Genomic DNA, 54,048 nt, shown 5'->3' on the forward strand with positions numbered 1-54,048 from the left:
GCAGAGCGAGGACGGCCACCACGTAGGCGAGCACGCACACCCAGATCGCGACCGGGACGCCCAGGAAGCTGCCCGTCCCGAGGTACGTCATCGAGCCGGACATCCCGAAGAAGGTCTGGCCCCCCGAGATCCCGGTCAGCAGCCCGCGCAAGGTGATGAGCATGCCCAGCGTCACGATGAACGCGTTGAGCCCGAGCCCGACGATGAGCGCCGCGTTGACCAGGCCCACGACGAGGCCGACGCCGAGCGCGATCGGGATCGCCCAGCCGGGCGAGACCGCGTCGATGCCGTGGTGGATGCCGCCGGAGAGCGTGAGCCACGCGGCGACCCCGGGCGCCAGGCCGACGGTCGACTCGAGCGAGAGGTCCATCTTGCCGGTCAGGAGGACGAGGCCCTCAGCCAGCACGAGCAGCCCGATCCAGGACATCGAGACGAGGACGTCCTCGATGTTCGTCCGCGTGAAGAAGCTCGGAGAGACGAACGAGCCCACCACCGCGACCAGGATGATCGGGGGGATCAGGGCCAGGTCGCGCCACCGGGCCAGCTGCACGCTGCGCAGCGACAGGCTCGGGGCCGATCCCGCGCGTCCGGTCCCCTGGGGTCCGCCGGTCTGCGGCTTCGAGGCGTCGTCGACGCGCTCGGTCACCTCATCGATCACCGAGATCCACTCCTTCCATGGCCGAGACGAGCTCACGGTCGTCCCAGGTTCCTGACAGCTCCGCGACGACCTCGCCGCGGAACATGACGAGCACCCGATGGCAGTAGCGCAGGTCGTCGAGGTCGTCCGTGACCACGAGGACGCCCGCGCTCCCCCGTGCCGTGTCGACGGCTGTCGCCATGAGTGACTCCTTGGACTTGACGTCGACCCCGGCCGTCGGCGCCATCAGCACGAGCAGCCGGGGGTCGTCCGCGATCGCGCGCCCCGCGACCACCTTCTGCTGGTTGCCGCCGGACAGGTCCGCCACCGCCTGCTCGGGTCGTCGGGGGACGACGTCGAGCCGGTCGATCAGGGTGCGCGCGAGCGCCGTCCGACGTCGGGGGTTCTCGAACCCGTGCGACCCGAGGCGGTGCGGCACCGTCATGGTGAGGTTCTCCGCGATCGACATCTCCGGCACGTAACCCTGGGCGCGACGATCCTGCGGCACGAAGCCGATCCCCGCCCGCAGCGCTCGCGGGACGCTCCCGAGGCGCTGCGGCGCGCCGTCCAGCCGGACCTCGCCCGACACGGGCCGCCGCAGCCCGACGATCGCCTCGGCGACCGCCGTCTTGCCGCTCCCGCCCGCCCCCGCGAGGCCGACGATCTCGCCCGGTCGCACGCCGAAGCTGATGTCGCTGTACTCGTCGGCGGTCAGCCCGCGCACCTCCAGCACCCGCTCGTCCGTCGGGGCGAGGTCCGGGCGCGGGTCCTCGCGGGCGCGGACCTGCTCGCCTGTCATCGCCTCGACGAGCGCGGTCCTGGAGATCGTGTCGATCGGCGACGTGAGGATGTGCCGGGCGTCCCGGAAGACCGTGACCGTCTGGCACAGGTCGAAGATCTCCTGCAGGTGGTGGCTGATGTACAGGAACGTGACGCCCTGCTCCTGGAGCCGCCGGATCCGCGCGAAGAGCCGCGCGATCCCGGCCGCGTCGAGCCGCGCCGTCGGCTCGTCGAGGATGACGAACCGTGCACCGTACGACAACGCTCGCGCGATCTCGAGGAGCTGACGCTGCTCGACCGTGAGGTCGCGCGCGAGCGCCCGGGGATCGACGTCGATCTCCCACTCCTCGAGGAGGTCGCGGGCCCGCCCGACGAGCTCGCGCCAGCGGATGCGGTGCCCACGCTCCGACTGCCGGTTCACGAACAGGTTCTCGGCGACCGTGAGGTCGTCCAGCACCATGAGGTGCTGGTAGACGCACGCCACCCGCCGGCGCCACGCCCCGCGGTCACCGAGCGGCGGCGCCGGCTCCCCGCCGAACGTGACCTCGCCTTCGTCGGGCGCCTGCAGGCCCGTGAGGATCGAGACGAGCGTCGACTTGCCCGCCCCGTTGCGGCCCACGAGCGCGTGCACCTCGCCTGCCTCGACCGTCAGCCCGACCTCGCGCAACGCCTGAGTGGCGCCGAAGCGCTTGCTCACCGCCGTCACCCGCACGACGGGCGGCACCTCGCCGCCCGTCCGCCGGGCCACCGTCGACTCCGTCGACCCTGTCGTCATCCGTCCACCTCGATGTGGTCGTGTCTCGCGGTCGTGGTCGACTCAGCCGACCTGGTTGCCCCACAGGGTCTTGTCGGTCACGGGCAGCGAGTCGGGGAACTTGCCGTCGATCGTCACGAGGGGCGCGGGGATCTGGTCCTCGAGCATCTGGTCGCCCACCTTCACGATCGTGCCGCCGTGGCCGTCGTCGCCCGGCTGGTAGGTCTTGCCGTCGATGGCGTCCTTGACGAACTGCAACCCGTACTTCGCGTACAGGTCGGCGGGCTGGGACACGGTCGCGTCCATGGTGCCGTCCTGGATCGCCTGGTACTCCGCGGGGACGCCGTCGTTGGAGACGATGACGATGTGGCCGGCCTCGCCGCGCTTCTTCAGCAGCCCCTTCTGCTGCAGGGCCTGGAGCGTGGACGGCAGGTAGATGCTGGCCTGCATGTAGATCGCGTCGATCGTGTTGCCCGCCAGCACGGTGTTGAGCTGCGACACCGCCGTCGGGGGGTCCCACTTGGTCGGCTCCCCGAAGACCTTGATGCTCGGGAAGCTCTTCTTCATGCAGTCGTTGAACGCCTCGGTCCGGTCGCGTCCGTTGATGGACGACAGGTCGCCCTCGAACATCACGACGTTGCCCTTGCCGCCGAGCGTCTTGCCGATGTACTGGCAGGCCTTCTCGCCGTACGCCCGGTTGTCCGTGCGGACGACCATGTAGACCTTGCCGGAGTCGGGGCGCGTGTCGATCGACACGACGGGGATCTTCTTCTGCTCGAGCTGCTGCAGCGTCGGGATCACGGCCGCGGTGTCCTGCGGCGCGATCACCACGCCCTTGACCCCCTGGGCGACGAGCGTCTGGACGTTGTCCGCGAGCTTGGAGATGTCGTTCTGGGAGCTCGTGGTCTTGAGGTCGACCCCGACGGTCTTCGCCATCTCGGGGACGTAGGTGATGTAGGCGTTCCAGAAGTCCGAGTCGGAGCGGGGGTAGTCGACGCCCACGAGGGGCGCCTTGCCGCCGCCGGACGTGGAGCTGGCGCCGCCCGAGCCGGAGCTGCAGGCGGCCAACGCGCACACCGACAGCGCCGCGGTCACGGCGGCCAGTGCTGTCTTGTTCAGTCGCACGTTCTCTCTCCTTTGAGAAACGGGCCCGCGGGGCGAGGAGCCGGCCCGCGGGCCCGGTGGGTGGGGACTGTCAGCGTCCGGCGGCCCAGGCGGGTCCGTCGGGGTAGAGGTAGGTAGCGAGGGCCTCCGGGAGGATCTCGGCGCCGGCGCCGGGGCGGCGCGGGGCCAGATAGCGGCCGCCCTCGACCCGTGCCGGCACGACGAAGTGCTCGTGCAGGTGGTCGACGTACTCGATCCAGCGGCCCTCGGTGCTGCCGCTGACCGCGACGAAGTCGAACATCGAGAGATGCTGGACGACCTCGCACAGTCCGACGCCCCCGGCGTGGGGGCACACGGGCACCCCGGTCGCGGCGGCGAGGAGCAGGATCGCGACGTTCTCGTTGACGCCCGCCACGCGGCACGCGTCGATCTGGCAGACGCCGACGGCGCCGGCCGCGAGCAGCTGCTTGAACACGACCCTGTTGGCGACGTGCTCGCCCGTGGCGACCAGCACCGGCCGGATCGCCTCGGCCACGGCCCGGTGCCCGAGGATGTCGTCGGGACTCGTCGGCTCCTCGACCCAGGTGAGGTCGAAGGGGGCGAGCCGTTCGATCGCGGCGATCGCGTCGGGCACGTCCCACACCTGGTTCGCGTCGACGGAGAGCCTGACGTCCGGCCCGACGAGCTCGCGGACCATCTTGACGCGCCGCACGTCGTCCTCGGGATCGGCACCCACCTTGAGCTTGAGGTGCGTGAAGCCCCCGGCGAGCGCCTCGGCGACGAGCCGCTCGACCTTGTCGTCGGGGTAGCCGAGCCAGCCGGCCGACGTCGTGTAGGCGGGGTAGCCCTCGTCGAGCAGCCGTTCGATGCGCTGCTGCTTGCCCACCGCGCCCGCGCGCAGGAGCTCGAGGGCGCGGGCCTCGTCGAGCACGTCCGTCAGGTGGCGGAAGTCGACGAGCGCGACGAGCTGCTCGGGGGTCATCTCGGCGAGGAGCAGCCACAGCGGCTTCCCCTCGCGCTTGGCGTAGAGGTCCCAGACGGCGTTGACGACCGCGCCGATGGCCATGTGGACCACGCCCTTCTCCGGGCCGAGCCAGCGCAGCTGCGAGTCGTGCACGAGGCGCCGCCACAGACCTCCGAGGTCTGCGAGCGTCTCCTCGACGTCGCGCCCGACGACGAGCTCCTCGACCGCGCGGATCGCGCTGACCGCGACCTCGTTGCCGCGCCCGATCGTGAACACGAACCCGGCGCCCGACTCGCCCTCCGACGTCCGGACCACGACGTAGGCCGCCGAGTAGTCGGGGTCCGGGTTCATGGCGTCGGAACCGTCGAGGTCGCGGGACGTCGGGAAGCGCACGTCCAGCACCTCGAACGGCGTGAAGACCGGGCCGGCAGGGGTGGTCATCCTTGTCCACCTTCCGTGGAATGTCGTTGATCGCTCGGAGGTCTGCGACGAGTTCTCGGCCGTTCTGGGCCGATTGGCCGCTGGCGCGCCTTCACACTGACACAGACATCCGATGTCTGCCCTTTATAGTGGTCCCTGACACACCTGTAAAGCCCCACTGCGACCCGTGGCCGAGTCGTGACCCGCAGTCCGGGGCGACGACGACGAGGGCGGACGCACATGGCAGTCACGGACCAGGCGATCGACAAGCTGCGCGCGATGATCGCGTCCGGCGAGCTGCGACCGGGCCAGCGCCTCCCCCGCGAGGCCGACCTCGCGGCGGACCTCGGGCTGTCCCGCAGCTCGCTGCGCGAAGCGGTCCGGGCCCTGTCCCTCCTCCGCATCCTCGACGTGCGGCAGGGCGACGGCACCTACGTCGCGAGCCTCTCGAGCGAGTCGCTGGTCGACACCCTGAGCTTCATCGCGGACTTCCACCAGGACTCGAGCGTGCTCGACCTCCTCGAGGTCCGGCGGATCCTCGAGCCGGCGGCGAGCGCACGCGCCGCGCTCGCCTGCACCGAGCAGGACGTCGACGACCTGCGGACGATCCTCGCGAAGGCCGGCCCCGACTCGCCGGTCGAGGAGCTCGTGAGCGCCGACATCGAGTTCCACCGGGCGATCGCCGACCTGTCGCGCAGCCCCGTGCTCGCCTCGCTGATCGAGAGCGTGTCCGGCCGCACGCAGCGCGCCCGCCTCTGGCGCGGCATCACGGAGGAGGGCGCCCTGGCGCGCACGCTCGCCGAGCACCGGTCGATCTTCGACGCGATCTCCGCGCACGACCCCGATCTCGCCGCGTCCTGGGCCACCGTCCACGTCGCGGGCGTCGAGAGCTGGCTGCGCCAGACCCTCTGAGGTCCGGCGCCGTGCGCGGGCACCCCGCCGCGACGAGACTGGAGCCCACCGGACCGCCCCCGCACCTCAGCCCCCGGAGGAGCCCGACCATGCGCATCGCCCTCGCCGCCACCTGCATCGGTGACGCCCTGTTCCCGCAGGCGCCGCAGGCCACGGTCCGCCTGCTCGAGCGGCTCGGGCACGAGGTCGTGTTCCCGCCGGGCCAGGCGTGCTGCGGGCAGATGCACGTGAACACGGGCTACCTCGACGCCGCCTACCCCGTCGTGCGCAACCACGTGCGCGCGTTCGAGCCCGTGCTCGACGGCGAGTTCGACGCGATCGTGCTGCCGTCCGGGTCGTGCACGGGCGCAGTCCGCCACCAGCAGGCGATGGTGTGCCGGCGGGCCGGGGACGAACCGCTCGCCCGCCGCGCCGACGCCGTCTCGCGGCACACGTACGAGCTGTCGGAGCTGCTCGTCGACGTGCTCGGCGTGACCGACGTCGGCGCGCACTTCCCCCACCGGGTCACCTACCACCCGACGTGCCACTCGCTGCGCATGATCCACGTGGGCGACAAGCCGCTGCGGCTGCTGCGCGAGGTCGACGGCATCGACCTCGTCGAGCTCCCCGACGCAGAGGGCTGCTGCGGGTTCGGCGGGACGTTCGCGCTCAAGAACGCGCCGACGTCGACGGCCATGCTCGCCGACAAGGTGAGCGCCGTGAAGTCCACCGAGGCGGAGGTCCTCACGGCCGGCGACTACTCCTGCCTCATGCACATCGGCGGCGGGCTGTCCCGCCTGCGCGCGGGCGTCCGGATGATGCACCTCGCGGAGATCCTCGCCTCGACGCTCGACGAGCCCGTCGAGGTCGGCGGGCCCGGCGCGCACGCGACCGAGGGGAGCACCGCATGACCACCGCGACCGGCCCGACCTCCACGAACCCCGTCTTCCTCGGGGTCCCCCACCCGCGTGAGCCGCTGCGCTGGGGCGAGACGTTCCCGACGGCGGCGCGCGCGGCCCTCGACGACGCCCAGCTCCGGCGCAACCTGGGTCACGCGACGTCGACGATCCGGGCCAAGCGGGCGCGCGTCGTCGGCGAGGTGCCCGACTGGGAGGAGCTCCGCGACGCGGGCGCCGCGCTCAAGGCCGACGCGCTGACCCGGCTGCCGCAGCTCCTGGAGCGGCTCGAGGCGAACGTGACGGCGCGCGGCGGCGTCGTGCACTGGGCGCGGGACGCCGCCGAGGCCAACGCGATCGTCACGGACCTGGTGCGCGCCACCGGGGCGGACGAGGTGGTCAAGGTCAAGTCCATGGCCACGCAGGAGATCGGGCTCGACGAGCACCTCGCGTCCGAGGGCATCGCGGCGTTCGAGACGGACCTCGCGGAGCTCATCGTGCAGCTCGCCGACGACCAGCCGTCCCACATCCTCGTCCCGGCGATCCACCGCAACCGCGCCGAGATCCGCGAGATCTTCCTCGAACGCATGGGCGACGCGCCCGCCCACCTGACCGACGACCCGGCGGCGCTCGCCGAGGCCGCGCGCGTCCACCTGCGCCGCAAGTTCCTGTCCGCGCGGGTGGCCGTCAGCGGCGCGAACTTCGCCGTCGCGGACACCGGCACGCTCGCCGTCGTCGAGTCCGAGGGCAACGGCCGCATGTGCCTCACGTTGCCCGAGACGCTGATCACGGTCATGGGGATCGAGAAGCTGGTCCCGTCGTTCGAGGACCTCGAGGTCTTCCTCCAGCTCCTGCCCCGCTCCTCGACCGGCGAGCGCATGAACCCGTACACGTCGCTGTGGACCGGGGTGACGCCGGGCGACGGGCCGCAGGAGTTCCACCTCGTCCTCCTCGACAACGGCCGCACGCGCGCCCTCGCCGACGACGTCGGCCGCGACGCCCTGCGCTGCATCCGCTGCTCCGCGTGCCTCAACGTGTGCCCCGTATACGAGAGGGTCGGCGGGCACGCCTACCAGTCCGTCTACCCCGGGCCGATCGGCGCGATCCTCACCCCGCAGCTCACGGGCGTGCAGTCCCACGACGACCCCAACGCGACGCTCCCCTACGCGTCCACGCTGTGCGGGGCGTGCTACGAGGTCTGCCCCGTCAAGATCGACATCCCGACGCTCCTCGTGCACCTGCGCGCCCGCGACGTCGACGAGGACCACGCCCGCCACCGCCCCACCGGCTGGGGCGCCGCCATGAAGGCGGCCGCCTGGGTGATGTCCGACGGGCGCCGCATGGGCGCCGCCGAGCGCGCCTCCGCCGCCGGACGGGTCGTCGCGCGCGACGGGCAGATCCGCTCTCTCCCCTTCCCCGGCTCGTTGTGGACCGGCTCGCGCGACCTGCCCGCGCCGCCCAGGAAGTCGTTCCGCCGCTGGTGGAAGGAGCGCCCGTGAGCGCGCGCGACGAGGTCCTCGCCCGGGTCCGGGCGGCGCTCGCCGCCACGCCGTCCGGCGAGCTGCCGCCCACCGGCGAGCGGTCCGGGACGCCCGACGGGCTGCCGGAGCGAGACGGGCGCCCCGCCCCGGGACCGGCCCCCGCGGCCGACGACGGCGCCGCGACGGACCGCGTCGACGTCCCGCGGGCCTACCGCGCGTCGGGCGAGCTGGTGGCCGGCGGTGCGGAGGCCGTCGCGCTCCTCGTGGACCGGCTCGTCGACTACAAGGCGACGGTCCACCGCGCCGAAGGCGACGGCGGTGCCACGGGGATAGCGCGCGCCGTCGGGCGGATCCTTGCAGAGGCGCGTGCGGGCGCGCCCGACGACGCCGCGCTCGTCGTGCCCGACGGCCTCGACCCCGCGTGGCTCGCGGCGCTGCCCGAGGGGCTCGTGGTGCGCCGGGACTCGCGGGAGGACCCGACCTCGCCCGCGGACCTCGACCGTACGCTCGGCGTGGTCACCGCGTGCCGGGTCGCGATCGCGGAGACCGGGACGATCGTCCTCGACGGCGAGCCCGACCAGGGACGCCGAGCCGTCTCGCTCGTGCCCGACCTGCACGTGTGCGTCGTCCTCGCCGAGCAGGTCGTGCAGCTCGTCCCGGAAGCCGTCCGGATCCTCGCCGCGCACCCCGAACGCCCGCAGACCTGGATCAGCGGCCCCAGCGCGACCAGCGACATCGAGCTCGAGCGGGTCGAGGGCGTGCACGGGCCGCGGCGGCTGCACGTGATCCTCGCGTGAGGCGTCGAACCGACCCAGATCGTCGTCGCGACGCCGTCCGGGCGACGATCCGCGTCGGTTCGGTGGAACGATCGCCGGGTCAGGCCTCCTCGGGGACCGCCGCGGTCTCGCCGACGCCGTGCTCGACGTCGCGCCGCGTCCCGCGCAGCGCGAGGGCGACGAGCGGGAACACGAGCACCGAGAGCAGGCCTGCGCCGACGAGCGACGTCGCGGTCGCGCTGGACAGGTCGCCCGCGTCCCGGCCGATGTTCGTGACCGCCACGATGATGGGCAGCGCGGTCGCGGAGAAGAAGGCGAGGGACGCGCGGTCGCGCCGGGACGCCCCCTCGGGCGCCGCGAACGCCCCCGGCAGGCCCCGCACCACGAGGAACAGCACGAGGAACAGGGGCAGCCCCGCGAGCGCCGCGCCCGACCCGAGCAGCGCGTGCAGGTCGAACGTGACGCCCGTCGACACGAAGAAGATGGGCACGAGGAAGCCGTAGCCGACGGCCTCGATCTTGGCGTCCACCTGCTCGACGACGGGGTCGGCGGCGTCGCGCATGATCGCCTTGAGGACGAGCCCGCCCACGAACGCGCCGAGCAGCATGTCGAGCCCGAGCCAGATGCTGAGCGCCACGAGGCCGGCGACGACGAGCATGACGAGCCGCACGGCGAACTGCCCGCTGGTGTGGAGGGTGGTCTCGATGGCGCGGTGGACCCGCGCGTGCGGGGTCCGCGCGGCGAGCCAGACGGCGGCCGCCGCGAGCACCACGAAGATCAGCAGGACGACGGTCGCCTTCCCGGGCTGGCGGCCGCTGAGGAAGATCGAGATCGCGATCAGGGGGCCGAACTCGCCGACCGCGCCGACGGCGCTGACGACCCGCCCGAACGGGGTCCCGAGCTCCCCCGCGTCGCTGATCACGGGGAGGATCGTGCCGAGCGCGGTGGAGGTCAGCGCGATCCCGACGAACACGCCCGCCGCGGCGGTCGACGCGAACAGGACGCCCAGCACGACCCCGACCACGAGCGACACGAGCCAGCCGCCGACGGCGCGGCGCAGCGGCCGGCCCCGGATCCCGGCGACGTCGATCTCGTGCCCGGCGAGGAAGAACAGCATCGCGAGGCCGAAGTCGGAGAGCCGGTCCGTGACCTCGGTCGGCACGGCCCAGCCGAGCGCCGCGGGCCCGACGAGCAGCCCGAGCAGGATCTCGAAGACCACGACGGGCACGGGCGCGAACCGCCGCACGCCGCGCGCGAGGAGCGGCGCGGCCGCGGCGCACAGCGCGAAGAGCACCAACGTCAACGCCTCGCTGTCCACCGGCGCCCTCCGTCCCGACGTCCGGCGGGTCCGGGCGTCGTCGAGAACGTATCGCGCGCGGCGCGGCGCCGCAGGGGCGCACGGCAGCCCGCTAGGGTCGCGCCATGCCTCAGCGTCCGACGTCGCCCGCAGAACCCGGCGCGGAGCTCCGGCTCTCCCCAGCGGGACTGGTGGCGTTCGCGGTCGAGATCGCGATGCTCGTCCTGCTCGCGGTCGCGGGCTGGCGCCTCGGCGGGAACGCCGCGCTCTCGGTGCTGGTCGCCGTCGTGCTGGTCGCCGTGGCCGTCGTCGCGTGGGGGTGGTGGCTCGCGCCCCGCTCCCCGCGCCGGCTCGCACGGACGCCTCGGATCGCCGCGAAGGCGGCGCTGTTCGCCGTGACCGCCGTGCTCGCCGTCGCCGTCGGGCTCGTCGTCCCGGGCCTCGTGTTCGCCGTGGTCGCGGCCGCGTCGCTGGCCTGGTCGCGCGACTGACCGTCAGGCGGCCTCGAGCAGCACCACGTCCTTGGTGGCCAGCGTCTCCGGGTCGCCGCACACGTCGACGGCGACGACCCGCCCGTCCCGCACCCCGATCGCGTACGCCGACCGCACCTGACCCTGGAACACGAACGCCGCGCCGACCTCCCCGTCGATGAGGGCCACCCGCGCGGCGAGCGCGCGCCCCACGAACGCGGTCGCGACGGCGAACGCCCCGTGCTCCTCCGCGGCGAGGACCGGCGCCGGCAGCCCCTGCGCCACGACCCGCGCGGTCGCCTCGACCGCTGCCGGGTCCGCGTGCAGCACGACGTCGGGGTCGAGCACCTGGAGCAGGTCCTCGAACCTCCCCTCGCGCGACGCCGCGAGGAACGCCTCGACGACCTGGCGCTGGCGGGCGCGGTCGGCGGGGAGGACGGGCGCCTCGACGTGCTCGACGCCGTCGGGCCCGACGGCGGGGTCCTGCGAGGCGAAGGCCGACCCCCGGACCCGGCGCCGCGCCCGGGACGCGAGCTGGCGCGTCGCCTCGGGGGTCCGCTCGACGATGGGGGCGATCTGGTCGAACGGCACCCCGAACAGGTCGTGCAGGACGAACGCCAGCCGCTCGGCGGGGGTCAGGGTGTCGAGGACGACCTGCAGCGCGGCCCCCACGGCGTCGGCCTCGACGGCCGCCCCCTCGGGCTCGGCGGCGTCGTCGTCGCGCCGCTCGGCCGCGACCTCCTCGACGGGCGCCCAGCCGTCCTCCCGCCGCGCCGTCCGGGACCGCAGGTGGTCGAGGCACACGCGCGAGACGACGGTCGTGAGCCAGCCGGTGAGGTTGTCGATCGCGTCCGCGCCGGTGCGCTGGAGCCTGAACCACGCCTCCTGGACGGCGTCCTCGGCTTCCGCGCCGTCGCCGAGCATGCGGGTCGCGACCGCACGCAACCGCGCCCGTTGCGCCTCGAACTGCTGCGCGAGCCAGTCGTCGCCGGTCGCGTGATCCCGCCCTGCGGGTGCCTCGGAGCTCACGGTCACATCCTTCCGTCGGGGTACGTCGAAGGGATGACGAACACGCCCGGCCCGACGTGACGGCCGGGCCCGATCCGAGGAGCGACCCGTGACCGCACGCATGAAGAACCCCGCCTCGTACTTCGCCGACGCCCAGAGCCTGCTGCCGACGCTGGGGCAGGTGCCCCGCGGCAAGGAGGTCGACGACGAGACCCTCGAGCTCCTCCACTTCCGCGTCAGCCAGATCAACGGCTGCGCATGGTGCCTGGACTTCGGCCGCCGCACGGCGGAGAAGGCGGGCATGAGCGCGGAGAAGCTCGCGCTGCTGCCCGCGTGGCGCGAGGCCACCTGCTACACCGACGCGCAGCGGGCGGCGCTCGCGCTCGCGGAGGCCATGACCCGGCTCGCGGACCGGCCCGACGCCGTCGACGACGCGATCTGGGCCGACGTCGAGCAGCACTTCGGTGAGGAGCAGCTCGCGGCGATCGTCCTGTGGGTCGCCACGACGAACCTCTTCAACCGCCTCAACGTGACGGTCCGCCAGGTCCCGGGCACCTGGAGCTGAGCGGCCGGGACAGCCCCGACCTGCCGAGCACGGGCTTCCCGCCAGCCGACGACGGGCTCCGCGTCCGTCCGCGAAGCGTGACGGTCACGGAGCCCGTGTTCGGCGACGAAGGGGGCGTCTCAGGCCGAACGCTGCAGCGCGCGGAACGCCCGGGTCGCGAGCCACCACATCACGACGGCGGCGAGCGCCAGCCAGCCGAGGCGGCTCCAGACCAGTCCCCAGTCGGGCGCGGAGGACAGCGCCTCCCGCCCGGCGACGACGGCCCAGTCGAAGGGGTTGTACCGGGCGACGGTCTGCACCCAGCCCGGCGACAGGCTCGTGTCCATCACCGCGGACGACAGGAACATCAGCGGCAGCGTGATGAGCTGCGAGATCCCGATGAGCGCCTCCTGCTGCCCGGTGAGCAGCGCGAACGCGTTCGACAGGGCGGAGAACAGCGCGGTGAGGAGGACGACGGCGAGCGCCACCACGAGCATCCCGGCGGCGCCACCGCCGAACCGCGCCCCGGACGCCACCGCGACCAGGACCACGACGACGCCCTGCACGACCGCGACGACCGACTGGTAGACCATCGTCGACGCGACGAGCGCGCCGCGGCTCGTCGGGGAGGCGAGGAAGCGGTCCATGACGCCGCGGTCCATGTCCTGCACGAAGCTCGTGCCCGCCCACGCGGCGCCGAACATGGCCGTCATCATGACGACGCCCGGGGTGATGAACTCGAGGTAGGTGCCCTGGAAGCCGCCCCCGAACCCGGGGATGTCGACGACCGACTTGAACAGCGCCCCGAACAGCAGCAGCCAGATCATCGGCTGGACGAGCTGCATCACGACGAACACGGGGATCCGCAGCCCGCTGCGCAGCGACCGGGCGGCGAGGAGGCCGGTGTGGGTGAGCGCGGTCATGCCGCCACCTCCGTCCCGACGACGCCGGCCGCGGACCCGGGGCGCCCGGCGGACCCGTAGGTGCGGCCCGTGTAGCGGAGGTACACGTCGTCGAGGCTGGGCCGTGCGACGGTCGCCGACGCGACGGGCACGCCCGCCCCGTCGAGCGCCGCCAGCACCCCGGGCAGCGCGGCGGAGCCGGACTCGGCCCGCCCGCGCAGCTGTGCGCCGTCGACGACGACGTCCGCGAGCCCCGCCTCGGCGGCCACCCGGGTGAGGCGCGCGCGGGCGGCAGGACCCGCGCCGTCGTCGGACGGGCTCACGGCGGAGGCGCCGAGCTCGACCACGACCGTGTCGCCGTGCAGGCCGTCCTTGAGCTCGGACGGGCTGCCCTCGACGACGACGCTCCCCCGGTCGACGATCGCGACGCGCGCCGCGAGCCGGTCGGCCTCCTCGAGGTAGTGGGTCGTGAGGAGGACGGTCATGCGCTCGTCGCCCGTCATGCGCTCGATCTCGGCCCACATCTCGGCCCGCGCCTCGGGGTCGAGCCCGGTGGTGGGCTCGTCGAGGAACAGCACCTGGGGCCGGTGGACGATCCCGAGCGCGACGTCGAGCTTGCGGGCCATGCCGCCGGAGTACGTCTTGACGAGCCGGTGGGCGGCGGGGGCGAGCCCGAACCGCTCGAGCAGCTCGTCGGCGCGGGCTCCCGCCTCGCGGCGGCCCAGGCCCTGGAGCCGACCCGCGAGGACGAGGTTCTCGCGACCCGTGTCCATGGGGTCGGTCACGGGCTTCTGGGCGACGTACCCGACCGCGCGGCGGACGGCGTCGGGCTCGCGCGCGACGTCGAGCCCGGCGACCGTCGCGGTCCCGGAGTCGGCGCGGCTGAGGGTCGTGAGGATCTTGACGGTCGTGGACTTGCCGGCGCCGTTCGGGCCGAGCAGGCCGAAGACGGTGCCGTCCGGGACGGCGAACGACAGCCCGTCCAGGGCCGTGACGCCCGGCGCGCCGCGGCGGCCGGGATAGGTCTTGCGCAGGTTCTCGGCGCGGGTGGCGGCGAGTGACATCGTGACTCCTTGGTGGGGAGTCGCCGGCGAGGGCGGGAGCCGCCGATAGCATGGCTGACAGCTCGAAGGTCTTGACGTGATGGTCGGACGGTCCCTCGTGGACGACTCGGGCGATGGTGGTCCGGGTGTTGGCGCACCCGGGCCACCGCTGTCTCCGGCGGCGGCGCGATCTCGAGGATCGGGCCGTGCCGGTGGTTCAGGGGCCTGGCGGCTCGAGCCGGGCGGCCTCGGAGATCTCGTCGAGCTCGGCGAGGTGGTCGGGTCCGATCGCGCGCAGGACCTCTCCCTCCACCTCGTCGGCAGGCCTCCCGGCGGCGAGCAGCGCGTGCATGCGCGACCACACGTCCTGGCCGCCCACCGTGCCGGCGTCGAGGCGCTCGACCAGCCGGGCGACCCACTCGCGCTCGGCGCGCAGGAGGGTCAGGTGGTAGTCGGCCTCGATCGCGAGCATCTCGGGCAGGCCCGCGTGCCGGGTCCGCTCCAGGACGGCCTGCCGGTGGACGATCGTGGTGTCGAGGGTCGCGACCCGGGCTCGCAGGAGGTCGGCGGCCTCGCCGGGCTCGACGAGCGCGACGAGCGACAGCCCCGCCTCGAGCGTCGGGTACTCGCGGTCGGGGACGGCGAGGATCTGGCGGAGCCAGTCGCGGGCCTCGGTGCGGCCGTCGTCGGTGATCTCGTAGACGGTGCGCTCGGGGCGGTTGCCCTCGCGCTCGGCGCGCTGCTCGGTGATGAACCCGTGCTTCTCGAGCGACTTGATGACCGAGTACAGCGACCCGAAGTTGAGGCGGATCGAGTCGTCCTTGCCGCGCTTGCGCAGCGTCGTCGTGATCTCGTACGGGTACATGGGCTTCTCCCACAGGCACGCGAGCACCGCGAGCGCCAGGGGGTTGGACACCGGCCGTCGAGCCATCACTCACCTCCGTATACTCGACTCAGAGTATGTGAGTCCTCGACCCCGCGCAAGACCGCTCCCGGCCCGGCTGACACGATGGGGCCCATGCGCATCCGAGTGGCCGCCTACGCCGTGATCCTCGACACCGACGGCCGCCAGCTCCTGTCCCACTGGAACCAGGGCGACGGCTTCTCCGGCTGGACGCTCCCCGGCGGCGGGCTCGAGTTCGGCGAGCACCCGTCCGAGGCCGCGGCCCGCGAGGTGCGCGAGGAGACCGGGTACGACGTGGAGGTCGGCCACCTGCTCGGGATCGACTCGGAGGTGATCCCGTCCGACCGCCTCGTCGACCCCGCGGGCGGCCCCGAGCAGGCGCTCCGGGTCTTCTACCGCGCGGCCGTCGTCGGCGGCACGCTCACGCGCGAGACCGACGGCTCGACCGACGACGCGGCCTGGTTCACGCGCGCCGAGGTCGACGCCCTCGAGCGCGTCCCCTTGGTCGACCACGCCCGAGGCCTCGCGGGCCCGCTGCCGGTCCCGTGAGACGGGCTCTGTCGGCGTTCGGCCTGGCCGCGCTGCTCGCGCTCGCCGCGTGCACCGGCCCGACGACGTCACCCACCACCGCGACGACCTCGCCGACATCCGGCTCGCCCGGGCCGAGCGCCGACCGTCCAGCCGGCGACACCCCGACCTCCGCCCCCGCGACGGTGCACCTGACCGGCCCCGCCGGTGCGGCGGCGCTGACGGTCGAGGCCCCGGCGGGCGCCCGCGTGACGACCACCCCCGCCGCTCCGGGCTCGACGCGCGTGACGGTCAGCGGGCTCGCGCGCGGGAGCGACGTCGTCGTGCGGGCGACCGCTCCCGACGGCGCGAGCCTGCGCGACGAGCTGGACGGGACGATCGTCGTCGAGGCCGCGGGCGGCGCCGCGCTCGGTGGTCTCGCCCGGCCGGGCGAGACCGCCGAGGTCGAGCGCGGCCGCGTGGTCCTGTCCGCGTCGGGGACCGTGACGCTCTGGGTCGGGGCCGGCACGCCGCGCTCCGCCGCCTGGGGCACGCACGACGGCGGCCGGTCGCTCGCCGTCGACCCGAACCCGTGGGCGCGCGCCGCGGGGCTGGCGGGGGGCGAGGCGACGTGGTCGGCGCTCGTCGTCGACCACCCGGACGCGAACAGGCCCGGCATGCACGACCAGCTGGTCTGCCACGCCCTCGGCGCCCCCGACAAGGCGACGTGGAACCTCGAGCCCTGGCGCCCCGACGTCGGGCTGGTCGCGACGCTCGCGGCCCGGTGCAACCCGAGCTGAGCGGGGCTACACCCAGCCGTGCCGGACGGCGTACCCGCCGAGCTGGATCCGGGTCGTCGCGCCGACCGCGTCCATGAGCGCGCGGAGCCGGCGCTGCACCGTGCGAGGCGACGCGCCGAGCTGGCTCGCCATCGCTGCGTCCGTCAGGCCGGCGAGCATGAGCTGGAGGAGCTGCACGTCGCTGCCGTCGAGCTCCCCGTCGCGCGGCATGTACGGGCGCGCCGAGCGCCACATCGCGTCGAACAGCGCCTGCGCGAGCCCGGCGAGCGGGCCGTGCAGCACCACCGCGGACGCCGGCGCGACCTTGACGAGCGCGATCTCGCCGTCGGCCACCATGACCTTGGGCAGCCGCTCGGAGACCACCCGGACCTGCTGGCCGGCCTCGACCCAGTCGTCGAGCTTCTGCAGGGCTCCGGGCTCGCGCAGGTAGTCCGGGTCGACGACCAGCCGGTAGGCGAGGTCGGCGCGGATGCCCTGCTCGTCGCGCACAGGGTCCCCCGCCGCTGTCCCGTCGTCGACCGGCCCCGGCTCCTCCGCGGGTGGCTCCCAGGCCGGGTCGAGCGTCGCGGACACAGGGACCACGGTGTTGGACCCGGTCTGGAAGGCGCACAGCGTGTGCCGCGCGGCCCGCTCGATCTGAGCGAGCCGCACGCCCTGGGTGCGGCCCTCCACGATCTCGACGAGCTCGCCCGCGGCCTGCGGCGACCGCTCGCGGTGGAAGGTCTCGACGAGGTCGGCGAGCTGCTCCTCGGCCCGGCGCAGCCGCTCCCGCTCCCGGGCGAGCTCCGGCCCGAGCACGAGCTCGGGCGGGGTCGCGGCCCAGCGCCCCTCGCGCCCCGACCGCACCACGAGGCCGCGCGAGGCGAGCCGCTCCAGCGAGGCGTCGACGTCGTCGGCGGGACGCCCGAGCACCTCCGCCGCCGCGCGCGCCGTCGTGCCCGAGCCCGCCATCGCGACGCGGTAGACGGCCTCGTCGTGGGCGTCGTCGTCGGTCCCGAGTCCTGGCAGCACGCTGGCGATTATCCGCCATGTCGCCTGGTCGCCAGGCGGTTTCCCTCCCGCGGGTCTCTCCGCTCCGCCACAGTGAGGCCACCGAAGGGAGCACCATGACCACCCACCACAGACGCGCGCGCGGCGCCGCCGCGGCGCTCGCCGCCGCGGCGTTGATCGCGACCACGGCCGCCACGGCCGCGACCGCCGCGGACACCGACGGCACCTCGACGACCGGCGCCGAGAACGCGACGCCCACCCCGACGGCGCCCCGCACCGGGACCGACGCGGCGTTCACGCTCGTGACGGGCGACGTCGTCCGGGCGCGCATCGCCGCGGACGGCACCGTCGGCGACGCCCGGATCGTGTCCGACGACCCGGACCGCATCGTCAGCACCTGGATCTCGGGCGGCGACACGTACGTCATCCCGGCCGCGGCGCAACCGCTCATCGACGCGGGCACGCTCGACGAGCGCCTGTTCGACGTCTCGCTGCTGTGGCGCGACGGCTACGACGACGCCTCGACGCCCACGCTGCCCGTCATCGTCGAGTACGCCGGGTCCGCGAGCGCGCGGTCCGCCGTGCGGGGCGCCACCACGACGACCGCGCTGCCCGCCATCGACGGCGCCGCCGTCGCGATCGACAAGGACCGCGCGACCGCGGCGTGGGCGGGCCTCGCGCCCGCTCAGCCCGGCGCGACGTCCCGCGCGGCGAGCACGGGCGTCGAGAAGCTCTGGCTCGACGCGAAGGTGCACGGCTCCGCCGTCACGGACCTGGCCCCGACCGTGCCGCTGACCGGCGCGGGGACCGCCCACGACCTCGGCTACGACGGCGCCGGCGTCAAGGTCGCCGTGCTCGACACGGGCTACGACCAGCAGCACCCCGACCTCGCAGGGCAGGTCGCCGCGAGCAAGACGTTCGTGACGTCGTCGGGCGCGACCATCCAGGACGGCAACGGGCACGGCACGCACACGGCGTCGACGATCGCGGGCACGGGCGCCGCGAGCGACGGCCGGTACGCGGGCATGGCGCCCGGCGCGCAGCTGCTCGTCGGCAAGGTCCTCGGCGACGACGGTTCGGGCCAGACGTCCTGGATCCTCGCCGGCATGCAGTGGGCCGTGGACAGCGGCGCGAAGGTCGTGTCGATGTCGCTCGGCGACAGCTCGGCGACCGCGTGCACAGGCCCGGACGTCGACCTCGTCCAGGCGCTGTCCGACAAGGCGCTCTTCGTGATCGCCGCGGGGAACGAGGGTCTGCGCGGGCAGGTCTCGACCCCCGGCTGCGCCCCCGACGCCCTGACCGTCGGCGCGCTCGACCGCGACGACAAGACGGCCGCGTTCTCGAGCCGCGGGCCGGCCGTCGGCAGCTCGGCCTCGAAGCCGGACATCGCGTCGCAGGGCGTCCAGGTCGTGGCCGCGCGCGCGGGCGGTGGGACGGACCTGCCGTACGTCGCGGAGTCGGGCACGTCCATGGCGACGCCGCACGTCGCCGGCGGAGCGGCGCTCGTGTTCGAGGAGCACCCCGACTGGTCGCCCGAGCAGGTCAAGGACGTGCTCACCTCGTCCGCCGACGCCACCACGACACCCGTCCTCGAGCAGGGCGCGGGCCCGCTCGACGTGGGCCGCGCCGTCCAGCAGCCCGTCTGGGCCGCGCCAAGCACGCAGCTCGCGTCGTTCCGCTACCCCGAGGCCGGGCAGGACCCGGTCACGAAGACCCTGACGCTGCACAGCACGAGCGACCGCGACGTGACGCTCGACCTCTCGCTGCAGCTCTACGGCGACGGCGGCGACGCCGACCTGCCGAGGGGCGCGGTGTCGTTCACGGACCCCGTGCACCCCGGCCAGGGCAACCTGGGCAAGGGCCGCGTCGTCGTGCCCGCGGGCGGCACGGTCGACGTCCCGCTGACGATCGACCCGACCGCCAAGGTCCACGCCGACGACTACGGCACGGTCACGGGCCGCCTCGTCGGCGCGGACGCCCACGGCGTCCGGCTCACCGTCCCGTTCTCCTACTCCCTCCAGGGCCCGACGGCGCAGGTCACCGTCGTGACGAAGGACCGGCGGGGCGCCGCGCCCGACTCGTTCTCCTCGTTCCAGGTGCTCGACCTGCACGGGGGCGTGGGCGCGAGCTACGCCGTCGGCACCGGCACCAAGACGTTCACGATGCCCGTCGGCTCGTACGACTTCTCGGGCGTGATCCTCACGCGCGACACCGCCGACGACCACGGCCAGGTCGACTCCGTGACCCAGGTGTTCGAGCACGCGGTGAAGGTCTCGGGCGACACGACCGTCGTCCTCGACGCGCGCGACGCCCGCGAGCTGAGCTGGAAGACGGACAAGCCGACCGAGGCGCAGGGCTACTCGATCGGCTTCACGGAGGGCTTCGCGTCCGACGGGACCTTCAAGACGGGCCTGCTCACGACCGTCCCCGCTTACGTGAAGCACCTGTACACCACCGCCACGAAGGCGGACGACCGGTTCACGTTCGAGGCCACGGCCCGGCTCGCCGCACCCCGGCTGACCCTGACGTCGTCGGGCGGGCACACGGTCGACGACCTGCCGGTGAGCTTCGCGCCCGAGTTCGGCGGGACGTCGTCCGCGCCGCTCGTCGACGTCGGTCCGGGCACGGACGCGAACCTGGCCGCGGCGGACGTCGCGGGCAAGATCGTGCTGGTCGACGCGGCCTCCGTGAACGCCGGCGGGAACAGCCTGTCGTGGGACCGCGCGCTCAAGGGCCGCGGCGCCGTGGGCCTCATCGCCTACTCGTCCGCGGCAAAGGGCCGCATCGTGACGTCGGGCACCGGAGTCTCGCTCCCCATGGTGACCATCACGGCCGACGACGCCGCCGCGCTCAAGACGGAGCTCGCCGCCGGGCCCGTGACGATGCACTGGGCGGGGCAGCCGGTCTCGACCAGCCCGTACGTGTACAACGTGGCGACGGTGACGCAGGGCAAGGTCCCGACGGGCGTGCAGCGCGTGCACGACAAGGACCTCGCGACCGTGCCCACGCAGTACTACACGCAGGGCCTCGACTCGAGCCTGAACTACCTCGACCTCGGCCTCGAGCTGCCGGGGGTGTCGTCGGTCTACGCGAGCGGGTCGATGCTGCCCGTGCGGGGTCCGCTCGACCGGACCGAGTACTACACGGCGTCGTCGGACGTCCACTGGACGACCGTCGTCCGGATGACGCCGAACCTGGCGAGCGCCGCGTCGTACGACGGGCCGCGGACCTACACCCCGGGCTCGACGAGCCCGACGTCGTGGTTCCGCACGCCCACGGGCGCGTCGGGGAACACCAACGACGTGCCGGTCGCGTGGCGCGAGCTCAACGGGCTCTCGCTCACGGTGCCGACCTGGGGCGACGCCGCAGGGCACGACTCGACGGCGCTCGCCAACGCGGACTCCGCGTTCTACAAGGTGTCGGTGGACGGCGCCGCGGCGATCCCCGTGGGCGGGGTCTACGCGGTCCCCGCCGCGTCGTCGACGGTGCACCTGCAGCAGCAGTTCACCCGACGTTCGACGCTCGCCACGCTGCTCGGCCTCGCGTACACGACGGACTGGACGTTCACCACGGACCGGTCCCGGCAGGGCGCGCAGTCGCTGCTCATCCCGCAGGTCGACGTCGACACCGACCTCACGGGCCGTGTCCCGGCGGGCAGCGACGCGCACGTGGTGCTCGGCGCGAGCGACGACGAGACCGCCACGCCGGCCGACGTCACCGCGGCGACGCTCGAGTACGCGACCGGTCCCGCGACCACGACCACGACCGTCACGGGCTGGACGTCGGCGCCGCTCACGCGCGACGCGCAGGGGCGCTGGACGGCGACGATCCCGAACGACGTCCCGACCGGGACGTTCGTCCACCTGCGGGTCTCGCTGACCGACGCGCACGGGTCGCACGTCGAGCAGACGATGGTCCGCGTCTACCAGGTCGGGGGCCGGATCGACCTCGGCGTCTCCGCCCGGTCGCAGTGCGTGAACGGCCACGCGGCGGTCGCCGTCTACGCCGCCAACCGGGGCGACGTCGCGGCCGACGTCACGCTGTCCACGCCGTTCGGGAGCGCCACCGTGGCGGGCGTCCCGTCCGGCAAGGCGGCGTACCACCTGTTCGACACCGGGTCGGCGCGGCTCCGCGCGGGTGGCACCGCCGACGTCGTCGGGAAGGGGCACGTCGGGACCCTCGACGTCACGACGCCCTACCGGGCCGCCTACGACGCGGTGAGCTGCAAGGGCTGACGGGGTCGTCCGACGGCTACGCCACCGAGACCTGCGGGCCCGTCTGCGTGCGCACCCGCGCACCCAGGCGGGCCCGCAGGTGTGTGACGGCCGGCGACTCCCCCATCGAGGCGCGCCACACGAGCCCGACCGTCCGCACGGGAACCGGGTCGACGACCGGGACGGCGACGACGCCGTCGGGGAGCGCGCCGCGGCCCAGGCGGGGCACGAGCGAGACCGCCGCCCCGGCCTCGACCAGCGCGACGTGCGACGCGAACTCCGACGCCCAGTAGCGGATCCGGGGCTGTCTGGGCTGGTCGCCGAACATCCGCAGGAACCAGGCGTAGCAGATCGAGTCCTCGAAGGTGGACGCCCATGGCTCGTCGAGCAGGTCGGCGGGCGTGACGCTGTCCCGGGCCGCGAGGCGGTGGCCCGCCGGGACGAGGAGGTCGGCGACGTCCTCCCCGAGCTCCTCGTAGCGGACGTGGAGCGGCACCTGCAGGCCGATGCCGCGCCACGCGTGCACGACGCCGAGGTCCGCGCCACCCGCCGCGACCTGCGCGACCGCGTCCCACGGGTCGTGCTCGGTCACGACCACGTCGAGGCCCGGAGCCTCGGCCGCGAGCGCGGGCACGAGCGGCGCCACGAGCCCGCGCACCGCCGTCGAGAACGCCACCACGCGGACCTGGCCGGTGGGGGTCGGCGACCCGCCGGCCGACCTCGCGCGGGCCGCGACGCGCTCGACGTCGCGCAGCAGCTCGCCGCCGTCCTCGACGAGCCGCCGACCGTGCAGGGTCAGCGTCACGCCCCGGCCGACGCGCTCGAGCAGCGGCACGCCCAGCGTCCGCTCGAGCCGCTTGACCTGCTGCGACACCGCCGACGGCGTGTACCCGAGGTCGGCGGCCGCCGCGCCCACGGTGCCCGTGCGGTCAACGGCGACGAGCGCCTCGATCCCCGCGAGGTCGATCATCCCGAGCTCCCATCGTCCAGCGCTGCTGCACGAATTCAAGCACGAACGTGTGATGGACCTTCACGGTCCACGGGCGTCAGACTCGACCCGTGCCCCTCTCCCCCAGCGCCCGCGCCGCCGGGCTCCCGCCCCGCGCCGCCGCGCTCGCCGTGCTCGTCGCCGTGATCTGGGGCGTGAACTTCGTCGTGATCGACGAGGGCCTCGGCGACGTGCCGCCCACGCTCTTCGCCGCCGTGCGCTTCACGCTCGTCGTGGTGCCCGCCGTGTTCTTCGTCCCGCGCCCGGCCGCGAGGTGGCGCGACGTCGCGGTCGTCGGCGCGTGCATGAGCCTCGGCCAGTTCGGGCTCCTCTACACGGCGCTCGCGGCGGGCATGCCCGCGGGACTGGCGTCGCTGGTGCTGCAGGCGCAGGTCGTCCTGACCGTGCTCTTCGCGTCGCTGGCGCTGCGCGAGACCCCGACCCGGGCCCAGCTCGTCGGCGTGCTCGTCGGGGCTGCCGGGCTCGTCGTCGTCGGGCTCGCCCTGGGCGCGCGGACGCCGCTCGCCGCGTTCGCACTGACGCTCGCCGCCGCCGCGTCGTGGGCCGTCGGGAACGTCGTCTCGCGCCGGATCGGCTCCGCGAGCGCGGCCGCGGGCACGGCCCGAGCGGCCTCGGGCCTCTCGCTCACCGTGTGGTCCGCCGTCGTCGTGCCCGTACCGCTCCTCGCCCTGTCGCTCGTGCTCGACGGGCCGGGCGCCGTCGGGCACGCGCTCGCGCACCCGACGCTCGCCGCCGCGCTCTCGACCGCGTACACGGTCTACCTGGCGAGCCTGGTCGGCTACGGGATCTGGAACTCGCTGCTCGCGCGCTACCCCGCGTCGGCGGTCGTCCCGTTCACGATGCTGGTGCCCGTCGTCGGGGCCGCGACGGCCTGGCTCGTGCTCGGCGAGGTGCCGAACGCGGGACAGGTCGTGGGCGGCGTGCTGCTCCTCGTGGGCGTGGCGATCACGACCGGGGTGCTGAGGCTCCGCGCCCGACGCCGCCGCCTCCCCCGCGAAGCAGACCGGCCGCCCGCCTACCTCGCGAAGTAGCGAAACGCGCTACCTCGTGGACGGGTCAGCCCTTCAGCGACCCTTCGACGCCTTCTGGAGCGCCTTCTCGCTGATCGGCGCGCGGCCGCTCGCGCGCTCGTCGCGGTAGTACGCGCGGGCCTCGTCCTGCCGCTCCTTCTCGATGCCGGTCGCGATCTCGGCGCGCAGGTGCGCCGGGCCGTACCCGAACGCGTCGACGAGGTCCTGGGCGTGGGGCCGCAGCCGGCGCACGAGGCGGTCGAGATAGCCCGTGACCGTCCGGGCGCGCTGCGCGGACAGCCGCCCGTTGACGACGTACCAGCCGATCTCCCGCTCGACGAGCGACAGCCCGTAGACGTCGCGGACCCAGGTGAGCGCCTGGCGGGTGCCGGCGTCCTCGACGGTGGCGAGCGCCCGGGTGAACGCCTCCCACTTGAGCAGGTGGCCGTAGGCGCGCGAGACCTCGACGAGCTCGTGCTGGTGCTCGTTGAACAGGTCGAACGCAGCCTGCGGGTCGAGCTTCGACGCCGGCCGGAGCGCCGCCCCGAGCTCGGCGACGGCGACCTGCATGCGGTCGGTCAGCAGCTCGCGCTGCGTCTCCTCGGACCGCAGGTGCCCCGCCGACCGACGGGCGGAGCCCGCGTCCGAGATCGCCTGGACCGCGCGGTGCAGCCCGCTCCCGTGCAGGGCGGAGTCGGCGGCGCGCTTGCCTACGAGCTTCGCGAGGTCGCCCGGGCTCGCGCCCTTGAACTGCTTCGCGTAGTCGCCGAGCAGCCGCTTGCCGACGAGCTGCAGCAGGACCGTGTTGTCGCCCTCGAAGGTCGTGTAGATGTCGAAGTCGGCGCGGAGCTGCGTGAGCCGGTTCTTGGCGATGAAGCCGGCGCCGCCGCAGGCCTCGCGGGCCTCCAGCAGCGTGTCCATCGTGAACCAGGTGGACGTCGCCTTGAGCGCGGCAGCCATGGTCTCGAGGTCCTCGCGCGTCTCGGGGGTGTCCTTGCGGCCCGAGAAGACGTCGTCGAACAGGGCGAGCAGCTCCTCGTGCGCGAAGCTCATCGCGTAGGTCTCGGCGATCCGCGGGATCAGGCGGCGCTGGTGGCGGCCGTAGTCGAGCAGGACGACCTCGTCGAGCCCCGCACCGGCGAACTGGCGACGCTCGTTCGCGTACCGGACGGCGATCGCCAGGGCCATCTTCGACACGACCCCGGACGCGCCGTCGAGCGAGACGCGGCCCTGGACGAGCGAGCCGAGCATCGTGAAGAACCGGCGGCCCGGGCTCGCGATCGACGACGTGTACGTGCCGTCCTCGGCGACCTGGCCGTAGCGCGCGAGGAGGTTCTCGCGGGGCACCCGCACGTGCGTGAAGTGCAGGCGGCCGTTGTCGATGCCGTTGAGCCCGCCCTTGAGCCCGTCGTCCTCGCCGCCGACGCCGGGCAGGAACCCGGCCGCGCGGCCGTCCGGCCCGACCTCGCGGATCGGCACGTAGAACGCGTGCACGCCGTGGTTCACGCCCTTGCTGACGAGCTGCGCGAACACGACCGCAGCGACGCCGTCGCGGCCCGCGTTGCCGAGGAACTCCTTCCACGCCCCGCGGAACGGGGTGTGGAGGTCGAACTCCCCGGTCTCGGGGTCGTAGGTCGCCGTCGTCCCGACGGACGCGACGTCCGAGCCGTGGCCGATCTCGGTCATCGCGAACGCGCCCGGCACGGACAGGTCCATCGCGCCGGGGAGCAGGCGGTCCTGCTGCTCGGGCGTGCCGAGGTGCAGGATCGCGGCGCCGAACAGGCCCCACTGGACGCCGGACTTGATCTGCAGCGAGAGGTCGGCGACGGCGAGCTCCTCGAAGCCCGCGATGTTGCCGCCGGGCGCGTCCTCGCCCCCGAGCCGCGACGGGAACGCGCGCAGCACGTGGCCGCCGTCCACGAGCAGCTTGAGCTGGCCGAACACCCGCTCGCGCTGACCCTCGAGCGGGAGGCTGTCGTCGCGGACGATCCGCTCGTCCGTCGCGGCGGCGCGGGACTTCGTCCGGATGTCGGCCCAACGGCCGAGCAGCAGGCGGGACAGCGCGCCGACGTCGACGCGGCCCGACTCGGGGGCGCCCGCGTCGAGCGCGGTGTCGAGCTCCGCAGACCCGTCGGGCGTCGTGCCCTCGGGCGGCACGGCAGCGGGACGCACGTCGGTGGCGGTCATCAGGACTCCTTCGCGGGGGACTTCGGACGGGAGGCGGCGCGGCTCGCGGCGGTCACGCCCTCCCACAGCCAGGTCGTGACCTGCTCGGCGAGCGCGTCGCGGTCGGGGATGCCGGGCCGGCCTCGGTGGGCCAGCCACCACTCGCCCGTGCCGCGCACGAACGAGGACTGGCCGGTCGCCCACGCGGCGGCGGCGACCTCGTCGAGGCCGAGCTCGCGGACGGCGGGGACGCGCATGAGCTCGTCGATCTCGTCGACGAACGTCGTGAGGGGCGGGCGGCCGTCGCCGGTGATCCGGGGGCCGGCGTCGGACCCGATGATCGAGCCGGTGCGCGTCACGAAGTAGTAGACGTTCGGGGAGTGCTCGATCATCGCGAGATACGTGTCGACCATGGCGGCGATGCCGTCGCGCAGGGACTCGGCCGAGTGGAGGGCCTGGTCGAGCGCGTCGCGAATCTCGGCGACGACCTGCGCGCCGACGGCGATCTGCAGGCCTACCTTGTCCTCGAAGTAGCGGTAGATGATCGACTTGGAGGTGCCGGCGAACGCGGCGATCTCCTCCATCGAGACGTCGGAGCCCTTGCGGTGGACGGCCTTGCGGGTCGCGTTGACGAGCGCCGCGCGGCGGGCAGCGCGATGGTCGTCCCAGCGCGTGGAGCGGCCGTCGGTGTTGGCGGCGGTCTCGGTGGTGGGCTCGGGGGGAGCCTCCGGGGAGGAGGACTGCGTCGTTGCACTCACGCGACCGAGAGTATCAGGTACCGTGAGTCTTGGACATTGAGCATGTCGAGCAACGAAGCGAGAGGACCCCCGATGTCACCCCGCAAGACCTCCCCCGCAGCCCCCACGGCTCCCGCGCCCGCCGTGCGCGACGCCGTGATCGTCGGCGGCAACCGCATCCCGTTCGCGCGCGCCGGCTCGGCCTATCGCACCGCGTCGAACCAGGAGATGTTCACCGCCGCGCTCGACGGGCTCGTCGCCCGGTTCGGCCTCCAGGGCGAGCGCCTCGGCGAGGTCGTCGGCGGCGCCGTCCTCAAGCACTCGCGCGACTTCAACCTGGTCCGCGAGTCCGTGCTCGGCTCCGCGCTCGACCCCGCCACGCCCGCCTACGACCTCCAGCAGGCCTGCGCGACCGGCCTCGAGGCGACCATCGCCGTCGCGAACAAGATCCGCCTCGGCCAGCAGGACTCCGGCGTCGCCGGCGGCACGGACACCGTCTCCGACGCTCCCGTCGCCGTGAGCGAGGGCCTGCGCCGCGTGCTCCTCGAGGCGCAGCACGCCAAGACCACGCAGGCCCGCCTCAAGGCGTTCGCGAAGCTGCGACCGTCCGACCTCAAGCCGAACCCGCCGAGCACCGACGAGCCGCGGACCGGCCTGTCCATGGGTGAGCACCAGGCGATCACGACGGCGCAGTGGGGCATCACCCGCGAGGCCCAGGACGAGCTCGCGCTCGCCAGCCACCAGAACCTGGCGGCCGCGTACGAGGCTGGGTTCTTCGACGACCTCGTCACGCCGTTCCGCGGCCTCGCGCGCGACAACAACCTGCGCGCCGACACCTCGATGGAGAAGCTCGCGAAGCTCAAGCCGGTCTACGGCAAGACGCTGCCCGAGCCGGCAGTGCCCACCATGACCGCCGGCAACTCGACCCCGCTGACCGACGGCGCGTCGACCGTCCTCCTCGCGAGCCGGGAGTGGGCCGCGGAGCGCTCGCTGCCGGTGCTCGCGCGGTTCGTCGACGCCGAGACCGCGGCCGTCGACTTCGTCCACGGCGCCGAGGGCCTGCTCATGGCCCCCGCGTACGCGGTGCCGCGTCTGCTCGCGCGCAACGGGCTCACGCTCGCCGACTTCGACCTCGTGGAGATCCACGAGGCGTTCGCGTCGACCGTCCTGGCGATCCTCGCCGCGTGGGAGGACGACACGTTCTGCCGCGGGCGCCTGGGCCTCGACGCGCCGCTCGGCAAGGTCGACCGCTCGGTCCTCAACGTGCACGGCTCCTCGCTCGCGGCGGGTCATCCGTTCGCCGCGACGGGCGGACGCATCGTCGCCACGACGGCCAAGCTGCTGGCGCAGCGCGCCGCGGAGACGGGCCGGCCGGCCCGCGCGCTCATCTCGATCTGCGCGGCCGGCGGCCTCGGCGCGACCGCGATCCTCGAGAGCGCGTGAGGGGACGACCGTGAACGACACCTACCTGCGCCTCGTCAACAGCGGGGTCACCAAGAAGCTCGCGAAGCAGCTGGGGCTGCCGCGGCCGGCGGTCCTGCGCCGGTACGAACCGGGCCAGCCGCTCGTCACCGGCCCGGTCCTCGTGCTGGGCCGCGGCGACAACCTGCCCCCGGCGCCCGACGCCGCCCCGACCTCTCCCGACGCCGACACCGTCGCGCACCTGCTCACCGGCTGGGGGCTCGACGTCCGCCGCCACCCGAGCCAGCTCGAGGACGGCGGGCGCTGGGGCGCGGTCGTCGCGGTGCTGACGGAGCTCGAGGAGCCCACGGACCTGTCGGGGCCGGTGCTCGCGCTCGGCTCGACCCTGCGTCGGCTCGCGCCGAGCGGGCGCGTGGTCACCGTGTCGCGCGCCGCCACGCCCGACGACGGCCCAGCCCTGTCCGCGGTCCGCGTCGGGATCGACGGGGTGCTCCGGTCCGTCGCCAAGGAGCTGCGCGCGGGCGCGACCGGGAACGGGATCGTGCTCGCGGGCGACGCGACGCTCGACGGCCCGTCGGTGGCGGGGCTGCTGCGGTTCTATCTCTCCGCGAAATCGGCTTTCATCGACGGGCAGCTCGTCCCGGTGTCGTCGGACGCGGGCGTCCTCCCCGCCGCCGACGCGAGCTGGGAGAGGCCGCTCGACGGGAAGGTCGCCGTCGTCACAGGCGCCGCGCGCGGCATCGGGGCGGCGATCGCGAAGGTGCTCGCCCGCGACGGCGCCACCGTCGTGTGCGTGGACGTCCCCGCCGCCGGGGACGCGCTCGCGAAGGTCGCCAACCAGGTACGCGGCACCGCCCTCCAGCTCGACATCACCTCCCCCGACGCCGGCGACCGCCTGCTCGCGCACGCGCTCGAGCGGCACGGGCACCTGGACGTCGTCGTGCACAACGCCGGGATCACCCGGGACAAGCTGCTCGCCAACATGACCCCGGACCGCTGGGACGCGGTGGTGGCCGTGAACATCGCGGCGCAGCTGCGGATGAACGCCCAGCTCCTCGCCTCGGGGAGGCTCGCGGACGGCGCGCGGATCGTGTCGCTCGCGTCGACGTCGGGCATCGCGGGGAACCGCGGCCAGACCAACTACGCGGCCTCCAAGGCGGGCGTGATCGGGATGGTGCGGGCCACCGGGCCGCTGCTCGCGCCGATCGGCGGGACCGTCAACGCGGTCGCGCCCGGGTTCATCGAGACCGAGATGACCGCGCGGATCCCCGCGCTCACCCGCCAGGTCGCGCGGCGCCTCGACTCCCTCCAGCAGGGCGGGCTCCCCGTCGACGTCGCCGAGACCATCGCGTTCCTCGCGTCCCCCGTCGCGGGCGGCGTCAACGGGCAGGTCGTGCGCGTGTGCGGGCAGAACCTGGTGGGCCAGTGAGCGAACGGCAGACCGTCACGCTCGACGCCGTCCCCGGGCTCGGCGGGCTCTACGCGCGGGGGCTCGCGGGTTCCGCGGTCGCTCGGCTGCGGCCGTCCGGCGGCGAGCTCGTCCTGCCCGACGTCGCGCTGCGGGTCGCGGGCGTCGACACCGGGGACGCTGCGGTCCGCGACCGCCTCGCCGCGTACGACCGGCTGGTCGGGGAGCCGGCGTCCGACGTGCTGCCCGCGGGTTTCGTCCACGTGCTCGCGTTCCCCGTCGCGACGGCGTTGATGGTGCGCGACGACTTCCCGCTCCCCCTGCTCGGCCTGGTGCACCTGGCGAACGCGGTGCAGGTCGCGCGGCCCGTCGTCGTCGGCGACGTGCTGGAGGTGCGGGTGTGGGCGCAGGACCTACGACCCCACCGCCGCGGCGCGCAGGTGGACCTCGTGACCGAGGTGCGCACCGACCCGACCGACGACGCGCCCGCCTGGCGCGGGGTGTCGACGTACCTCGCGAAGGGCGTCACGGTCGCCGACTCCGGCGAGCTGTCAGAACCTGGTGAGTCCCAAGGCTCACGAGCTTCTGACGACTCGGGTGGGCACCCGCTGCCCACCGCACGGTGGACGCTCGACGCCGCGACCGGGCGCCGGTACGCGGCCGTCTCGGGCGACCGCAACCCCATCCACCTGTCCGCCCTGTCCGCGAAGGCGCTCGGGTTCCCACGCGCCATCGCGCACGGGATGTTCACGGCGTCGCGCGCGCTCGCCGCGGTCGCCCGGGAGCGCGGCGACGCCTACGACTGGACCGTGACGTTCGCAAAGCCGGTGCTGCTGCCGGGGACCGTCGACGTGTCCGTCCGGCCCGACGGCGCGGCCTGGGTCTACGAGGGCTGGGACGCGCGGAAGGGCACGCCGCACTTCACGGGGTCGGTCGTCCCGCGGGACGCGCGGTGACCTGGGTGGGATCCGCGGCCCCGCCCGAGGACGACTCGTCACTACTGTCGAGCGTCGGCGCGGATCCCGGGACGAGCACCAGCCGCGAGTCCGGCGGCGCCTCCGTCAGCGCCTTCGGCAGCACGCCCTCGACCGAGATCACGTCGTTCACGGGCTCGTAGCCGAAGCTCCCTCCGGCCTTCTCGCCGGAGCGCCAGGACGCGTCGAACGCGTCGCCGACCCGCTTCTCGAGTGCTGCGGCGGACGCCGCGGTGAACCTGCTGTGCGCGAAGTGGACCTGGACCGGGCCGACGGCGCGATCGTCTGGAAGCGACCGGCCTGCCGGCACCCGGACGATCATGGTCGCCTCACCGGTGTAGGCGTAGCCCAGCGCGTGCGCCGCGTGCGCGACGTGCATGAGCGCCTGGGTGTCGCCGACGGTTCGCGTCCAGGTCGGCGAGGGCAGCGCCGGGACGGGAGACGACGTCGTCGTCAGCGGTGACGCGGCCGGTCCCACCGTGGCCCCGGGCCCGGCGGAGCAACCTGGCAGGACGAGCCCCGACGCGAGCGCCAGCGGGACGAGCGCGGCGGCTCCCGACGCGCGACGACGTGAACGACGGCGTCGCGTGCCGAGCGGGACGGGCAGACGAGAGCGCTCCATACCCGATACACGCACGACCGCGCTCGAAGGTTGCGTCACGACCGCGACCGCCATCGTGGCGTCACGCGTCGAGGTGCCTCACCTGCGGCCAGACGCTCGCCCACGGGCCCGTCGGCGCGGCGCAGACCATGACCGGGCCGCCCTGCTCCTCGTTGTCGACGTCCTCGCCGTTGTCGACGTGCGCGACCGTCCGGCAGCCCTCCGCCCACGCCGGGGCCGTGTCGTAGCCGACGAGCACGAACGGCCCGGCCGACCCCACGGGGTGGCCCCAGTCGGCGTAGCCGTTGTGCCCGGAGAACACGGGCGCGGGCGACCCGTACCAGTCCAGCGCCCCCGCCTCGCCGTAGTTCTGCGCGACGACGGCGACCGCGCCGGACGCGCGGGCGGCGTCGTCGACGGTGCGGACGAACGCGGGCCAGCCGATCATCTCGGCGGCGTCCTCGTTGATCCCGGCGTAGAACGAGGCCCCGAACGCGTGCGGCGACAGGATCGGGAGGCCCGTCGGCCAGAACGCCATGGAGGTCGCCCCCACGACGGCGCCCGTGATCACGAGCGAACGCCGGGACCGGCGCGCCGCGAGCCCGCAGCACCCGGCGGCGATCAGCGCGGGCAGGAGGCCCGTGAGGTAGTAGGCCTTGCCGCCGGCGGCGAGGAAGACGACGACCAGCAGGACGAACGCCCACGCGAGCGGGCGCGCGGTCGCGAGGTCGGGCACCCGCCACAGCCGTGCCAGGCCGTAGACCCAGATCGCGGCGACGAGCGGGCTGAACAGCACGACCAGCAGCCCGACGAACGCGAGCCGCTCGCCGACCGTCCCGTACTCGGCGTTGATGTCCCCCGCGAGGGTGAGCTGCGGCCAGCCGTGCGACGCCTGCCAGAGCAGGTTGGGCAGCCACAGGACGAGAGCCAGGGCCCCGCCCGCCCAGAGCCACGGCGAGCGCAGGTGATGCCGGGTCGGCTGCACGACGGCCACGCCGACGAGGAGCGCCCCGAGCAGGAACGCGACGGTGTTCTTGTTCTCCAGCCCGACGCCCGCGACGGCGCCGACGACGAGCCAGCGCCGCGGCCGGTCCCGCCGCAGCGTGACGAGCGCGGCGTACACGATCCCGGCCCAGAACAGCGCGTCGACGGACGCCGTCGACAGCATGTGACCCAGGACCACCGTGACGACCCCGGTGCCGGTCGCGACGGCGGTCAGCACCTGCGCGGCGACCGTCCCGCCGAGCTCGCGCGCCGACAGCACCGCCAGCACGACCACGCCCGCCAGCGCCAGGGCGGCCGGCACGTGCAGCGCGGTTACGGACCCGGGCGCGACGAGCGTCGCGAGCCGCGCGATCGCGGGCGTCAGGGGCGGCTGGTCCGGGTAGCCCCAGGCGAGGTGACGCCCGGCCTCGGCGAAGTAGAGCTCGTCGCGGTGCGGCCCGTACCGCGACGCGTAGACGACGAACACCGCGAGCAGCAGCACCACGACCAGCGCCAGCGGGCCCCGGGCGAGCGGCGGGGCGGCGCGCGTACCGGCGCGACGTCGCTCCGGCGTCGTGCGGGTCGTCGCCGCGGGGGCCGCGGCCCCCTCCCCTGCCACGCTCGCGAGCGTAGCCCCGGCGCCGCCGCCCGGGACAGCGTCGTCGACCGGGGCGACCGTCCGGTGTCACCGAGCCGTGCCACCATGGCGCCCATGCCCTTCGTGCTCGAGCCCGAGTCCTACGTCGACGACGTCGCCCTCGACGGCGACGACCTCACCGGCCAGGACGGCACGGACGCCCGCATCGACACCTGCACGTGGCGCGCCGTCCGGCTCGACGAGGTCGTGCTGCGCCGTGCCCGCCTCAGCGACACCACGCTCGACACGGTGAGCGCGACCACGCTCGACGTCACGTCGGGCGACTGGCTGGACGTCGTCGTGCGGGACTCGCGCCTGGGCGGCGTGCAGGCGTACGACGCCGACTGGCGGCGGGTCCGGATCACGGGCGGCAAGGTCGACTACCTCAACCTGCGCGACGCGCGGCTCGCCGACGTCGTCCTGGACGGCGTCACCGTCGGCGAGCTCGACCTGACCGGCGCGCGGACCAAGGGCCTCGTGCTGCGCGACGTCGCGGTGCGCGAGCTCGTCCTGGACCGCGCGACGCTCGCGGGCGCGGACCTCACGGGGCTGGCGACCGGGGCGCTCCGGGTGCTGCGCGGCGTCGCCGGTCTACGGGGCGCCCGCGTCACCGGGCCGCAGGCGCTCGACCTCCTGCCGGCGCTCGCTGACCACGTCGGCCTGGCGATCGAGGACTGAGGCGCCGCGTCAGGCGTCCGCGAGCCGCGCCTCGAGCCCCGCGCGCACGGCGGGCCACTCGTCGGCCAGCACGGAGAAGTACACGGTGTCCCCGCGCGTCCCGTCGCCCGCGACGCGGTGCGAGCGCAGCACTCCCTCGCGGACGGCGCCGAGCCGCTCGATCGCGGCGAGCGACCGGGCGTTGCGCGCGTCAGCACGCAGGGCGACCCGCGCCAGCCCCCACGTCTCGAACGCGTGCGTGAACAGCAGCAGCTTCACGGCCGGGTTGGTCGCGCCGCCCCACCACGCGCGCCCGTAGAGCGTGCTGCCGATCTCGACGCGCCCCTGGTCGTGCGACAGGTCGTAGAAGGACGTCGTCCCCCGCACCTCCCCGCCCTGCCCGACGACGGCGAACGCCAGCCTGGCCGGCGTCTCCACCGACCCGCGGACCCAGTCGCGCATGGCGGGCTCGTCCTGCGGGGGCGGGCTCGTGAAGCCCTGCCAGGACGCGGCGTCGACGAGCGCGAGCAGTGCGCCGGCGTCGTCGGGCCGGAGCGGGCGGAGGGCGATCCCGTGGCCGGTCAGGGTCAGGTCGTGGTCCACGGGCTCATCCCACCACGGCGCCCGCGTCAGGCAGGGCGCGTCTCGGTGACCGGGAGCCGAGCGGCCAGCACGAACCCGCCGTCGGGCGTGGGCCCGGCGCTGAGCTCGCCGCCGAGCCCGGCCACGCGCTCGCGGAGCCCGGCCAGCCCACGTCCGCCGCCGACCAGGGAAGGAAACGCCGCCGACGGCGTCACGGCGGCGGGGCCGTGCGTCCTCACCTCGACCTCCACGTCCTCGTCGGCGGCGGTCAGCCGGACGGTCGTGCGCGCGCCCGCCGCGTGCTTGACGGCGTTCGTCAGCCCCTCCTGGACGACGCGGTACAGCGCCAGCTCGCCTGCGGGGCCGAGCCTGGCGCCCGCGGACCGGACGCCGGCGTCGTCGTCGGGCGCCTCGACGAGCTCGACCCGCTGGCCGCCCGACCGCGCCCGCTCGACCAGGTCGCGCAGGCCAGCGAGCCCGGGCCCGCCGGTGCTGCCGTCCGCGTGGAGCAGCCCGAGCAGCTGCCGCAGCTCGCCGAGCGCCTGGCGCCCCGTGATGCTGATCGCGCTGAGGCCGTCGCGGACGCGCTCGCGCGAGGGGCCGTCGTCCGCGGAGCCGGGGCGGAGCACCACCTGGCCCGCGTCGGCCTGGACGACCATGGCGGTGACGTGGTGGGTCACGACGTCGTGCAGCTCGCGGGCGAGCCGCACCCGCTCGTCGACGACGGCGGCAGCGGCCTCGCGCCGTCGTCGCTCGGTCTCGGCCACGGCCCGCCACCGCATCCAGGAGCCCGCGCCCCAGCACAGCACGAGGACGAGCGCGAACGACACGAAGTCGACGAGGTGGTCGGGAGACCCGCGGCCGTCCGCCACCGCGCAGAGCGCGACGTATCCGGCGACCGACGCGACCGCGACCCGGACGCGGCGCCGCTCCTGGTAGGCCCCCGCGCTGTACAGCGCGACGAGGAGGCCGAGCGAGGCGACGGTCGGCGGGTAGCCGACGGCCTGGTCGACCGCGAAGGCGACGCCGACGACGGCGAGGCTCGCCGCGGGCCGGGTGCGTCGGACCACGAGCGGCAGGGTCTGCAGTAGGACGAGGAGCACCCGGAGCGCGCCGGCCCGGTGCTCGGGAAGCTCGGCGAACGCGATGCCCTGCAGGGCGACGCCCGGGACGTACGCCGCGACGGCCAGCGCCCCGGCGAGGACCGCGTCGCGCGCGGTCACGGGCCAGGCCCGCCACCGGTCCCGCAGCGTCTTCTCGACACCGCGCGTCCGCGCTCCGGTACGCTCCCCCACGTTCACGCGCTCACCCTACGCAGGTGCGCGCACCCCGACCCGGGAGCGTCCATGACCGTCCCCGAACGCCCCGTCCGCGTGCTCGTCTGCGACGACCAGGCGCTCGTCCGCGCGGGCTACGCGACCATCTTCGCGGGCTACGGGTTCGACGTCGTGGGCGAGGCCCCCGACGGCACCGCGGCGGTCCGGCTCGCCCGCGAGCTGCAGCCCGACGTCGTGGTGATGGACGTCCACATGCCGGGGATCGACGGGATCGAGGCGACGCGCCTCCTGGCCGGGCCGGACGCCGCGACGCCGGCGAAGGTGCTGGTCGTGACCACGTTCCACACGGACGAGAACGTGTACGAGGCGCTGCGCGCGGGCGCGAGCGGCTTCCTGCTCAAGGACGCGACCCCCGACCAGCTCGTCGAGGGCGTCCGCACGGTCGCGGCCGGCGAGTCGCTCATCTCGCCCAGCGTGACGCGCCAGCTCATCGGGCGGTACGCGACCCGGCTCCGGCCGTCCGCCCCGGCGCCCGCGGACGACGGTCCCCTCGCCGTGCTGACCCCCCGCGAGCGTGAGGCGCTCACCCTGATCGCCCGGGGGCTGTCGAACGCGGAGATCGCCGCGGAGCTCGTCGTGAGCCGCGAGACCGTCAAGACCTACGTCTCGCGCATCCTCACCAAGCTGGACCTGCGCGACCGCGTCCAGGCCGTCGTCCTCGCGTACCGGCTGGGGCTGGTCTCGGCAGACGGGTGACGCGGGCCGCCGGACGCGTCCCCCGGAGGGGGACGGCGAACTGTCCACCCGGGGGTGACGATCGCCGGGGCGCCGCTCCGTAGCGTCGTGGACGAGGCGATCGCAGCTGCGGACGCCCGTCACACAGACCTCGGAACGGGAGGCGTCCTCATGTCTCGGACGACGTCCAGCACCACCCGCACCACCGACTTCGGCACCACCGATCTCAGCGCTGCCGAGCTCCGCCCCGCCGCCCGGAGCCGCGCGCGCTTCTGGTCGTGGGCCGTGATCGCCACCCACGTCGCGTTCGTGGCCGCCTGGCTGATCGCCCGGACGTGGCAGCTCCCGGGCTACAGCGCCGTGGACCACTCCGTCAGCGACATGTACGCGGTGACGGCACCGCACGCCTGGTTCCTGCTCACCGTGATCACGGCGGCGGGGGTCGCCGCGCTCGGGTTCGTGGGCTTCGGGCTGTGGCCGGCGCTGCGCGCCGCGGGCCTCCCCGCCCGGATCGGCTCGGTGCTGCTCGCCCTGTCGGTCTTCGGGCTCGGCGACCTCCTGACCCCGTTCGAGCGCCTGGCGTGCCAGCGGGCCGACCCCACGTGCTCGTCGTCGGACCAGGTCGCGAACTTCGGCGGCACCCTCGACAGCACCCTGACGACCCTCGGGCTGGTGGTCATGGTCGCCTCGACCTTCGTCCTCGCCGCCGCGATGCGCCGGCTCCCCCGGTGGGCGTCGTGGGCGCGGCCCACGCGCTGGTTCGGCGTCGTGCTCTTCCTGCTGCTCGCCGCGACCGGCGTCTTCAGCTCGGACGGTCCGGGCGGGCTGTTCGAGCGGCTCACGGCGGCGTTCGGAGCCGCGGGGATCGTCGCGCTCGGCGTCGGCGTGCTCCGGGCGACCCGTCCGACGACGCGGCTCACCGCGGCCGGCTGAGCCGGGCCAGGGCGCGCAGGTAGCGGCGCGCGATCACGCGCTGGCCGACGCGCCCGAGCGGCCAGGCGACGCGGAGCGGCCAGGCACGCGGCTCCGACCACGCGGCGACGTCCCCCCGGACGTCGCCGTCGTCGTCGAGCAGGACGGCGAAGCGCTCGGTGCCCCGCTCGGCGTGGTCGGGCTCGGTCGCGTAGGTCACCCACGCGGAGCGCCCGTCGCTCCCGACGTCGACGACGCGGCACGTGCCGCCGAGCGGGAGCGGACCCAGCCGGACCCGGACGCGCACCCCCACCTCCGCGCGCGCCGGGGCAGCGCCGGAGGTGTCGCGCACGCGCACGCCGGCGCCGTCGTGCATGCGCCACGTGGCGATCGCCTCGGCGGCCCGCGCGAACTCCGCCTCCCCGTGCCCGACGACGCCGCTCACGTGCAGCGCGCGGGCGCGGGCCAGCGGTGGGCCGGGCCAGGCGAGGCGGGGGTCGGGGAGCACGCGTGGAGGCTACTCCAGGGCCATGCCGGTCTCGACGTTGAGGATGTTCCCGTCCGGGTCCGCGAACCAGGCGGCGCGGGCGTCGCCGTCCACGAGCACGCCGTCCTCCCACGTCCCGTCCGGGATGTCGAAGGTGAGGAGCTCGACGCCGGACGACCGCAGGGACGCGACCTCGGCGTCGAACGCGTCGAGCGGGAGCTGGAACGAGATCGCGGTGGCCTTGTTGGTCCCCGCGAACGACGACGGGTAGACGAGGAAGCCGCCCGACGGCGTGCGGTAGACCACCCCGTCGGGGCCGGTCTGCGGGGCCGGGAACCCGAGCGTCCCCTCGTAGAAGGTCCGTGCCCGGTCCAGGTCGGTGACGGCGAGGACGGGGATCGCGGTGTGGTCGGTGAGCATGACACCCTCCACGGCGGGCCGACCGACCCTCGGCCGTCCGGCCGCTCCTCCCAGGCTAGGAGGCCGCCGGGCGGACCGGGAGACCGCGGCCGGGTGATCCTCAGTCCAGCGCCGGCCCGCAGCCCGCCGACTCGGCGATGAAGCCCGCCGCGGCGGTCGCCACCAGCCCCGACAGGCCCGACGCCTCCGGCAGCGGGCGGGGGTCGTCCTCGACGACCCACAGCCCGTCGACGACGGCGTAGCGCGCGGCCGGCCCGTCCGTCACGAACGTCTCGAGGGCGCCGAGCAGCCGCTCGACCTCCTCGCCGCCGGTCCCGACGCCGACGCTCGCGCGGATCGCGCCCGCCGAGTGCCCGAGGCGCCGCAGCAGCGGGTGGGCGCAGAACCGCCCGTCGCGCACGCCGATGCCGTGCTCCGCGGACAGGTAGGCGGCGACCAGGCCCGGGTCGTGCTCGTCCACGGAGAACGTGACGACCCCGACCGGGTCGACGGCGTCCCCCCAGACCCGCACGACGCGCACCCCGGGGATCGCCTCGAGGCCCGTGACGAGCCGGTCGCGCAGCGCGCGCTCGTGGGCGACGAGGGCGTCGGGGTCCAGCTCGCCGAGCGTCCCGCACGCGGCCGCGAGCGCCACCGCGCCCAGGACGTTCGGCGACCCGGCCTCGTGGCGCGCGGGCGCGGGGTGCCAGGCGACGTCGTCGACGGTGACGTTGCGGACGGCGCCGCCGCCGGCGAGGTACGGGGTGCCGACGTCGAGCCAGTCGCGCCGGCCGACGAGGGCGCCCGCGCCGTAGGGCGCGTACGTCTTGTGCCCGGAGAACGCGACGTAGTCGACGCCGGTCGCCGCGAGCGAGAACCGGCGGTGCGGGACGAGCTGGGCGCCGTCGAGGAAGAGCCGCGCGCCGGCGTCGTGCGCGACGGCGACGACGTCCGCGACGGGCAGCGACTCGCCCGTCACATTGGACGCCCCGGTGATCGCGACGAGCGCGTACGGGTCGCCGTCGGCGGCACCGCCGGTGAGCGCGGCACGGAGCGCGTCCAGCGTCGCGGCGACCGTCGGGGCGGCCTCGACGGTCGTGGCGCGCACCGCGGCACCGCTCTCGCCGCGCCACGGCAGCAGGTTCGCGTGGTGCTCGGCGTCGAGGACGAGCACGCGGCCCGGGCCGCCGTCGGCGGCGGCTGGCACGCAGCCGGCGAGCAGGTTCGTCGCGTCGGTGGTGTTGCGCACGACGATCGTGGCGTCGTCGGGGCGGGCTCCCACGAACGCGCCGATCGCCTGGCGGGACGCCTCGTAGAGCGCGGTCGAGACCTGCGACAGGTACCCGGCGCCGCGGTGCACGCTCGCGTACAGGGGCAGGACCTCGGCCACGCGGTCGGCGACCGAGCGCAGGGCGGGCGCGGACGCCGCGACGTCGAGGTTGGCGTAGGCCACGCTCCGGCCGTCGACGAGCGGGACGAGCGTGTCCGACCCGACGACGGGCAGCAGCGGCCCGGCGACCTGCGCGGCCGGGGCGGGACAGGTGAGGGTGTCGGTGGTCGTCATGGTGCCTCCAGCGGTCCGGGGGCACGGCCGTCGGCCTACCCCGCGCTTGCCCGACGCCGCCACGGCGTGGGCCTGGTCGTCACCCGGGGCACCCCGCCGCGAGGGGAGGGTTGCCGGCCAGCGAGCCGGGGCTTGCCCTCCGTGCCCCCTGGGGCGCGGAGGTCGCTGGCGCTCATGACCTGGCGTCCATGGTCCGCGAGCGCGGCGAGAAGTGTCAACGAGCGGGCGCATCGTCTCGCGATGTGAGACCGGCAGGGCTGGGGCGCCCGCCGGGTCACGTACGATCGCTAGGTCCATCCGGAGCGGCCGAGTGACGTGGCACGACGACGCCGCAGCAACCCGCGGACCCGTGACCTCTCGGGGCGTCCCGCCCCGAGCCGCCGGGCCCGGTCGAGGGTGCTAACGCCACGACCGATGGGGCGCGCCCGCCGCGGCGCGCCGGAGGAGGCCTCTCATGAGCGTGACCGCCCGACCCGCCGACGGCTACGCCGGCGACCTCACCCCCCAGCAGGCCTGGGAGCTGCTGCGCGACGACCCGGCCGCCGTCCTCGTGGACGTCCGCACCGACGGCGAGTGGCGCGCGATCGGCGTCCCCGACACCGCCGAGCTCGGCAAGGAGACCGTGTTCGACGAGTGGGTCACGGGCGACGGCCGCCCCAACCCGGCGTTCCTCGACTCGCTCCAGGCGGCCGGCGTCGAGGCCGGCCCCGTCGTGTTCCTGTGCCGCTCGGGCCAGCGTTCGATCGGCGCCGCGCGCCTCGCCACGCAGGCCGGGATCGGCCCGTCGTACAACGTGCTCGAGGGCTTCGAGGGCGCGCCCGGGCCCGGCGGCATCCGCGACCGCGAGGGCTGGAAGGTCGCCGGCCTCCCCTGGAAGCAGTCGTGAGCCCGTCCCCGCTGCCTGCCGGCGGCGTCCCCACCGGTCCGCGCGCCAACGAGGTCCTGTTCGGCGGGTCGGGCCGCGGCCCCCTGCCCGCGACCGCGCGGCCCGCGACGCTCGCCGTCCGCGGCGGCCACCGCCGCTCCGACTACGCCGAGACGTCCGAGGGACTGTTCCTCACCCAGGGCTACGTCTACGACTCCGCGGCCGACGCCGAGGCGGCGTTCAAGGGCGAGCAGGAGCGGTTCGTCTACTCGCGCTACGGCAACCCGACCGTCCACACGTTCGAGGAGCGCCTGCGCCTCATCGAGGGCGCCGAGGCGTGCTACGCGACCGCCTCCGGCATGTCGGCGGTCTTCACGTCGCTCGCCGCGCTCGTCGGGCGGGGCTCGCGCATCGTGTCGGCGCGCGCGCTGTTCGGCTCGACCGTCGTGATCTACGAGGAGATCTTCGCCAAGTGGGGCGTCACGGTCGACTACGTCGACGGGCACGTGCTCTCGCAGTGGGAGGAGGCGCTCGCGACCCCCGCCGACGTCGTGTTCTTCGAGACGCCGTCCAACCCCATGCAGGACCTCGTCGACGTGCGCGCGGTGACCGACCTCGCGCACCGCGCGGGCGCCGTCGTCGTGCTCGACAACGTCTTCGCGACCCCCGTGCTGCAGAAGCCGCTCGAGCTCGGCGCGGACGTCGTCGTGTACTCGGCCACCAAGCACATCGACGGCCAGGGCCGCGTGCTCGGCGGCGCGATCCTCGGGACGGCCGAGTTCCTCGAGGGCCCCGTCCAGACCTTCGTCCGGAACACCGGGCCGTCGCTGTCCGCGTTCAACGCGTGGGTGCTGCTCAAGGGCCTCGAGACCCTGCCCGTCCGGGTCCGCGCCCAGAACGACGCCGCGCTGCAGGTCGCGACCGCGCTCGAGCCCCTCGACGGGATCGGCCGCGTCCGGTACCCGTTCCTCGACTCGCACCCGCAGGTCGAGCTGGCCCGCGCGCAGCAGACCGGCGGCGGGACCGTCGTGACGTTCGACCTCGAGGTGCCCGACGGCACCGACCCCGAGGACGCCAAGAAGCGCACGTTCGCGTTCCTCGACGCGCTCCAGGTCGTCGACATCTCGAACAACCTCGGCGACGCCAAGTCCCTCATCACCCATCCGGCCACCACGACGCACCGCAAGCTCGGCGCCGAGGGGCGGGCCGCCGTCGGGATCGCGGAGACGACCGTGCGGCTGTCCGTGGGGCTCGAGGACCCGCTCGACCTGATCGAGGACGTCGAGCAGGCGCTCGCGGCCCGCTGAGCGCCGGCCGTCTGCGGGCCGGCCGTCAGCCCCAGGCGGGAAGCTCGGGCAGGTCCGGGCCGCCGCGGCCGAGCAGCCAGGCCAGGACCTCGTGGTCGGCGAGCCCGTCCGGGACCTCGACCCCGGGGGCGCGCGTCGGGAGGAGCGCGAGCTCGTCGGGCAGGAACGTGCGCGCGAAGTCCCCGGGCCACTGCCCGCTGTGGTGGTCGCCGCCGAGGTCGAAGCGGTGCACCTCGAGCTCGCGCCACCGGGACGTCAGCAGGCGCATGGCCGGGTAGCTCTCCGCGGGCGTGGAGACCTCGCCCGTCCAGACCTCGTCCGGCAGTGCCGAGAGCGTGACGTCGCACGCGACCGCGCTGACCTCGACGTCCGCGGCGATGGCCGCCCAGTCCCGGCCGGCCCCCGCCTCGATCTCGGCCGCCCGCCCCGCGGACCCGCCGACGTACTTCTCCGTCGTGACGCCGATCGCCGCGGCGACGGCCATCCGGGCCGTCGCGTCCGCGTGGCGCGCCACGTGCGTCAGCAGGTGCCCCACCGTCCAGCCGGGCAGCCGTGTGGGCGCCGCCGGGTCGAGCGGCTCGTTGTCGAGGTCGTCGAGCAGGCGGCGGTGGGAGTCGGTGATGCGGGCGAGGTAGAGCTCGGCCTGGTCGGGGGACGCGATCGTCATGGCACCATCCTCCCGCGCGCGGGCGAGGATGGGTGACGTGACCGCCGTAACGCCCTCAGCGACCCTCGTCCGCGCCGACAACCCCGGACCCATGACCCTCGACGGCACGAACACGTGGGTGCTTCGCGCCCCCGGCGCGGCCGGCTGTCTGGTGGTGGACCCCGGGCCCGACGACGCCGCCCACCTCGCCCGCGTCGCCGACGTCGCGCGGGGCGACGGGAGCGGCCGGGTGGCGGCCGTCGTCGTGACGCACCGGCACGCCGACCACACCGCCGGGGCGGCGCGGTTCGCGGGCACCGTCGGCGCACCGCTCCGGGCCGCCCTGCCCGAGCTCTGCTCCTGGGGCGCCGAGCCGCTGCGGCACGACGAGGACCTCGACGTCGACGGGCTCCACACGATCGTCATCACGACGCCCGGGCACACGTCCGACTCCGTGACCCTGCTCCTGCCCGACGACGGCCCCGCGGGCTCGATGCTGACCGGCGACACCGTCCTCGGCGAGGGCAGCACCGTCCTCATGGAGCGCGACGGCGGCGACCTCGGGGACTACCTCGCGTCGCTCGACCTGCTCGCCCAGGGGTGCCGGTACTGGGGACCCCCGGTGACCGGGCTGCCGGGGCACGGGCCCGTCATCATGGACCTCGCCGTCCGGATCGCCGAGTACCAGCGGCACCGGCTCGCACGGCTCGACGAGGTGCGCGCGGCGCTCGTCCTCCTCGGCGTGCGGGCGGACGCGACGGACCCGGCCGTGGTGAGCGCCGTCGTCGGGCGCGTGTACCGGGAGGTCGGCAAAGAGCTGCGCCCGGCGGCCGAGCAGAGCGTGCGCGTCCAGCTCGCGTACCTCGCCCGTCGCTGACGTCCCCGGGTGGGGGCCGCCGTCAGCGAGCAGCGGGGAGCGGGCGAAGCACGAGCGCCGCGAGCACCGCGGCCGACACCGCCAGCCCGGCGACGAGCGCCCCCAGCGCGCCCCAGCCGTGCGACGCGAACGCGTACCCGGCGAGCCAGCCGATCACGCTCGAACCGGCGTAGTAGAAGAGGTTGTACAGGCTCGTCGCCTGGGCGCGACCCTGCGGGGTCCGCTGCCCGGTCCACCCCGACGCGACGGCGTGCGCCCCGAAGAACCCGGCGGTGAACACGACGAGCCCGACGAGCACGACCGGCAGCCAGGCCACGAGCGTCAGCGCGAGCCCGGCGAGCTCGACGACGACGGAGCCCACCAGCGCCGTCCGCCGCCCCAGCCGCTCGACGAGCCGCCCGGACGCCCGCGACGACGCCGTCCCGGCCAGGTAGGCGAGGAACAGGAGGCTGATCGCCGTCTGCGGCAGGTCGAAGGGGGCCGCCTCGAGCCGGAAGCCCAGGTAGTTGTAGACGGCGACGAACCCGCCCATGAGAGCGAAGCCCTGCCAGAACAGCACGAGCATGTCAGGGCGCCGGAGGTTCGCGAGGAGGTTGGCGCCGAGGCCCGGTCCGGCGCCGCGCGGCACGGGCACGAACCGGCGCGCGGGCGGGACGAGCGTGAGGAACACGGCCGTGGCCGCGGCGGCGAGGAGCGCGACGGTGGCCACGCCCCACCGCCAGCCCACGGCCTCGCCCACCGGCCCGGCGACGAGCCGGCCGAGCAGCCCGCCGATCGTCGTGCCCGCCACGTACGTCCCGGCCGCGCCGGGCACGTGCAGCCGGTGCACCTCCTCGGCGAGGTACGCGACCGCCACGGCGGGCAGGCCCGCGAGCGCCGCGCCCTCGAAGAACCGGACCACGAGCATCGGCGCGAGCCCGGGGACGAGCGGGACGACGAGCCCCAGCACGGTCGCGGACACGGTGCTCACGCTCATGGCCCGCACGCGCCCCCAGCGGTCCGCCACCGCGGACCACGGCACGACGGCGGCCGCGAGCCCCAGCGTCGCCGCCGACACGGTGAGGGCGGCGCGGGGCGCGCTGACGCGCAGGTCGGAGGCGAGGAGCGGGAGGACGCCCTGCAGCGAGTACAGCTGCGCGAACGTCGCGACGCCCGCCGCGAACAGCGCGACGAGGATGCGCCGGTACCCGCGGGATCCCCGGGTGTGCCCCTCCCACGACGACGGCGCTGCTGCGGGTTCCGTGGCGCAGTTCCTTCCGGGGCGGGGATCGGGGGGCGTCTCCACGCTACTGCCGGCCGCGCTGCGACCGGTCCGGAACGGTGCCTACGGTGAAGAACACCACACCGAAGGGAGCGCACCATGTCCGACGCCGACCTGAACGGCCGCCGCGTGCTGGCGATCGTCACGAACTACGGGGTGGAGCAGGACGAGCTCGTCGTACCCGTCGAGCACCTGCGGGACGACGGCGCGGAGGTCACGGTGGCGGCCGTGTCCGCCGACCCGATCGAGACGCTCGTCGGCGACAAGGAGCCGGGCCGCACGGTCCGGCCCGACACGACCATCGCCACGGCGGACCCCGACGGCTACGACCTGCTCCTGGTCCCCGGGGGCACGATCAACGCGGACACCCTGCGTCTCGACGAGGACGCCCTCGACGTCGTGCGGTCGTTCGCGGACGCCGGGAAACCCATCGCCGCCATCTGCCACGGGCCGTGGGCGCTCGTGTCCGCGGGCGTCGTCGAGGGCAAGAACGTCACGTCGTACGCGTCGCTGCAGACGGACCTGCGCAACGCGGGCGTCGCGTCGTGGACCGACACGTCGGTCGTCCGGGACGAGACGCGGTACCCGCTCGTGACCTCGCGGAACCCGGGCGACCTCGACGACTTCCTGGCCGCCGTCGACGACCTCCTCGTGTCCGGCGCGGCCTGAACCGACCGGGCCCGAACCGGCGGAGTGCTTGACTGAGCACGTGAGCACCCCCGACGTCGCGCGGAGCCCGCGCGACCGCGTCTCCCCTGCCGGCCGGCTGATGGTCGGCGCGGTGGCCGGGGTCGTCGTCGGGGGCCTGTGCGCCCTCGTGCTGCCGGTCGTGCTCTCGTTGCTGCTCGGGTGGTGCACGGTGGCGGTCTGCTACGTCGTCTGGACGTGGATCACGGTGTGGCCCATGGACGCCCCGAGCACGGCCGGGCACGCGACCCGGGAGGAGCCGACGCGCGGCATCACGCACGCGATCGTGGTGGTGGCGGCGGTCGCGAGCCTCGTGGGGGTCGGGATCGTGCTGCTGGGGCCGAACGTCCGCGACAAGGCCTCCGCCGCCGCCGTCGCGATCGCGAGCGTCGTCGCGTCGTGGGCGACCGTCCACACGCTGCTGGCGCTCGGCTACGCGCGCCTGTACTACAGCGGGCCCGACGGCGGCATCGACTTCCACCAGACCGAGCCGCCGCAGTACTCGGACTTCGCGTACGTCGCGTTCACCGTCGGGATGAGCTACGCGATCTCGGACACCGACGTGGGCTCGTCGGCGATCCGGCGGCTCGCGCTCGGGCACGCGCTGCTGTCGTACCTGTTCGGCACGGTCATCCTCGCGGCGCTGATCAACCTCGTCGCGGGGCTGTGAGGTCCGCCCTCACCGCCGCCACGACGTCCTCGAGGGGGATGATCGCGCCGCGCAGCGCGCCCGGCGTCGCGTGGAACGTCGCGTCGTCGCCCTGGCCGTTCGGGACGACGGCCGCGTAGCCGAGCGCCGTCCGCACCTCGCCGGCGCTCGCGCCGGCGGGCTCGCCGCCCAGGAACAGGACGACGTCGGCGTCCCGGCCCGGCACCTCCGACGCGAGGGCGAACCCCTGGTACCCGGCGGTCGGCGTCGCGTCGTCGGCCGCGCAGCCCTCGGGGTCGATGACCGGGAGCATGACCTCGAGCTGCCGCCCCTCGGCGGGGCGCGTCTCGCCCGGCCGCACGGCGATCACGTCGTCGATCGTGACGTGGAACATCTCGGTCACGGTCGCGCGGGACTCGTCCGGCGGCGCCTGGCTGGCCTGGGCTGCGTCGTCGTCCACGTGACCCCGCACGACGGCGTCGGTGAACGTGTCGAGGCTCTGCAGCGACGTGTAGCCGGCCGCGTCGATGACGCAGTGCGCCCGACCGCCCGCACCCGCGGCGCACCCGGCGAGCGACGAGCCTCCGACCACGGCGCACGCGACCGCGGCGGCGGCGACCGCCGACGACCTGACCCGGCCCCCACGCGTCATGGGACCGACGCTAACCGAATCCCCGTCAGGTCGCGTCCCACAGCGCGCGGTAGTAGGCCGTGCGCTCGGCGTCGAGCTCGACGCCGTAGGCGGCGAGGAGCTCGTCCTCCCAGCCCGGGCCGTAGTTCCACTCCATGCTGTACGTCGCGACGGCGAGGTCCGCCCACGGGTCCGCGACGCCGAGGGTCCCGAGGTCGACGTGCGCGAGCCAGCGGCCGTCGTCGCCCAGCAGGGTGTTGGGGGCGCACGCGTCGCCGTGGCAGACGACGAGGCGCTCGGGCTCCGGGGCCTCGCCGGCCAGCCGGTCGAGCAGGTCCGGCTCGGCGTCGGGGCGGAGCCGGCCCCGCGCGACGCGCGACTGCACGCCCCAGTCGAACGGGCAGTCCTCGACGGGCAGCGCGTCGTGCAGGGCGCGCAGCCCCTCGCCGATCGCTCGCACGGCGGTGCGCGGGTCGGCCCGCCACCGGTCGCTGACCGCACTCTCGGCCGGGAGCGCCGCGGTCAGGAGCCAGGTCGCGCCGTCGTCGGCGGTCCCCGCGTCGAGGACCCGCGGGACGGGGGTGAACCGCCCGGCCCAGGCGAGACGCTCCGCCTCCGCGGCGAGGTCGAGCTCCGCGGCGCGCGGGGTCGCGGGCACCCACTTCACGAACCGGGCCCGCGGCCCGTCGCCCAGCCTGAACGTCAACCCGCCGACGGCGTTCTCCCAGACGGGTACGACGGCGTCGCCGACGGCGAGGCGCGTCACGACCGCGGGCACCGTGACGTCGGCCGGGGGCGCACCCGACAGGTCGGACGGCACGGTCATCGTTGCGCGGGCGCGGCTCAGGCGGCGACGAGGTGCGCGAGCACCGACGTGAAGAACGTCAGCCCGTCCGTGCCGGACCGCGGGCCCTCGGACGCGGCGGGGCCGAACCCGGCCTCGACCGCGTGCTCGGGGTGCGGCATGAGCCCGACGACGTTCCCGCGCGCGTTCGTGACGCCCGCGATCCCGCGGCGGGAGCCGTTCGGGTTCCAGCCGTCGTAGCGGAAGACGACGCGGCCCTCGCCCTCGAGCTCGTCGAGGGTGTGCTCGTCGGCGACGTACTGGCCGTCCTGGTTCTTGAGCGGGACGACGATCCGCTGGCCGCGGGTGTACTCGTTGGTCCACGCCGTCGACGCGTTCTCGACGATCAGCGGCTGCTCGCGGCAGATGAACGACAGGTGGTCGTTCTTGATCATCGAGCCGGGCAGCAGGTGGACCTCGGTGAGGACCTGGAAGCCGTTGCAGATGCCGAGCACCGGCAGGCCGCCGTTCGCGGCGTCGACGACCTTCTCCATGACCGGCGCGAACCGGCTGATCGCCCCGGCCCGCAGGTAGTCGCCGTACGAGAACCCGCCCGGGAGGACGACGGCGTCGACGTCGTGCAGGTCCGCGTCGCCGTGCCAGAGCGACACGGCCTCGCCGCCCGCCAGGCGGACCGCGCGCGCGGCGTCGCGGTCGTCGAGCGTGCCGGGGAAGGTGATGACGCCAACTCGAGCACCCTGCGCGCCCGTCGATGTGCCGGCGGCGCTCATCAGGCGAGGCCCTCGGACTCGACCGTGGCAGCGGCGTCGGCCTCGATGTCGGCGACGCGCACGACGTCCTCGATCACCGGGTTGGAGAGCACGGTCTCGGCCGCGCGCTGCGCGGCGTCGAGGACCTCGGGCGTCACGTCGCCCTCGACCTCGAGCTCGAAGCGCTTGCCCTGCCGGACGCTCAGGAACTGGTCGAAGCCCAGCCGCGGCAGGGCGCCGGCGACGGCCTTCCCCTGCGGGTCCAGGATCTCGGGCTTGGGCATGACGTCGACGACTACGCGTCCCACAGGGGCTCCTTCGAGGGGGGCGCCGCCGGCAGGAGCGCCGGACGGGCACGGGGCGGCGGGGATCCGGGGCAAGTCTACCGGCGGCGACGGGCGCGACGGGCCTTCCCCGACCGCCGGACCTTCACCCGCGCACCCCTTGGCGGCGAAGACACGCGTCACGTAGCGTGACGCTCGCAGCGCGTGGCTCCGCCTGGAGACGCACCCGCGCTGTGCACGTCCATCGAGCCTCCCCCGTTCGCTTGCGGAGCCACGGGCCGGGGTCGGTGCTCGCGTTCGAAGGAGAACACGAGAGATGACCACGAAGCACCATCGCGCACGCCGCGTGTGCGCCGACCGGCACGGGAGCCGCGTCGTCGCGCTGATCGCGGCGTCGGGGCTCGCGGGGGCCGCGCTCGTCACGTCCGGAGGCACGGCGCTCGCCGCTCCCCCGGGCCCGGCGCCGGCAGACAACCCGTTCGGGCCGAACGTCACGATCTTCGACCCGTCCATGTCCACGACCGACATCAACAGCGCGCTCGCCGCCGCCCAGGGCTACGGCGAGTTCAGCACCGACCGGCACGCGTTCTTCTTCAAGCCCGGGACCTACGGGAGCGCGACCGGGCAGGACAACCCCGCCACCGCGACCGGCGTCGTCAACGGGCAGGTGGGCTACTACGAGACCGTCGCCGGCCTCGGGGCCAACCCCGACGACGTCACGATCAACGGCGCGATCCACGCCGAGGGCGTCCCGCCGACGAACGTCTGCCCGTGGGACAACAGCGGCGGCGGCGACAGCGCCCTCACGAACTTCTGGCGCTCGTTGTCGAACGTGAAGATCAACCCGATCCAGCAGCCCGTCCCGGGCGACACCGGCGTCAAGGGCGTCTGCTACCCGTCGCCGGACAACCCCGATGGTCTGCTCAACCCGGAGGGCGTCGCCGACGCCCACCAGCTCCGGTGGGCCGTCTCCCAGGCCGCGCCGCTGCGACGTCTCGACGTGACCGGGAGCCTGTCGGTGTTCCCGCGGTTCGGGGGCTTCTCCTCGGGCGGGTACCTGTCAGACTCGCGGGTCTCGGGGACGATCTCCTCCGGCTCCCAGCAGCAGTGGTACACGCAGGACACCACTCTCGGTACGTGGGACGGCGCCGTCTGGAACCAGGTGCTGTCCGGGGTGAACGCGAACGCCCTGTTCACCACGCCGTCCGGCAAGGTGACGGCCGACCAGCTCGCCTACCCGAACCCGGCCTACACCGTCGTCCCGAAGACGCCGGTCAGCCGGGACGCGCCGTTCCTCACGTGGACCGCCACGGGCGGCTACGGCATCTTCGTGCCCGACGCGCGGACCGCGAGCAGCGGACCGGCCTGGGCCGACGGGACGGAGACCGGCACGACGGTGCCGCTGTCCGACGTGTACGTCGCCCACCCCGGCGACACCGCGGCGACCATCAACAAGCAGCTCCGCAAGGGCATGGACCTGATCCTCACGCCGGGCGTCTACGCGCTCGAGGACGCGCTCCGGGTCACGCGGGCCGACCAGGTCGTCCTCGGCCTCGGCATGGCGACCCTCTCGCCGACGACTGGCTCGCCCGCGCTCGTGACGAGCAACGTCGCCGGCATCAAGATCGCCGGGATCACCGTCGACGCGGGCGCCGTGAAGTCCGACGTCCTCGTCCAGGTGGGCCCGCGCGACGGCCGCAAGGCCGACGCGTCCGACCCCACGACGCTGTCCGACGTGTTCGTCCGCGTCGGCGGCCCGCACGCCGGAAGTGTGACGACCGCCATCGAGGTCAACACGCCGTACACGCTCCTCGACGACATCTGGTCGTGGCGCGCTGACCACGGCGCCGGCGTGGGCTGGCAGCAGAACACCGCCGACCACGGTCTCGTCGTCAACGGCGCGAACGTCACCGCGACGGGCCTGTTCGTCGAGCACTACCAGAAGGAGCAGGTCGTCTGGAACGGCGAGGACGGCACCACCGTCTTCTACCAGTCGGAGCTCCCCTACGACCCGCCCACCCAGTCCGCCTGGATGGACGGCTCGCGCAAGGGCTACGCCTCGTACGCCGTGGCGCCCGACGTGAAGCGCCACACCGCGTCCGGGCTCGGGATCTACTCGTTCTTCGACCCGACGCGCAACGACGGATCCGACATCCGGCTCCAGTCCGCGATCACGGCGCCCGTCACGAAGGGCGTCACGTTCACGCACGCCGTGACCCGGTTCCTCAACGGGGTCGGCGGGATCGACCACGTCGTCAACGACGCGGGCAAAGCGGCCGTCGCCGGATCGAACGACGACTCGACCACCTACCTCGACACCTACCCCGGCCCGCTGCCGCCCGCCATCACGTCGATCTCCGTGCACGACGGCGACGTCGTGAGCGGGAAGGCGACGTTCGCGGTCGCGCTCGAGGGCCCGGCGGCGGACGTCTCCTACACGTACATCGAGCTCAACCAGGGCGCGGGGCACGTCTGGGTCACGGACAACACCAAGGCGCCGGGCTCGACCAACGGCGGCACCCACCCGAAGCTCGTCGTCGACACCACGACCCTCGCGGACGGCGTCTACGGCCTCAAGGTCGACGCGATCGGGACGAACGGCAAGGGCGTCGAGAAGACCGTGTCCTTCATGGTCCACAACGCGCCGGTGCTCGCGTTCAAGAGCCCCGCCGCGGGCGACACCGTGTCGGGGAAGACGACCGTCAAGGTCACGCTCTCCGGCGCGAACCTGCAGGCGTACAACCTGCGCGTCGACTCGGCCGGGCTCGACTACGCGTACCAGCCGACCGCGGGGACGTTCACGTACCGGCTCGACACCCGGACCCTCGCGAACGGCACGCACGCGCTGCTGGCCACCGCGACGGACAAGGACGGCGACAAGACGACGGTGACCGAGAAGATCACCGTCCGGAACTGACCCGGACCACCGGCCGACGGCGGCGCGGTCACCCCTACGGGTGGCCGCGCCGCCGGCGTGCCGGCGCTCCTGCGGGAGGGCGGCGCCGGACCGCCCGGACGGGACGTGTCACGCGCCGGTGCACCCCGACCTCCCTGCCTGTGTCCGGACAGTCCGGATCCGGGCCCGCCCCTCCGGGGCGGTGACCGTTCGAGCAGGGGAGCACGGACATGCGAGCTGCACGAGGACGCCGGGGCGCCATGACGACCGGGGCGATGCTGGCGGCGGGATGCCTGGTGCTGACGGCGGCACAGGCGGACGCGGACCCGACGAATGCACCGCCTCAACGCCTCTCCGGGAGCGTGTCGCCACAGATCAGCTCCCGGTCCGCGATCGGCACGGCCAGCACGGCGACCCCGCTGACCGTTCAGCTGTGGCTCCGTCCGCGCGCGGGCGCGGAGGCCGCCGCCACCGCGATCAGCACCCCAGGATCGGCCCGCTACCACCGCTACCTCTCCCCTTCCGCCTTCGCCGCGGCCTACGGGGCAGACGCCGCCACCGCCCGCACCGTCCGGACGTGGCTGACGCAGCAGGGCTTCACCCACGTCAAGACGGACGCCCAGCGCAGCTACGTCACCGGACAGGCACCCGTCGGGACCGTCCAGAAGGCGTTCTCGGTCACGATCAAGCGCTACGGGGTCGCCGCGCCCGGCGGCGGCACGCAGACCGTGACCTCCAACGACCGCGAGGTCGCCCTCCCGTCGAGCTTCGCGTCCCGGGTGACCGGCGTGACGGGCCTCGACACCTTCCAGCCGGTGGACCCTCCACACGAACCGCCGGACCGCGGCCCGCGTCGCGGCGAGCGCCAGCGCTGCCGCCGCCGCCAAGAAGCCGCCCTGCGAGACCTACTACGGCCAACGCATCAAGAGTGGGCTCCCGACCTACCACGGGTCGACGAGGTTCCCGTTCGTGGGCTGCGGCTACACCGCGAAGCAGATCCGCGCCGCCTACGGTCTGCAGCCCGGGGACACCGGAACCGGGCAGACGATCGCCTACATCGAGGTCGGCACCCCGTACAAGATGGTCAAGGCCCTGACCCGCTTCGCGAAGCTCGGCAGCCTGCCCGCACCGAGGTCGACGAGCTACCAGCAGCTCACCATCGGCCGCGGCAACGACTGCGACAACCCGTTCGACGTCGAGGAGCAGCTCGACGTCGAGGCCGGCTACGCGATGGCGCCCGGCGCCCGGCACCTGCTCGTCGGCGGGGACAGCTGCAACCTCGAGCACCAGGGCGTGCAGCCGCTCCTCGACGCCGAGACCACGGTGCTCGGCAGCGGCTCGAGCGGCCCGCTCGCGACGATCGTCTCCAACTCGTGGGGACTGACCGACGAGTCGATGCCCGGCGGCTACGCCACCATCATGCACACCATCCTGGTCCGGGCGGCCGCCGAGGGCGTCGGGATGTACTTCGCCTCCGGCGACAACCCCGGCGTGGAGATTCCCGCCAGCGACCCGTTCGCGATCGCCGTCGGCGGCACGAGCCTGGGCATCGGCGCCAAGAACCAGCGGCTGTTCGAAACCGGGTGGTCCAACAAGGAGCTGTCGGTCGGTACGAAGGGCTACACCTCGTACGGCATCGGGCGTAGCGCCGCCGGGGGCGGCATCAGCCTGCTGTGGGCGCAGCCCGCGTACCAGAAGGGCGTCGTGCCCGCGTCCGTCTCGCGCGCACCGCAAGGAGACCTGACGACGCCGCGCCGGGCGGTGCCCGACATCGCGGCCCTGGCCGACGCGTTCACAGGGATCCAGCAGGTCGACGTCGAGAAGAACGAGAAGGGCAACGACTTCTACGACGTCTTCCCCGACGGCGGCACCAGCCTCGCCACGCCGCTCGTCGCCGGGATGGTCGCGGTCGCGCAGCAAGGCGGTGGCCGGCTCGGCTTCGCCAACCCGGCGCTGTACGCGCTCACGGGGAGCTCGGCGCTCCACGACGCGCTGCCCGTGACCTCCAAGACCCCGGGAACGCGGTCGGCGGTGTACTGCCCTGCCAGCAACTGGGACCTGTGCGGCGCGCCCCTCCTCGAGACGTTCGACTCCCAGGACCGCCAGTACACCGACCAGAGCACCCGGACGGGCTACGACACCATGACCGGCGTCGGGACACCGAACGGGCACGCGTTCCTCGCCCGAGCGCGAGCGCTCACTGCGGCGAAGGCCGCGGGCAGCCCGGCCCCGTAGGGCGGCACCGGGACGGCCGGAGGACGGCGCGGTACCCCCTCGCGGGGCCGCGCCGTCGTGCTGTCAGTGCTCCTGCTCGAGCGGGCTCCCCGTCAGTCGCTCGTACGCCTCGAGGTACCGGTCGCGCGTGGCCTGCACGACGTCGTCGGGCAGGGCGGGCGGCTCGGCGCCGGACGCGCGGTCCCAGCCCGAGGCCGGCGAGGTCAGCCAGTCGCGCACGTACTGCTTGTCGAAGCTGGGCTGGGAGCGGCCGGGCTCCCAGGTCGTCGCGTCCCAGAAGCGCGAGGAGTCGGGGGTGAGGACCTCGTCTCCGAGCACGACGGTCCCGTCGGCCGTGCGCCCGAACTCGAGCTTGGTGTCCGCGAGGACGATGCCGCGCTCGCGCGCCAGCTCCTCGGCGCGCCCGTAGACGGCGAGCGTGAGGTCGCGGAGGCGGGCGGCGTCGTCGGCCCCGATGGTCGCGGCGACCTGGTCGAACGTGACGGTCTCGTCGTGGTCGCCCTGCTCCGCCTTGGTGGACGGCGTGAAGATCGGCTCAGGGAGGCGCGAGCCGTCGGTGAGGCCGCCCGGCAGCGCGAGGCCCGACACCTCGCCCGTGCGGCGGTAGTCGGCAAGGCCCGAGCCGGTGAGGTAGCCGCGGACGATGCACTCGACCGGGTACATGTCGAGGCGGCGGCAGATCATCGCACGCCCCGCCACGACGTCGGGCACGAGCCCGTCGCCCGGCTCGGCGCTGACCTCGGTGCTCACCACGTGGTTCGGCACGACGTCCCCGAGCCGGTCGAACCACCACAGGCTCAGCTGCGTGAGGACGACGCCCTTGTCGGGGATCTCGGTGGCGAGCACGTGGTCGTACGCGCTGATCCGGTCACTCGCGACGACGAGGACGACGTCCCCGAGCGGGTGGACCCCGCCGAGCGCCGGAAGGTCCGGCTCGTACAGGTCGCGGACCTTGCCGGAGTAGGTGTGGCGCCAGCCGGGGAGCGTGAGGGTCTCGGTCACGGGCACAGTCTCCCAGAACTCGCCGACGGTGACCCGCGATCTCGTCGGAAGTCGCTCGCGTCGGATGCGCCGCCATCGGGGGTGGTGCGTGTCGGTGGGTCATGGCAGAATCGAACACGTGTTCGAATCGACGAGCGGGTGTGAGGGGGTCGGGGGCGGCGAGGCCGCGGCCCGGCTTCCGTTCTGCCCGCCCGACGACGTCGCTCGCCCG

Annotated in this window: 50 protein-coding genes, 1 pseudogene and 1 riboswitch (1 of these 52 cut by a window edge); of the genes and pseudogenes, 24 read left to right on the plus strand and 27 right to left on the minus strand. The window is 74.4% G+C overall.

From position 1 onward, the window contains the following. From ACLQ14_RS16225 to ACLQ14_RS16240, 4 genes are all read right to left on the minus strand, one after another. On the minus strand, positions 1-658 hold the 5' portion of the coding sequence (locus tag ACLQ14_RS16225; protein ID WP_425814892.1) for an ABC transporter permease. It extends 410 nt beyond the left edge of the window; only the first 658 of its 1,068 coding nucleotides appear in the window; the start codon lies at positions 656-658; its stop codon lies off the left edge, out of view. Next, on the minus strand, positions 648-2,192 hold the full coding sequence (locus ACLQ14_RS16230) for a sugar ABC transporter ATP-binding protein (RefSeq protein WP_425814894.1): 1,545 nt from the start codon (positions 2,190-2,192) through the stop codon (positions 648-650). Before ACLQ14_RS16230 ends, ACLQ14_RS16225 begins: the two co-directional genes overlap by 11 nt. A gap of 42 nt (positions 2,193-2,234) precedes the next feature. Continuing rightward, complete coding sequence (locus ACLQ14_RS16235) at positions 2,235-3,296, minus strand: sugar ABC transporter substrate-binding protein (RefSeq protein WP_425814896.1); 1,062 nt, start codon at positions 3,294-3,296, stop codon at positions 2,235-2,237. 70 nt (positions 3,297-3,366) lie between these two features. Beyond that, entirely contained in the window at positions 3,367-4,680 is a 1,314-nt protein-coding gene (locus ACLQ14_RS16240; protein WP_425814898.1) for an enolase C-terminal domain-like protein, read from the minus strand. A 219-nt stretch (positions 4,681-4,899) separates the two neighbouring features. Between ACLQ14_RS16240 and ACLQ14_RS16245 the strand changes: the two genes are divergently transcribed. From ACLQ14_RS16245 to ACLQ14_RS16260, 4 genes are all read left to right on the plus strand, one after another. After that, positions 4,900-5,571, plus strand: a complete 672-nt coding sequence (locus tag ACLQ14_RS16245; RefSeq protein WP_425814900.1) for a FadR/GntR family transcriptional regulator — start codon at positions 4,900-4,902, stop codon at positions 5,569-5,571. An 89-nt stretch (positions 5,572-5,660) separates the two neighbouring features. Beyond that, complete coding sequence (locus ACLQ14_RS16250) at positions 5,661-6,461, plus strand: (Fe-S)-binding protein (RefSeq protein WP_425814902.1); 801 nt, start codon at positions 5,661-5,663, stop codon at positions 6,459-6,461. Next, entirely contained in the window at positions 6,458-7,945 is a 1,488-nt protein-coding gene (locus ACLQ14_RS16255; RefSeq protein WP_425814904.1) for a LutB/LldF family L-lactate oxidation iron-sulfur protein, read from the plus strand. Before ACLQ14_RS16250 ends, ACLQ14_RS16255 begins: the two co-directional genes overlap by 4 nt. Further along, the gene (locus tag ACLQ14_RS16260) at positions 7,942-8,724 is read left to right on the plus strand and encodes a LutC/YkgG family protein (RefSeq protein WP_425814906.1); all 783 of its coding nucleotides are present in this window, start codon (positions 7,942-7,944) and stop codon (positions 8,722-8,724) included. The genes ACLQ14_RS16255 and ACLQ14_RS16260 overlap by 4 nt, the downstream gene beginning before the upstream one ends. A gap of 79 nt (positions 8,725-8,803) precedes the next feature. Here ACLQ14_RS16260 and ACLQ14_RS16265 read toward each other — a convergent pair whose 3' ends face one another. After that, positions 8,804-10,021 carry a cation:proton antiporter gene (locus ACLQ14_RS16265; protein WP_425814908.1) on the minus strand — a complete coding sequence of 406 codons (1,218 nt, stop codon included), beginning with the start codon at positions 10,019-10,021 and terminating at the stop codon, positions 8,804-8,806. Positions 10,022-10,125: 104 nt separating this feature from the next. On the opposite strand from ACLQ14_RS16265, the gene ACLQ14_RS16270 reads away from it, so the two are divergent. Further along, positions 10,126-10,491 (plus strand): YrdB family protein, encoded by a 366-nt coding sequence (locus tag ACLQ14_RS16270; protein WP_425814910.1) that lies wholly within the window; start codon positions 10,126-10,128, stop codon positions 10,489-10,491. A 3-nt stretch (positions 10,492-10,494) separates the two neighbouring features. Here ACLQ14_RS16270 and ACLQ14_RS16275 read toward each other — a convergent pair whose 3' ends face one another. Continuing rightward, positions 10,495-11,499: a sigma-70 family RNA polymerase sigma factor gene (locus ACLQ14_RS16275; RefSeq protein WP_425814912.1), complete on the minus strand. Its 1,005-nt coding sequence runs from the start codon at positions 11,497-11,499 to the stop codon at positions 10,495-10,497. An 88-nt stretch (positions 11,500-11,587) separates the two neighbouring features. Between ACLQ14_RS16275 and ACLQ14_RS16280 the strand changes: the two genes are divergently transcribed. Beyond that, the gene (locus ACLQ14_RS16280) at positions 11,588-12,043 is read left to right on the plus strand and encodes a carboxymuconolactone decarboxylase family protein (RefSeq protein ID WP_425814914.1); all 456 of its coding nucleotides are present in this window, start codon (positions 11,588-11,590) and stop codon (positions 12,041-12,043) included. A gap of 119 nt (positions 12,044-12,162) precedes the next feature. On the opposite strand, the gene ACLQ14_RS16285 is transcribed toward ACLQ14_RS16280, so the two are convergent. The 3 genes from ACLQ14_RS16285 to ACLQ14_RS16295 form a co-directional block, all read right to left on the minus strand. Continuing rightward, positions 12,163-12,945, minus strand: a complete 783-nt coding sequence (locus ACLQ14_RS16285; protein WP_425814916.1) for an ABC transporter permease — start codon at positions 12,943-12,945, stop codon at positions 12,163-12,165. Then, the gene (locus tag ACLQ14_RS16290) at positions 12,942-13,988 is read right to left on the minus strand and encodes an ATP-binding cassette domain-containing protein (RefSeq protein WP_425814918.1); all 1,047 of its coding nucleotides are present in this window, start codon (positions 13,986-13,988) and stop codon (positions 12,942-12,944) included. Before ACLQ14_RS16290 ends, ACLQ14_RS16285 begins: the two co-directional genes overlap by 4 nt. A 196-nt stretch (positions 13,989-14,184) precedes the next feature. Next, positions 14,185-14,898, minus strand: coding sequence for a PadR family transcriptional regulator (locus ACLQ14_RS16295; RefSeq protein ID WP_425814920.1), 714 nt, complete (start codon positions 14,896-14,898; stop codon positions 14,185-14,187). Between the two features lie 87 nt (positions 14,899-14,985). Between ACLQ14_RS16295 and ACLQ14_RS16300 the strand changes: the two genes are divergently transcribed. Beyond that, positions 14,986-15,420, plus strand: a complete 435-nt coding sequence (locus tag ACLQ14_RS16300) for an NUDIX hydrolase (protein WP_425814922.1) — start codon at positions 14,986-14,988, stop codon at positions 15,418-15,420. Then, a complete protein-coding gene (locus ACLQ14_RS16305) occupies positions 15,417-16,178 on the plus strand; it encodes a DUF2599 domain-containing protein (protein ID WP_425814924.1) in 762 nt (253 codons plus the stop codon). The genes ACLQ14_RS16300 and ACLQ14_RS16305 overlap by 4 nt, the downstream gene beginning before the upstream one ends. Before the next feature lie 6 nt (positions 16,179-16,184). Here ACLQ14_RS16305 and ACLQ14_RS16310 read toward each other — a convergent pair whose 3' ends face one another. Next, positions 16,185-17,189 carry a hypothetical protein gene (locus ACLQ14_RS16310; RefSeq protein ID WP_425814926.1) on the minus strand — a complete coding sequence of 335 codons (1,005 nt, stop codon included), beginning with the start codon at positions 17,187-17,189 and terminating at the stop codon, positions 16,185-16,187. 95 nt (positions 17,190-17,284) lie between these two features. On the opposite strand from ACLQ14_RS16310, the gene ACLQ14_RS16315 reads away from it, so the two are divergent. Then, positions 17,285-21,403 carry a S8 family serine peptidase gene (locus ACLQ14_RS16315; protein WP_425814928.1) on the plus strand — a complete coding sequence of 1,373 codons (4,119 nt, stop codon included), beginning with the start codon at positions 17,285-17,287 and terminating at the stop codon, positions 21,401-21,403. 16 nt (positions 21,404-21,419) lie between these two features. Here ACLQ14_RS16315 and ACLQ14_RS16320 read toward each other — a convergent pair whose 3' ends face one another. Further along, a complete protein-coding gene (locus tag ACLQ14_RS16320; RefSeq protein ID WP_425814930.1) occupies positions 21,420-22,352 on the minus strand; it encodes a LysR family transcriptional regulator in 933 nt (310 codons plus the stop codon). Positions 22,353-22,441: 89 nt separating this feature from the next. On the opposite strand from ACLQ14_RS16320, the gene ACLQ14_RS16325 reads away from it, so the two are divergent. After that, a complete protein-coding gene (locus tag ACLQ14_RS16325; protein WP_425814932.1) occupies positions 22,442-23,422 on the plus strand; it encodes an EamA family transporter in 981 nt (326 codons plus the stop codon). A gap of 33 nt (positions 23,423-23,455) precedes the next feature. On the opposite strand, the gene ACLQ14_RS16330 is transcribed toward ACLQ14_RS16325, so the two are convergent. Both ACLQ14_RS16330 and ACLQ14_RS16335 read right to left on the minus strand, forming a co-directional pair. Then, a complete protein-coding gene (locus ACLQ14_RS16330) occupies positions 23,456-25,588 on the minus strand; it encodes an acyl-CoA dehydrogenase (RefSeq protein ID WP_425814934.1) in 2,133 nt (710 codons plus the stop codon). Continuing rightward, positions 25,588-26,325 (minus strand): TetR/AcrR family transcriptional regulator, encoded by a 738-nt coding sequence (locus tag ACLQ14_RS16335; RefSeq protein WP_425814936.1) that lies wholly within the window; start codon positions 26,323-26,325, stop codon positions 25,588-25,590. Before ACLQ14_RS16335 ends, ACLQ14_RS16330 begins: the two co-directional genes overlap by 1 nt. Positions 26,326-26,397: 72 nt before the next feature. On the opposite strand from ACLQ14_RS16335, the gene ACLQ14_RS16340 reads away from it, so the two are divergent. From ACLQ14_RS16340 to ACLQ14_RS16350, 3 genes are read left to right on the plus strand one after another with little or no spacing between them, the layout of a single operon-like run. Then, the gene (locus ACLQ14_RS16340) at positions 26,398-27,747 is read left to right on the plus strand and encodes an acetyl-CoA C-acetyltransferase (protein WP_425814938.1); all 1,350 of its coding nucleotides are present in this window, start codon (positions 26,398-26,400) and stop codon (positions 27,745-27,747) included. Positions 27,748-27,757: 10 nt separating this feature from the next. Beyond that, positions 27,758-29,155 (plus strand): 3-oxoacyl-ACP reductase, encoded by a 1,398-nt coding sequence (locus ACLQ14_RS16345; protein ID WP_425814939.1) that lies wholly within the window; start codon positions 27,758-27,760, stop codon positions 29,153-29,155. Beyond that, positions 29,152-30,090, plus strand: a complete 939-nt coding sequence (locus ACLQ14_RS16350) for a MaoC family dehydratase (RefSeq protein ID WP_425814941.1) — start codon at positions 29,152-29,154, stop codon at positions 30,088-30,090. The genes ACLQ14_RS16345 and ACLQ14_RS16350 overlap by 4 nt, the downstream gene beginning before the upstream one ends. Here ACLQ14_RS16350 and ACLQ14_RS16355 read toward each other — a convergent pair. Both ACLQ14_RS16355 and ACLQ14_RS16360 read right to left on the minus strand, forming a co-directional pair. After that, positions 30,056-30,730, minus strand: a complete 675-nt coding sequence (locus tag ACLQ14_RS16355) for a hypothetical protein (RefSeq protein WP_425814943.1) — start codon at positions 30,728-30,730, stop codon at positions 30,056-30,058. The genes ACLQ14_RS16350 and ACLQ14_RS16355 overlap by 35 nt on opposite strands. Positions 30,731-30,791: 61 nt before the next feature. Then, positions 30,792-32,312 (minus strand): glycosyltransferase family 39 protein, encoded by a 1,521-nt coding sequence (locus tag ACLQ14_RS16360; protein WP_425814945.1) that lies wholly within the window; start codon positions 32,310-32,312, stop codon positions 30,792-30,794. 93 nt (positions 32,313-32,405) lie between these two features. Between ACLQ14_RS16360 and ACLQ14_RS16365 the strand changes: the two genes are divergently transcribed. Beyond that, on the plus strand, positions 32,406-33,008 hold the full coding sequence (locus tag ACLQ14_RS16365) for a pentapeptide repeat-containing protein (RefSeq protein ID WP_425814947.1): 603 nt from the start codon (positions 32,406-32,408) through the stop codon (positions 33,006-33,008). A 9-nt stretch (positions 33,009-33,017) separates the two neighbouring features. Here ACLQ14_RS16365 and ACLQ14_RS16370 read toward each other — a convergent pair whose 3' ends face one another. After that, positions 33,018-33,590, minus strand: coding sequence for a GNAT family N-acetyltransferase (locus ACLQ14_RS16370; protein ID WP_425814949.1), 573 nt, complete (start codon positions 33,588-33,590; stop codon positions 33,018-33,020). Between the two features lie 26 nt (positions 33,591-33,616). Next, positions 33,617-34,870, minus strand: a complete 1,254-nt coding sequence (locus ACLQ14_RS16375; RefSeq protein WP_425814951.1) for a sensor histidine kinase — start codon at positions 34,868-34,870, stop codon at positions 33,617-33,619. 45 nt (positions 34,871-34,915) lie between these two features. Between ACLQ14_RS16375 and ACLQ14_RS16380 the strand changes: the two genes are divergently transcribed. Then, positions 34,916-35,602, plus strand: a complete 687-nt coding sequence (locus ACLQ14_RS16380) for a response regulator (RefSeq protein WP_425814953.1) — start codon at positions 34,916-34,918, stop codon at positions 35,600-35,602. A gap of 150 nt (positions 35,603-35,752) precedes the next feature. Continuing rightward, the gene (locus tag ACLQ14_RS16385) at positions 35,753-36,514 is read left to right on the plus strand and encodes a DUF998 domain-containing protein (protein WP_425814955.1); all 762 of its coding nucleotides are present in this window, start codon (positions 35,753-35,755) and stop codon (positions 36,512-36,514) included. Here ACLQ14_RS16385 and ACLQ14_RS16390 read toward each other — a convergent pair. The 3 genes from ACLQ14_RS16390 to ACLQ14_RS16400 form a co-directional block, all read right to left on the minus strand. Beyond that, positions 36,498-37,001: a DUF1990 family protein gene (locus tag ACLQ14_RS16390; RefSeq protein WP_425814957.1), complete on the minus strand. Its 504-nt coding sequence runs from the start codon at positions 36,999-37,001 to the stop codon at positions 36,498-36,500. The genes ACLQ14_RS16385 and ACLQ14_RS16390 overlap by 17 nt on opposite strands. A gap of 9 nt (positions 37,002-37,010) precedes the next feature. Then, on the minus strand, positions 37,011-37,400 hold the full coding sequence (locus tag ACLQ14_RS16395; RefSeq protein WP_425814959.1) for a VOC family protein: 390 nt from the start codon (positions 37,398-37,400) through the stop codon (positions 37,011-37,013). A gap of 100 nt (positions 37,401-37,500) precedes the next feature. Next, complete coding sequence (locus ACLQ14_RS16400; protein ID WP_425814961.1) at positions 37,501-38,943, minus strand: aminotransferase class V-fold PLP-dependent enzyme; 1,443 nt, start codon at positions 38,941-38,943, stop codon at positions 37,501-37,503. 37 nt (positions 38,944-38,980) lie between these two features. After that, positions 38,981-39,123, minus strand: a riboswitch (SAM riboswitch). 274 nt (positions 39,124-39,397) lie between these two features. Between ACLQ14_RS16400 and ACLQ14_RS16405 the strand changes: the two genes are divergently transcribed. Further along, positions 39,398-39,829 (plus strand): rhodanese-like domain-containing protein, encoded by a 432-nt coding sequence (locus ACLQ14_RS16405; RefSeq protein WP_425814963.1) that lies wholly within the window; start codon positions 39,398-39,400, stop codon positions 39,827-39,829. A 56-nt stretch (positions 39,830-39,885) separates the two neighbouring features. After that, on the plus strand, positions 39,886-41,115 hold the full coding sequence (locus tag ACLQ14_RS16410) for an O-succinylhomoserine sulfhydrylase (protein WP_425814987.1): 1,230 nt from the start codon (positions 39,886-39,888) through the stop codon (positions 41,113-41,115). A 25-nt stretch (positions 41,116-41,140) separates the two neighbouring features. On the opposite strand, the gene ACLQ14_RS16415 is transcribed toward ACLQ14_RS16410, so the two are convergent. Then, positions 41,141-41,782, minus strand: coding sequence for a maleylpyruvate isomerase N-terminal domain-containing protein (locus ACLQ14_RS16415; protein ID WP_425814965.1), 642 nt, complete (start codon positions 41,780-41,782; stop codon positions 41,141-41,143). Positions 41,783-41,810: 28 nt separating this feature from the next. Here ACLQ14_RS16415 and ACLQ14_RS16420 point away from each other — a divergent pair, with 28 nt between their 5' ends. Continuing rightward, the gene (locus ACLQ14_RS16420; protein WP_425814989.1) at positions 41,811-42,638 is read left to right on the plus strand and encodes an MBL fold metallo-hydrolase; all 828 of its coding nucleotides are present in this window, start codon (positions 41,811-41,813) and stop codon (positions 42,636-42,638) included. 22 nt (positions 42,639-42,660) lie between these two features. Here ACLQ14_RS16420 and ACLQ14_RS16425 read toward each other — a convergent pair whose 3' ends face one another. Next, positions 42,661-43,923 carry an MFS transporter gene (locus ACLQ14_RS16425; protein WP_425814967.1) on the minus strand — a complete coding sequence of 421 codons (1,263 nt, stop codon included), beginning with the start codon at positions 43,921-43,923 and terminating at the stop codon, positions 42,661-42,663. Between the two features lie 75 nt (positions 43,924-43,998). On the opposite strand from ACLQ14_RS16425, the gene ACLQ14_RS16430 reads away from it, so the two are divergent. Continuing rightward, positions 43,999-44,568: a DJ-1/PfpI/YhbO family deglycase/protease gene (locus ACLQ14_RS16430; RefSeq protein ID WP_425814969.1), complete on the plus strand. Its 570-nt coding sequence runs from the start codon at positions 43,999-44,001 to the stop codon at positions 44,566-44,568. Positions 44,569-44,608: 40 nt separating this feature from the next. After that, positions 44,609-45,256 carry a DUF1345 domain-containing protein gene (locus ACLQ14_RS16435; RefSeq protein WP_425814971.1) on the plus strand — a complete coding sequence of 216 codons (648 nt, stop codon included), beginning with the start codon at positions 44,609-44,611 and terminating at the stop codon, positions 45,254-45,256. Here ACLQ14_RS16435 and ACLQ14_RS16440 read toward each other — a convergent pair. The 4 genes from ACLQ14_RS16440 to purS are packed head-to-tail and all read right to left on the minus strand — an operon-like array spanning position 45,234 to position 47,728. Then, a complete protein-coding gene (locus tag ACLQ14_RS16440; RefSeq protein WP_425814973.1) occupies positions 45,234-45,887 on the minus strand; it encodes a hypothetical protein in 654 nt (217 codons plus the stop codon). The two genes, ACLQ14_RS16435 and ACLQ14_RS16440, sit on opposite strands and share 23 nt — an antisense overlap. A gap of 25 nt (positions 45,888-45,912) precedes the next feature. Next, entirely contained in the window at positions 45,913-46,692 is a 780-nt protein-coding gene (locus tag ACLQ14_RS16445; RefSeq protein WP_425814975.1) for a phosphotransferase, read from the minus strand. Positions 46,693-46,709: 17 nt separating this feature from the next. Beyond that, positions 46,710-47,441 (minus strand): phosphoribosylformylglycinamidine synthase subunit PurQ, encoded by a 732-nt coding sequence (gene purQ, locus ACLQ14_RS16450; RefSeq protein ID WP_425814977.1) that lies wholly within the window; start codon positions 47,439-47,441, stop codon positions 46,710-46,712. After that, positions 47,441-47,728, minus strand: coding sequence for a phosphoribosylformylglycinamidine synthase subunit PurS (gene purS / locus ACLQ14_RS16455; RefSeq protein WP_425814979.1), 288 nt, complete (start codon positions 47,726-47,728; stop codon positions 47,441-47,443). Before purS ends, purQ begins: the two co-directional genes overlap by 1 nt. 292 nt (positions 47,729-48,020) lie before the next feature. Here purS and ACLQ14_RS16460 point away from each other — a divergent pair, with 292 nt between their 5' ends. From ACLQ14_RS16460 to ACLQ14_RS16470, 3 genes and pseudogenes are all read left to right on the plus strand, one after another. After that, a complete protein-coding gene (locus ACLQ14_RS16460; RefSeq protein WP_425814981.1) occupies positions 48,021-50,621 on the plus strand; it encodes an Ig-like domain-containing protein in 2,601 nt (866 codons plus the stop codon). Between the two features lie 254 nt (positions 50,622-50,875). Next, positions 50,876-51,397: pseudogene (locus tag ACLQ14_RS16465) on the plus strand (protease pro-enzyme activation domain-containing protein); the annotation flags it as partial. Positions 51,398-51,569: 172 nt separating this feature from the next. Continuing rightward, positions 51,570-52,835: a S53 family peptidase gene (locus ACLQ14_RS16470; RefSeq protein WP_425814983.1), complete on the plus strand. Its 1,266-nt coding sequence runs from the start codon at positions 51,570-51,572 to the stop codon at positions 52,833-52,835. Between the two features lie 63 nt (positions 52,836-52,898). On the opposite strand, the gene ACLQ14_RS16475 is transcribed toward ACLQ14_RS16470, so the two are convergent. Continuing rightward, positions 52,899-53,843: a phosphoribosylaminoimidazolesuccinocarboxamide synthase gene (locus ACLQ14_RS16475; protein WP_425814985.1), complete on the minus strand. Its 945-nt coding sequence runs from the start codon at positions 53,841-53,843 to the stop codon at positions 52,899-52,901. Between the last annotated feature and the right edge of the window lie 205 nt (positions 53,844-54,048).

Source organism: Luteimicrobium sp. DT211, assembly GCF_049844995.1.
GTDB lineage: Bacteria > Actinomycetota > Actinomycetes > Actinomycetales > Cellulomonadaceae > Luteimicrobium.

Coding starts and splice junctions, on each gene's coding strand:
- ACLQ14_RS16380 (WP_425814953.1), top strand. CDS start 34,916: ATGACCGTCCCCGAACGCCCCGTCCGCGTGCTCGTCTGCGACGACCAG.
- ACLQ14_RS16395 (WP_425814959.1), bottom strand. CDS start 37,400: ATGCTCACCGACCACACCGCGATCCCCGTCCTCGCCGTCACCGACCTG.
- ACLQ14_RS16245 (WP_425814900.1), top strand. CDS start 4,900: ATGGCAGTCACGGACCAGGCGATCGACAAGCTGCGCGCGATGATCGCG.
- ACLQ14_RS16295 (WP_425814920.1), bottom strand. CDS start 14,898: ATGGCTCGACGGCCGGTGTCCAACCCCCTGGCGCTCGCGGTGCTCGCG.
- ACLQ14_RS16320 (WP_425814930.1), bottom strand. CDS start 22,352: ATGATCGACCTCGCGGGGATCGAGGCGCTCGTCGCCGTTGACCGCACG.
- ACLQ14_RS16445 (WP_425814975.1), bottom strand. CDS start 46,692: ATGACCGTGCCGTCCGACCTGTCGGGTGCGCCCCCGGCCGACGTCACG.
- ACLQ14_RS16230 (WP_425814894.1), bottom strand. CDS start 2,192: ATGACGACAGGGTCGACGGAGTCGACGGTGGCCCGGCGGACGGGCGGC.
- ACLQ14_RS16290 (WP_425814918.1), bottom strand. CDS start 13,988: ATGTCACTCGCCGCCACCCGCGCCGAGAACCTGCGCAAGACCTATCCC.
- ACLQ14_RS16460 (WP_425814981.1), top strand. CDS start 48,021: ATGACCACGAAGCACCATCGCGCACGCCGCGTGTGCGCCGACCGGCAC.
- ACLQ14_RS16355 (WP_425814943.1), bottom strand. CDS start 30,730: ATGGAGCGCTCTCGTCTGCCCGTCCCGCTCGGCACGCGACGCCGTCGT.
- ACLQ14_RS16440 (WP_425814973.1), bottom strand. CDS start 45,887: ATGACGCGTGGGGGCCGGGTCAGGTCGTCGGCGGTCGCCGCCGCCGCG.
- ACLQ14_RS16420 (WP_425814989.1), top strand. CDS start 41,811: ATGGGTGACGTGACCGCCGTAACGCCCTCAGCGACCCTCGTCCGCGCC.
- ACLQ14_RS16255 (WP_425814904.1), top strand. CDS start 6,458: ATGACCACCGCGACCGGCCCGACCTCCACGAACCCCGTCTTCCTCGGG.
- ACLQ14_RS16250 (WP_425814902.1), top strand. CDS start 5,661: ATGCGCATCGCCCTCGCCGCCACCTGCATCGGTGACGCCCTGTTCCCG.
- ACLQ14_RS16330 (WP_425814934.1), bottom strand. CDS start 25,588: ATGACCGCCACCGACGTGCGTCCCGCTGCCGTGCCGCCCGAGGGCACG.
- ACLQ14_RS16340 (WP_425814938.1), top strand. CDS start 26,398: ATGTCACCCCGCAAGACCTCCCCCGCAGCCCCCACGGCTCCCGCGCCC.
- ACLQ14_RS16285 (WP_425814916.1), bottom strand. CDS start 12,945: ATGACCGCGCTCACCCACACCGGCCTCCTCGCCGCCCGGTCGCTGCGC.
- ACLQ14_RS16385 (WP_425814955.1), top strand. CDS start 35,753: ATGTCTCGGACGACGTCCAGCACCACCCGCACCACCGACTTCGGCACC.
- ACLQ14_RS16315 (WP_425814928.1), top strand. CDS start 17,285: ATGACCACCCACCACAGACGCGCGCGCGGCGCCGCCGCGGCGCTCGCC.
- ACLQ14_RS16430 (WP_425814969.1), top strand. CDS start 43,999: ATGTCCGACGCCGACCTGAACGGCCGCCGCGTGCTGGCGATCGTCACG.
- ACLQ14_RS16240 (WP_425814898.1), bottom strand. CDS start 4,680: ATGACCACCCCTGCCGGCCCGGTCTTCACGCCGTTCGAGGTGCTGGAC.
- ACLQ14_RS16400 (WP_425814961.1), bottom strand. CDS start 38,943: ATGACGACCACCGACACCCTCACCTGTCCCGCCCCGGCCGCGCAGGTC.
- ACLQ14_RS16270 (WP_425814910.1), top strand. CDS start 10,126: ATGCCTCAGCGTCCGACGTCGCCCGCAGAACCCGGCGCGGAGCTCCGG.
- ACLQ14_RS16415 (WP_425814965.1), bottom strand. CDS start 41,782: ATGACGATCGCGTCCCCCGACCAGGCCGAGCTCTACCTCGCCCGCATC.
- purQ (WP_425814977.1), bottom strand. CDS start 47,441: ATGAGCGCCGCCGGCACATCGACGGGCGCGCAGGGTGCTCGAGTTGGC.
- ACLQ14_RS16300 (WP_425814922.1), top strand. CDS start 14,986: ATGCGCATCCGAGTGGCCGCCTACGCCGTGATCCTCGACACCGACGGC.
- ACLQ14_RS16405 (WP_425814963.1), top strand. CDS start 39,398: ATGAGCGTGACCGCCCGACCCGCCGACGGCTACGCCGGCGACCTCACC.
- ACLQ14_RS16365 (WP_425814947.1), top strand. CDS start 32,406: ATGCCCTTCGTGCTCGAGCCCGAGTCCTACGTCGACGACGTCGCCCTC.